Genomic DNA, 48,069 nt, shown 5'->3' with positions numbered 1-48,069 from the left:
GTGCAGACATGAGAATCCTTTAAATAAAAATTACACTCGAAAATCAAACTTGCATGAAACAAGCAACAAAATCTTTCGAGCACTCTTAATATGATAAGACTTAACATCTAGTGTCTGTCAAGGTGGCTTTAGGGGACGCTCTGCTGTGTGAGCACAATGGAGTCTTTAGAGCCGTTCATGATAAAAAAAGGGGACATGTTTTTAGAAATACAGCTTGCAGGGTTAGCAAACTTCACGAGGTTAGGGATTTTAGAAATGGCAACGCACATGCAGCGCACTTCTGTGGAATTTGGGGCATTGACGGGGTGTTTTTCGTGTGGGGTTGCCCGTTTTGCTTGAACTGCGCGTCCATGGTGCTAAAGTCGATGGGCCATAAAAATCCACCACCGCTTGCACTTGGCTTGTCTGTGTGGGATTGCCATGCTTAAGTCCTCCAACTCGGGGTGCAGTGCCGTTGTGCCAAGCATACAAGCCAATTGTCCCCTGCCGAGTCGCCCCAAGCGATGATTTTATGGGGGTCTAGGTGGTATTGCTTGGCGTGGGCTTTAAGAAAACGCACGGCGGCTTTAAGGTCGTAAATCGCCATAGGGAAGGGGGCTTCTTTAGAAAGGCGGTAATTGACGCTTGCCACCGCATAGCCCAGTTTTAAAGCGTACATTTGGGGGTTGATCTAGCCCGTTGCCTTATCTCCAAAGGCAAAGCCACCCCCATGGATGGCGAAAATCACGGGGAAGAGAGCTTTGCCCACTCTAGGTCTAGTTTTTGGGTTTGAGACTGTGTGGCGTAGGCGATGTTTAGGTATTTGCGCCCCACATTTTGCGTGTTAATGGGGTGCATTTTACCCCTTAAGGGGGGTGGCATGTGATCTATAATGTTTTGCGTTTTATCTAGGTTTTTAGCAAGGGCAAGTGTAGCCAGCACCACTAATCCAAGGGCTTTTAGATACATAAATAACGCTGATTGAATCTTTCTAGGTGGGCATATTAGCACATAGAGAGTGTTTTGGGGGGGTGGGGGTTTTGCTTAAATTATACAAAGGGTTTAGTTAGGTGTATGGGTTGTTCATCGCTTCCTAAAAATATTTTGTGCTTGGATGTATCGGTCTTCTTATTTATTTTTTATAGGTGTACTTTTGTGCTATGATGTGAACTCTTAACATCTCTATTTTGCTCCTAGCCTGTGTTACAATATAACTTTATTGATGCGTAAAGGGTCTAAATGGTTTTGGATAGACGCTTTTGGCTGATGTGGCTTGTGTCTGTGTGGGCGGCGTTTTTTTCTATGGATGTGCATATGGGTGGGGTTTTGAGCCGCCATGTACTCAAGGTCGCCTTTTATGGGCTGTTGTTCTTTTATCTGTGTTACTTTGTCTTGGACTTTTTGCCCGTCAAGTTGGAAAATGGACTAAAAAATGTGCTGCTCATCCTTAGTCTAAGCTTTGCCTTTTTGGACTTTTTCACCTCTCACTGCTTTAGCATGGGCTTTAACCAAGCCTTGATTGAAACCATTTTGGCCACCAATAGAAGTGAGATACACGCCTTTTTGGTGGGCGTGCTCTTGCCCCATATTGGGGTGCTCGTGGGTTTCCTGCTCTTTTGTGGGCTGTTTTTGTTCTTGATGCGCTTTAAAATTTCTCTCAAGTGCAGACAAGCAGGTTTGGTTTTTGCACTGTTTTTGGGCGGGATTACTGCCCACTCCATCCGTACAGGGTACAATTTGCAACAAGGCCCTAGCGGGTATGTGGTCAATCTCATCATCGCCTCCCACCTCACGCCCATTTTAAAGGAAACCACGGCCATCCTAGACACCATCCACAACCGCGCGCAAGCCAAACGCATTTATACCAACTTTAACCAACCCTACCCCAAAGATTATCTTGGCGTGGACAAAGACAGCGTGCCCAATGTGGTGCTCATCATCGGTGAGAGCGCATCCAGGGATTTTATGGGGATCTATGGCTACTCCGTGCCAAACACGCCATTTTTAAGTGGGTTGTTAAGAGAGAGAGAGAGAGAAGGCAATTTTGCTGACCCCAACCCTGCTTGCAAAACCTAATATAAACCAACCAGTCCCACCACCATCCAATCTTTTTGTTTTTCCCAATGTGATCGCTCCCTTTGGGAGTACGATGGCTGTTTTTCAGGTCCTGTTGAATTATGGCGATGCAGAGAACCACAACACCCCGTGGTACCAACAAAAAAACATAGGCAGCATTTTTAACCTAGCGGGCTATGCCACCTTTTGGTTAGACAACCAAGAAGAACCCGGGGCAAGCAACGCCTATAGCCTCACCGCGCACCACTTTGATCATTTGTTTTACACCCCCATTTCTTTTAAGAAACTCTACGATGGCGCGCTCATAGACACCTTTAACGACAAGGTCAAACCCAAATTGCAGACGAGGAACTTTATTTTATTCCACTTCATCGGCAGCCACCTGCTCTATAAGGAGCGTTTCCCCAAATCTTATGCCACATTCACCCCCAAAGACATCAACTACCAAGGTTTGCATGCCCACAACGACCAAGACAAGCAAATTGTCGCCGATTATGTGAACTCACTTTATTACACCGACCATGTGTTGAGTGAAATTTTTAAGTTGTTTCAAGGCAAAGATGCGATTATTTTTTATTTGTCTGATCATGCCCAAGACATTTTCCAGAGTGCTAGCACTTATGGGCATAAATGCTCAAGCTATGGCGTGGAAATCCCCTTTATGGTTTATGTGACCAGCACTTTTAAACAAAAGCACCCAGAGAAAGTCAAACTCATAGAACAAGCGGTGCATAAGCCCTTTATGAGCGATGATCTCATCCACACTTTGTTACCCATTGTCGGCATACACACCAAGGATAATTTGGAGAGCAAGGATTTATTCAGCCCGAAGTTTGACACAAAGAGAAAACGGGTTTTTTGTGGGGGGCAGGAATACAAAGCCCCTTAAGCGAACTTATGCGAAACTAGGGGCTTTAGTGTAAAGGTTTGGCATGCACATTTTTGCCTTTATTGCAATGCTCTTTGGAGTGTTTTGGCTCTTAAATCCCACAAAGCCCCCCATCAGTTTTATAAAACCCCCCACACTCACCAAAACCACGCCCCATTTTAGCCCCCCCGCCCTGTTGCCCACCCCGCCAGTTCAAAGCGTGCATTCAGCGAGCTTGAGTGCCCTAGGTAAGCACACCCTGCTGGCCGCCTATTTTGGGGGGAGCAAGGAGGCCAAAAGCGATGTGTGTATTTGGGGCAATCTTTACAACACGCAAACAGGGCAATGGAGTCAAGCCTTTAAACTTTTAGACCCAAGGACTCTTAGCCACCAAGCCCATGAGTTTGTGAAAATCCTAGGCAACCCCGTGCTCTACACACACCAAAATCGATTGTATTTGTTCGTGGTGGGGGCGAGTTTGGGCGGATGGGCGACTTCTAAAATCTATGTGTTAAGCGCGCCTGCCAACAAGCCCCAAGCCCTGCATTATGAGCAAACCCTACATTTAAGCCCCCTTTTAAATATCAGCCACTTGGTACGAAACCCCCCCACTCCAACCACAGACGGGGGCTTTGTCCTGCCCATTTACCACGAACTGGCTAAAAAATCCCCTGTGTTTTTAAAGTTTGACAGCCACACCCATCTGCAATTCTTGTTAAGGCCCAACTCTTTAAAGCAGCAACTCCAGCCAAGTCTCGTTCCTTACCAACATTGTGCCTTTGTAGCGTATCGAAGTTACAAGACAGAGCGTTTTTACACCCAAAGCTGTTTGGACTTTTGGCACTGGCAAAAGCCCCTTTTAAACAACCTCAGCAACCACGATAGCGCAAACACCCTCTTTAATGCTAATGGGGTGCTGTACCTCATTTACAACCAAGCTCTGCCCCACCACAAGAACGCAAGGGGTGCTCTACGCCTGGCGCGCTTGGAACCCAAAACGGGGGCATTCATGCCTTTAAAGATTTTAGATCGTAGCCAAAAAGGGGAGGTGAGCTACCCCTTTGTCATGCTCTTTGATAACCAAGTGCATGTGCTCTACACCAAGGAGCGCAAGGCAATTGCACACATGGTATTTAACCTTGCCTACCTCAAAGGGCTGTGATGGACGCGTTGTTTTTAGCCTTTTGTGCAGCGGCGTGGGTATTTGTTTGTGCTAATGTGCTTTTAAGCGTAGCTACTTTTGGGCTTTTGAGCGTGCCTTTTTTTGGTCTTAGTCTTAGCGGGGTGGTGGTGGGGCTCTTTGGGGGGGTGAGCACGCTTAGCCTGTGTTTAAGCGTGGGGGCCCTTATGGCCAAATGCGCCCACATGCCCTTTTTATCCCAAAGAGCCTATGTCTTTTTAGCCCTTTTTACTTTATTTGTCTTTGTGGATACCTTGGGGATTTTGCCCTTTGGCTTTGTCTATGGTGCTTTGGCCCTGCCAAGTTTATGCGCCTTTGCACTCTTGGCGTTTTTGATCGATCGGGCACTGGGGTGGTTGTTTTTGGGCGCGCTTGGGGCCCAGGCCCTAACCCACACAGTTGTGTTGTTCGTGGGCATGGCAGACATTTATTTGTTCTTAGGTGCTTGTGTGGGGCTATCTAAAGGCTTTTTAGCACGGCGCGCGCGTCCTTAAAGGGCAAATTAAAGGCTTTGGCGATGCCCTCTTGGGTGAGATAGCCCTGATAGGCACTAAGAGATCCTAGGGTGTTGGCCACCTCCTTGGTGTTGGCGGCCAAAAAGCCCTTTAAGCCATGCTCTAAGAAGTAGCGCAAATAGGGCAGGCTAGCTTGGCTGTAGGCGATGGAGCTGGTTTTTGCCACCACGCCGGGCATGTTGGGCACGCCGTAGTGGATCAAACCCTCTTGCACATACACGGGGGCGGAGTGGCTAGTTTGTTTGATCGTCTCCACACACCCGCCCAAATCGCAAGCTACATCCACCACCACGCCCCCCTTTTGCATGAGGGCCAAATGGCGTTTTAAAATGACTTTAGGTGTGCTGGTGGCGGTAACCAAGACCGCTCCTACAAGCCCCACCGCCCCACTTAGGGCGTATTTGATATTTTCCTCATGTACGGCTAGGACTTCTAAATGGTAACGCTCTGTGTAGGGATGGTTCTGCAGTTTTAAGGAATCTAGCTCTAGCACCACGACCTTTGCGCCCGCTTGGCTTAAGAATTTGGCCGCCTCTAAGCCCACCACGCCCCCGCCCACGACCACGACCTTTGCGACTACCTGCCCTACAAAACCACCTAGCAGCACCCCAAGCCCAAAAGTGCCCGGCAAATGCTCTAGGGCGAGTAAATAATGCTGCACCAAGTGCGCGGCCAGTCGCCCGGCGACCACGCTCATGGGCACGAGTACGGGGTAGTTATTCTTGGGCCCAGCTAGGGTTTCGGTACAAATGGAGGTGATTTTTTTATCAACAAACATTTGCGCTAGGGGCTTGTTGTAGGCCAAATCTAGGTAGCTAAAAAGTGTTGCACCCTCTCTTAGTAGGGCATATTCCTCCTCTAAAGGTTCTTTGCACTTAACCACCATGCTTTGCGCCCATGCCTCTTTGCGTGTTGCAATCTGTGCCCCCGCCCGCTTATAGGCCTCATCGCTATAGCCACTCATCAGCCCCGCACCCTCTTCAACAAGAACCTTAAAATGCGAGGCAATTTGCGCCACATCATGGGGCACAAGCCCCACCCTAAACTCACCATCCATGCTTTCTTTTACTAAACCTAACATTTGCCACCCACCACACATGCCACCTCTTCTAATAGTCCCCAAATGACCTCTTCATCGGGGTTCTTGCCATCCCAAAGCTCGGGGTTGTACTCGGTGAGCTCCACGCCCACCAAGCGTTCTTTAAACGCCACTAACAGCCCGTTTAAAAGCTTTTTTAACTCCTCGGGGTAGAGTCCGTTGTTCTCTCTTACCCCCGTAGAGCTAAAGATTTTACCATCTAAAACATCAATGTCTAAACTCAAATACACCAAATCCACGCCCTCCAAGAGTCTAAGACTTTGCGCTATGACGCTGGGCATGTTCTCTCTAATCTCAGCCACGCTAAAAAGCGGGATCGCATGCTCTTTGATCATCTTGTGCTCGCTAGCCTCCGTGCTCCTCACACCAAAATAAACCAAATGTTTAGGGTTAAACTCTAATGCCCCCCTAGGCAAGTCTAGGGTGCAAAGCCTCTCCCAGTATTCGATCTCTTGAGCACTTAGGGCATTCTTTCCTGAGTGGACCTTGTTTAAGACCATGCCAAGGGGCATGCCATGTAAATTGCCCGAGTCACTGTCGTAAGCCGTGTGGATATCGGCGTGCGCGTCTATGTATAAAATGCCTATTTTTTTATTTGGATGCACGGAGCGCAAGGCTTGGATGATCCCAAATGCCCCGGAGTGTTCGGCACTTAGGATCACGGGGAAAGTCCCCTTTTTAAACACCGCCCGCATGCTAGGGATCAAGCTGTCCTTGCAAAAAAAGTAATAATCCTCAAAGTTCTTAGCAAACCTAAAAAAATCCTCCAAAAAACACTGCTTTTGGCGGATCAAAACCATGTGCTCGCTGATCTCAGGGTGCTTTTCAAGCAACCTCTCTTTGAGTCTTAGCACCCCCACGCTACTCCCGTGTTTGCTCGCCCCAATTTCGGCAGTTAAAGTCGCTAGAATCATGTAAGCCTCCTAATGTGTGCTTGCGCTAGAAATGCCCACGCCGCTTTGTGCCCTAAAATCTTGCGCGCTAAAGCCCGCCCTGTCCATCTGTGCTCGTGGGCTCTTGTCGCATTTGGATATGACAAAGATCAAGATAAAAGTCAAGGGCATGGAAAACAAGGCGGGGTGATCGTAAGGAAAGAGGGCGTGTGTGTGCCCTAGACTTTTCACCCAAATACTTGGGCTTAAAACCACCATCCCCACCACCGCCAGCCAGCCGATGAGCCCTCCCCAAAAAGCCCCCTTCGTGGTGAGATTCTTCCAATAAATGCTCAAAAATAAAATGGGGAAATTCACGCTCGCGGCGATCCCAAAGGCCAAGCCCACCATGAAGGCGACATTTTGGTTTTCAAAGACCAAGCCTAGCACAATCGCCAAAAGCCCGATCGCAATCGTTGCCCCCTTAGTGACGCGCATTTCTAGCTTGGAATCGCATTGCCCATTTTTGATCGCATGCACGAATAAATCATGCCCGATTGCCCCCGCTCCTGAGATTGCCAGCCCTGAAACCACCGCTAAAATTGTAGCAAAGGCGACCGCTGAAATGAAGCCTAGGAACACATTGCCCCCGATCACGCCTGCTAGATTGATCGCCACCATGTTTTTTACCCCATTATAAACCCCATTAGGCCCGACAAACTCGGGGCGGGTGTAGAGCAGAGCGATTGCCCCAAAGCCAATGATAAAAGTCAAAATATAAAAGTAGCCGATCAAAGTCGTGGCGTAAAAAACCGATTTGCGCGCCTCTTTTGCGTCCTTGACCGTGAAAAAACGCATCAAAATATGGGGCAAACCCGCCGTGCCAAACATCAAAGCCAGCCCCAAAGAAATCGCCGCCGTAGTGTTGGGTAAAAATGTCCCCGGGCCCATGATCGCCTCGCCCCTAGGGTGGTGCTTGATCGCTTGGGAAAAGTAGTGGCTAAGATTAAACTTGGTTAAGTATAAGATCATCACTGCCATGAAGGTCGCCCCCAACAGCAGCAAGATCGCTTTAATGATCTGCACCCAAGTGGTGGCGTGCATGCCCCCAAAGGCAACATAACAGATCATCAACACTCCCACCAAGACCACCGCCACGCTATAAGGCAGGCCAAAGAGGAGTTGTATAAGCTGGCCTGCCCCCACCATTTGGGCGATCAAATAAAAGATCACTACGCTGAGTGCTGAGATAGCCGATAGGATGCGGATGGGCTTGGCTTCTAGGCGGTAGGCGGTGATGTCGGCGAAGGTGAATTTGCCTAGATTACGGAATTTCTCAGCGATCAAGAATAAAATGATAGGCCAGCCCACCAAAAAGCCCACAGAGTAAATCAAGCCATCAAAACCATTGGTAAAGACTAGGGCGGTGATTCCTAAAAAACTCGCCGCGCTCATAAAGTCGCCCGCGATCGCAGTGCCGTTTTGTAGCCCCGTGATGCTCCCCCCGGCGGTGTAAAACCCACTCGCGCTTTGGCTTTTCTTGCTGGAGTAGTAGGTGATGCATAGCGTGCTGAGCACAAAGATGGCAAACATCGCCACGGCGGTGTGGTTGAACCCTTGTTTATGCACCTGCATATTCTCTAACCCAGCCCCGCTAAGGACACCAAGCCCGCTTAAAAAGATCAAACTAATGCGTGCCATGCGTGCCATTTTGCAACTCCTGCAGTGCCCCGCTCTCTTTGAGCTTATCTAAAATTTGCGCTTGGCGGGTGTCAAAATGCTCGTTGGCTAAAAAAGTGTAAATCCCCGTGAGCGCGATGCAAAGCACAATCAAAAACATCCCCGCCACAATACCCAGCGTGATCGCGCTAGGCCCTAGGCGGTAGGCGAGCACTTGGGGAAAGAGCCCGATCCCTAGCACAAATAGGTAGTAACACACAAAGACCACCCCCGCCAAGACCCACGAAACCCGTTGGCGTAACGCCACAAATGCCCGAAACTCGGCGATTACTTTCTCCATTGCACATCCATAAAAATTTTAACCATGTTAGCTAGATTTGATAACCACACACCACAATTTAAGGGCGTAAGCGGGGCAAGCAGTACTTTTGGGGGGATTGGTAACGCTTTTTAGAGGGTAGTTTCTAAAAAGAGGAGGCGGGGCAAGCGGGCATAGACATCAAGCCCCCATATGGCGTTAAACACCTGTGCCTGGTGCATCGCTCTGCTTTTCTTGTTTTGTTTGCATTTCCTTTAGGGTGGGGCTTAAAAAGACATCGTTTGTTTTTAAAAAGGCCTGCACAATAGCACTGGTGATCTGCGAGCGCAAGGAGAGCGTAGCATAGGCGTTGGTGAGGTAGGACACATACAAACGCAAGCCGTCCTTTTCTGTCATCAAAAAGACTTTGGGCTCGGTCTCAATGGAGCGTAGAGCGTATTTAGTGCGCATTTTAGTGAGCTGCACAGCAGTGGTTTGACTAAACTCTTTAGAATACTTGGCGGCGATTTGGGCGGCGATTTCTTGGGCTTTTTCTTGGTTGGAGTCGAAGGTTAAAAAGAAATCCACACTGTCCCACATGGTCTTTAGCCCCAAGTGGCTGTAGTTGGTGAGCATGCCATTGAAAATGCAGTTATTGGGAACAAAGACAATGCGCCCGGCTTGCCCATTGTTTTTAAGGTAGGTAGTGGGCGTTACAGCCTCAAATAAAGTGATGTAGAGCATAGAGATGTCGAGCACATCGCCCACATACACGCTCGTGTCCTTAGACACCGTAACCCGATCGCCCACATGCACACTGCCTTTTAAAATGATGGTAAGCCAGCCAAGCACGCTCATAAACAAGTCGCGCATGGCAATGGCAAAGCCCGCGCCCACGAAACCGAGCATGGTAAAAAGGTAGGACACATTTTCTAAATAGGCAAAAAGGAAGATGAGCACCACCACATTGGCGTTGATGAAGTTGATGGCTTTGTTGATGGTGTAGGCGCGCTCATCGTTGTATAGGTATTTATGGCTGAGGTGCTTTAACACCCACGCCACAACCACGCTCGCACACACAATCAGCAGGACATAAAATAGTTTAAACAACTGGTCTTTGATTTGCGCCTTGATGGCTTGGGTGGTTTCCTCCATGTCCTTGCTATAGGCATCTAGGCTGGCCTTTAATAAACTCTGCGCGTTTTCAAATTCAATTTGCTTCACCTTTTGGGCATATAGGGAGGCTTCCCATTTGCTAGGCTCTAGGTTCTGCAGTTCTTGCAAGATTTTAAGTTCTTCGTAGATCGTAGCCACGATTTGGGCGAGTGCCTTTTGATGTTGCTCTAGAGCGGCAAGTTTGGCGTGCATGGCTTTAATGAAGGACAAGCCCGTAACGATGGCTAGGGGACTGTTGATATTAGGCACATTGGCGATGGAGGGCTTTTCTATCAAACCTTTAAATGGGTTGCTCTTGTAGGGTTCTAATAACTTTTCTTGGTGTTGCAGGGCCTGTAGGCTGTGTTTTAAGCTGTTGGCCTCTAAGCTATTGCTATCAAGCTTTTTGAGGCTGTTTTGGATTTTAGCGATCTCTAAAGAGATTTTTCCATAGTCCTCAAAGTTTTTATACTTTTGTAGCCATATGCTGTCTGTCTTTTCAAGCTTTTTATTAAGACTATCTAGCTTTTGGGTAAGCTCTGGCACACTCTGGGCAAAGAGCAGTCCAAAGAGCAATAAAAACACACTAAAGCCACGCATGGAGTGCCTTCTGGACGATATTTTGATCGATGCCCTCTTGCGCCACAAAGTTGCCTAAACCTTTTGGCAAAATAAAACAAATGCTCTTATTATTCTTTTTATCCATTTGTAAATCCTTGTAAAAACTCTCAAAATTGGCAATGCGGTAGGGCAAATCTAGTCCATAGGTTTGCAGCAACGCTTGTATGCGCTCCTTAGTATCCTGCTCTAGTAGTCCAAGTTTGAGTGCTAAGGCGTTTGCCATTTGCATGCCAATCGCCACTGCCTCGCCATGTAAATGCGTACTGTACGCCCCCGCCTTTTCAATGGCATGCGCGAAGGTGTGCCCGTAATTGAGTCCCATGCGTGGTCCATCTTCCCTTTCATCAAGTGCCACAACCTTAGCCTTGATCGCCACGCTTTTGTAAATGCCCATCTCTAAATGCTGTTCTAAGGGATGGCTTTCTAGCCATTTAAAATAATCCGCATCAAAACACACGGCTTTTTTAATCATCTCGGCAACGCCCGCTTTAAACTCTCGTTTAGGCAAGGTGTTTAAAAATATGGGATCGATGTGAACTGCTCTTGGGGGATGAAACGCCCCGATTAAATTCTTGCCATATTTGTTGTTGATCCCCGTCTTGCCCCCCACGCTCGCATCCACTTGGGCTAATAGTGTGGTCGGCACGATTTGAAAAGCAATGCCCCTTTTATAAATGGCACTGGCAAAGCCCACCATATCGCTCACCACCCCCCCACCCAAAGCCAACATGCAATCCTTGCGGCTCAAATTGGCTTGAAAAGCGGATTCTAGGATATTTTCCACACTTTGCCATGTTTTAAACTCCTCTCCGCTGGGCAAAACATGTGTGAAAATGTGCGGGGCTTGTAGATTCTTTAAAAGCGTGTCTAAATGCAAGGGGGCGGCTATGGAGTCGCTCACCACCAACACCTTGCCCATATGGGCGATTGGCTCTAAAGCACCAATACGCACTGGATAGCTAAAATCCTTGGTCTGTACCTCTAATTGCATGGGTCACTCCACCACGGGGATAAACATTTGGGGGTGATTGTCGTTTAAAAACACCACTCGTTCCAACTTGGCGAAAAACAGCCCCCAAAAGGGGTTTTTGGTGATGCACGATTCAAAGGGTAAAAATTGCAAAATCGGGGTTTCAAGACTCTTTAAAAATAGCATGGGGTTTTTGCTTTGGGTACGGATCACTTTGATTTTCCTATTATAAATGTGGGATAGATAGCGGTAATTTTGGATCACCTCAACATTATAGCGTTTGTCCGGGTCAAAATCGTAGAGCAACATTTTTAAATTCATCTGTGCGCACACATCAAACATCACAGAGGAAATATCCTCATTGCCCTCCATGCTTTGGTTCAGTACCACAAGGCTTTTTTGTAGCCCCTTTAGCCCTGTGGCGTTGGTTTTAAAAATGGGGCTTACGCTCTCAAACAACGCTTTGCGGTTCTCTTGGCGTTTAAAAAGCTCTTTGCCCACCACCACAAGTCCGATTTTCTTTTGGCTATCCTTTCTTAGCTTGGTGGCAAAACTCAAACCTCTAAAGTCCAACACCACCCGAATACTCCTATCTTCAATGGTGCGGATTTGCTCGATCGTGGCGGGGTCTGTGGGGTTTAACACATGGATATAAAGCATTGCGCTTTTTAGCTGGCGATGCAACACCAAGGCTTGGTCTATATCTCGTTGCATGGCCTCTTTGCTCTGCAAACACATGTCAAGGTATAAATAGAAATCGCGCCCAAAAGGCACGGGAAACTGCCCTACATTGCTTTTCACCTGCAAATAGACATTATTTAAAGTTTCAGGATTGCCTGCCACCAAGAGCTGATCTCGTGGTTGGATCACCATAGAAGGGTGGCTTAAATAAAAGCCATTTTTGCGATAAACCCCCACAATGCGGTAATCCTTTTGGCGCAAAGAGCCTATGTGGCGGTAAGCAAAGACGCTCCCAAAAGGCACGCCAATCTCCATAAGCTCGCCCTGCTCTAGCCCAAAGCCCTGCGGGACACTAGGTACATTGGGGATTTTGGCAATGAATTTATTGGCGATGATTTCACTCGGGTTTAAGAGCACCACCCGCTCATCCTTCACCCCCTCCCACTTTTGCGCCAAGCTCACAAGGCGCACTTCTTTATTCTTCTGCCTAATGATCTCACATACAGCCTGCTGCTCTTGAACATTCTCTAGTAACACAAAGGCATCGCTCACATGGGCATCTATGAGCGGGTTTAAGCGATAGGCGGAAGTGGGGTCAAAGACATGTACCTCAAAGGTGCTGGGTAAACTTGGGGGCAGGCACTCGGGGGACTTGGTGATGACTAAGTAAAAATTATTGCTAAAATACTTGGAGACCACCAATTCCATGAATTTTTTGGCGATCCCGCCCTCCACAATCAAAGCAACTTTCTTCAACCCGCATTTCCCGACATTTTCGGCTATTATAACCAAAAAGATCAAGGTTAAAAATGGATTTTACCCTAAATGGCACAGACAAAAAAGCACGGGCGGGGGCCTTAAAACTAGCGCATGGCGTGGTGCCAACTCCCATTTTTATGCCCGTAGGTACCCAGGCGAGTGTGAAAAGCCTAGACGCACTAGATTTACAAATACACTTAAAAGCCCCCATTATTTTAGGCAACACCTACCATCTATACTTAAGGCCGGGGGCAGACTTGATTTGCAAGCTGGGTGGGTTGCACGGCTTTAGTCAATTTCAGGGCAATTTTTTAACCGACAGCGGGGGCTTTCAAGCCTTTTCTTTAAAGCACAACACCAAAGAGCACGCCGAGGGCATCGTGTTCAAATCCCACATTGATGGTAGTTTGCATCTCTTCACTCCCCAAAAGGTGCTCGACATCCAATATGCCCTAAACAGCGACATTTGCATGGTGCTAGACGACTTAGTGGGCTTGCCCGCCCCCTTTGATCGCCTAAAACTAGCCGTAGAAAAAACCACCAAATGGGCGCAAAGCAGTCTCAAACACCATAAAACCCACGCGAGGGCAAGCAACCACATTTTTGCCATTGTGCAGGGTGGAACTGACTTTAATTTACGCCGCCAAAGTGCATTAGAGCTAGGGGAGTTGGATTTTGATGGCTATGCAATCGGGGGGCTGGCGGTGGGCGAGAGCGCGCACGAGATGCAAGAAACCATCGCCCACACTACAGAGTTTCTAACCCCTCATAGGCCCCGCTACTTAATGGGCGTGGGTACACCACAGGATATTTTAAACGCCATTGAGCTGGGAGTGGATATGTTTGACTGCGTGATGCCCACAAGAAACGCGCGCAATGGTACACTTTTTACAAGCCTTGGCAAGCTTTCTATTAAGGCGCAGGCGCAAAAAGCAAGCGAAGAGCCCCTAGACCCTAAATGTGGGTGTTACACCTGTAAACACTATTCTAAAGCCTACTTACACCACTTGTTTAAGGCTAGGGAGTTGCTTTACTTTCGTTTAGCAAGTTTGCATAACTTGTATTTTTATTTAGACTTGGTGCGGGGGGCTAGGGAAGCGATTTTAAAGGGGGCGTATGCGGACTATAAAGCCCGTATGCTAGAGTTTTATTAGTCCTTTTGATGGCGCAGGTAGGCGGGGATATCTAGGTCGATATTTTGGTAGTCATCCCCGCTAGCTAAACGCAAACCCCCCAGGGTGCTTTTGGATAAGTTGGGTGTGTGGCCCTCAGACTTGTGCTCGGGTTTTGGCTCCTCTTGTTTCTCAAAACCGGTGGCAACAATCGTGACTTTAATTTGGTCTGTGGGCATGTTGACTGAGGTGCATTTACCAAAGATGATGTCCGCATCGTCATCTGCCATGTCGCCCAAAATACCTACGGATGCTGTGATCTCGGCTAGGGGGTAATCGGGGTGACACTCAAAGTTCACCAAAACCCCCATTGCCCCATTGATGGAAATGTTGTCAAAGAGAGGCGAAGTGATCGCGTTTTCCACCGCCACCGTGGCAGCATTCACCCCAGTCGCCTCACCAATACCCATCAATGCCAAGCCCTTATGCCCCATCACGGTTTTCAAGTCGGCAAAGTCCACATTGATGTCGTTTTCGCCGTAATTGATGATTACCCCAGAAATGCCATTCACGGCTTTAGCAAGGACATTATCCACCTCTTTAAAGCTGTCCTTCATGCCCATATTTTTATCAATGAAACCCACCAATCTTTCATTGGGGATCACCACGATGGAATCGCTGACCGCCTTTAATTCCTTCAAGCCCTCTTCGGCGATTTTGGCGCGCTTCTTGCCCTCAAAATTAAAGGGCTTGGTAACAACTGAAACGGTCAGTGCCCCCGCATCCTTAGCCACCTGGGCGATCACAGGAGCTGCCCCTGTGCCCGTGCCTCCACCAAGCCCTGCTGAGATAAAGACAATGTCCGCCCCGCTCACCACTTCTTTGATTGCCTCGATACACTCTTGGGCGGCCTGTTTGCCAATCTCGGGCTTCATCCCAGCCCCTCTACCTCCCGTGAGTTTTTCACCCAAACGGATTTTATTTTTCGCACTCGAGGATTTAAGGGCCTGTCCATCTGTATTTGCCACAATCAAGGTGATATCCTTGTAAGTACCCGTGGCAATCAGGTGGGCGATCATGTTCGAGCCCCCGCCCCCCACGCCGATCACGACGATCTTTGCCCCATTGGTTTCAAAAATCTCTTCTACACCTATGTCTTCATGCGCCATTGCCACAACTCATCCTTTAAAATAACTTGGAGAACCAGTCCAAAAAACCCCCTTTTTTGGGCATCTCAGGAGCTGGTATTATATCCTTTTTTCTTTCTTTTACACTCTCGTTAGCACCCGTATTCTTAAGATTCGTTAAATCCGCTTCAATGTAATTGCGCTCTTGGGTGTAGGTGAAACCGGCGGGTAGAGCCTGCTTGTTTTCCTTGTAACGGATCGTTTTTTCCGAGTCTTTTTCGTAATTCGTGTGCTTGCCCGCCCCGTATAAAATGAGCCCAATTGCCACTGAGCTTGTGGGGTCTTTAAGTTCCTCCGACAAACCGCTAAGCTCCACCGGCTTGGCAATGCGTACGGGGATGTTGCCAAAGATTACAGAGGCGACATTTCTAATCCCCTCCACATGCGTCATGCCACCGGTCAGCACCACGCCCCTGCGGATGCTGTCTTTCAAATTGCTTTTAATCAAGCGGCGGTTCAAAACATCAAAGGTTTCCACCACCCTAGCCCTAATGATGTTGTGCACGAGCTGTAAAGAGAGGCGGTTTTTCTTGTTCTCTGCCCCGATGTCCGGCACCTCGATCTCTTGATCGCTCTCTTCTGCCATGAGATTGCCGTACTGCCTTTTGATGTACTCGGCTGTGCCCAAAGGTACTTCTAGCACGCTGGCTAAATCATCCCTGATGTGCTCCGAGCCCACATTTAAGTAGTTGTTAAAGCACATAGAACCCCCCTCATAGACCATCATATTGCAAGTGCCCCCGCCTAGATCGATGCACGCCACACCTAGGGCCTTGTCGTCCTCGTTAAGTACTGCAATGGATGCCGCGTAGGCACTTAAAACGACATTTTCGATTTTCACGCCCGCAATTTGGATCGTGCGGCGTAAATTCTCCAAACTGCTGCGCTGCACCGTGACGATGTGTGTGGACACTTCTAGCCTAGAGCCGCTCATGCCCATGGGGTCTTCAATGTTGTCTTGGCTGTCTAGTTTGAATTGGTAGGGCAGAATGTGGATCACTTCATAGCCCGTGGGGATGTGTGCACTGTGCAAAGCGGTGTCGAGCACGCGGTTAATTTCTTTGAGTGTGATTTCATTGTTGGGGACATTGATGAGCCCCGCGCTGTTCACGCTCTGCGTACACGCCCCAGAGATGGACACGATCGCCTTTTCCACAAAGGCAAGCCCGGCCATGCGTTTCGCGTCTTCGATCGCTTGTTTGACGATCTCGCCGGCTTGGCTGATGTTGCTGATATTGCCCTTTTTCACGCCCTCGGATTTATGCACGCTCACACCGATCACCTGTGGCGTGCCATCCTTGATCTCGGCGATGATGGCGCAAATCTTGCTCGAGCCAATATCTACGCCCAAAACGATAGGATTCAAGGGTGACTCCTAGCGTATAGGGTGATTTTATAGCGTTGTTTCAACATGGCGATCAGAGCCCCATCTAGGGCTTGGGCTTTAAGGTTTTGTACCATTTGTTGTAAATAGGCAGTGTTTTTTACTTGGTGTTTGAAATCTTGGGCATAGACCTTATACAGCACCGCCCTAGGGCCCTCCAAGAGCGCAAAGCCTTCTTGGTAGGGGTGTTTAAAGATGTAATCCACGAGGGCTTTAGAGGGCTTTTTGCCCAAGTCGTGGATGTTGCCCTTAAAGTCTAAATTCAATAGCCCGATGTCGCTGCCCTTGAAGGTGGGCAACTTTTGCAGAGCTTCTTTTTTAAGCTCCTTAATTTGCGCCTCTATTTGTAAGATTTGGACGATCTTTGCGCGAGCCTCGGCAAAGCTCTCAAGTGCGCTTGCGTTTTTTGCCACAAGTTTTAAGACCACCCACCCCTCTTTGTAGGGCAGGGGTTTTAACACCTCACCCACCCGCATGGACTCGATTTTTTTATTGATGTCCTCGCCGTAAGGCAGGGTGGTGAAGGTTTCGCTTTCGGCTTTAAGCTGCCCCTTTTTTAAGGCGAGGTAGTCTTTGAGGGCCTGCTCTTTAGCTCTGTCGCTGTTGTAGTCTTGGCGCACCTGTTTTTCCACCTTACTGAACTCTTGGGGCTTGCCCTGCAGGGTGTATTGCTCTTTGTGCTTGTTAAAATAGCTTTTTAAATCGCTCTCTTTGGGGGTTTCTTTGGGAGTAACCTGCACGCTGACTAGGGTGTAGCTCGTGGGCTTTTTGTAGTCTTGTTTGTGGTCGTTGTAGTAGACCCTAAGGCTCTCTTCTTTTAAAGGGATTTCTTTAGGCTCGAGCACCTCAATACGCACCCGATCTTGCAAACTTAAAGGGAGCATGAACGATTCTTGCTCTAGGGGGGTTATGGCTTGGGGGAATAGGGAGGCGATTTTTTTAAGCAGGAGGGTGTTTTTCACATTGTCTTCAAAGGCAGCGGGGCGGAAGTTGTTTTCTTGTAGGAGTTTTTTATACAGCCCTTCGTCAAAATGCCCGTCTCTTTGGAAGAGTTCACTTTTTTGAATCTCGGCGACAATCTCGCTATCGCTCACCCCCAGCCCCAAATCTAGGGCAAAGTTTTTTAGTAGGGCTTGGTTGATGAGCACATTCAAGGCGTTGTGCTCCAGTCCTAGGGCTTTGATCTCTTTTTCGCTCAAGTCTTTAAAATTGGGGATGGATTGGCTGTAAATGTCTAAGAGTTGCTTATGTTCTCTAGCCAGCTCTTCTTGGCTAATGGAAATCTGCCCCACCTTTGCCACGCTCCCGCCCGCCAAAGAGAAGTTATACTGCCCCCAGCCGATCATGCCTGCAGCCACAAAAGCGACGGTGCTGATCCAAATTGTCACCACCAAATACTTTTTGTGCTTTTGCATCCACGAAATCATAGACCCTTACCCTTGTTACGCAATTTCACCACAAGTGTCAATTTTATAAGAATTTCACTAAAATATTTCTAAATTTTTTATCTTTCAGGCTAAAAATGCCGATTTAGAGGGTTTTGTATGCCAAGTAATGCTGAATGGCACGCTTTAGACTTTAAACACATTTGGCACCCGTGTAGCCAAATGCACGACTATGAAAATCTACCCCTACTGCCTATCAAGTCCGCTAGAGGGGTGTATCTTTACGACTTTGAGGGTAGGCACTACATCGATGGGATCAGCTCTTGGTGGGTGAATTTATTTGGGCATAACCACCCCTACATCAACCAAAAGCTTAAAGAGCAAGTCGAGCAATTAGAGCATGTGTTGTTGGCAGGGCTCACCCACCCCCAGGCCATTAATTTAGCTACGAGATTGTGCGCGCTAAGCGGATTTGACAAGTGCTTTTTTGCCGACAATGGCTCAGCGGGCGTGGAGGTGGCACTGAAGATGAGCTACCATAGCCACCTGCTCGAGGGCAAACAAAAATCAAAATTCCTCTCACTGGAAAATGGCTACCACGGCGAAACTTTGGGGGCGTTAAGCGTGGGGGGTGTGGGGCTGTATAAGGACACCTACAAGGGCATTTTTTGCGCGCAATTGCAAACCCCCGTGCCTAAAGACGAGGCGGACATTGCTAGAGCCTTACACGCCCTAGAGCAGATTTTAGATAGGGAGTCTCACAATCTGAGTGCTTTCATTTTAGAGCCCTTGATCCAGTGTGCGGGCAACATGCATTTTTACAGCGCGGATTTTGTCAAACAAGCCACGCAAATGTGCCAAGAGCGGGGAGTCTTGGTGATCTTTGATGAGATCGCGGTGGGCTTTGGGCGCACGGGCGCGCTTTTTGCCTACCAGCAATGTGGCGTGAAACCCGATTTTTTATGTTTGTCTAAGGGGATCACGGGAGGGTATTTGCCCTTAGCGGTGGTGCTCACAAGCGATCACATTTATCACAAATTCTACGCCCCCTATGAACAGGATAAAAGCTTTTTGCACTCGCACAGCTACACGGGCAATGCCTTGGCCTGCGCCTGCGCCAACGCCACTTTAGACTTGTTTGAGCAGGGCGTGGTGGAGCAAAACAAGGTGCTTAGTAATTTTATCTATGCGTGCATGCAAGAGCAATTAGCAGGGCTAAGGGGGGTGAAAAACTTGCGCAAGTGTGGCATGGTCTTTGCCTTTGAGCTGGAGGGCTATCAGGGCAGCCAACGCCTAAGCCTTGCGGTGTTTCAAAAGGGCTTAGAACTGGGGCTACTTTTACGCCCCTTAGCCAACACCATTTACTTCATGCCCGCTTACATAATCAGCCAACAGGAAGTCCTTGAAAGCGTGGAGGCGATGGCGGGCGTGGTGCGTGCCTTGACTTAAGGCTATTTCTTGTAAGATACAATCTTTTGGCATTTATAGAATCGAAGGGAGTTTATGCAAAGCAAGGAACACTCTAAAAAGCGTGTGTTGGTGAAGTTTTCGGGGGAAGCGTTGGCGGGGGATACCAATTTTGGGATCGACATCCAGATTTTAAGTTACATCGCTAAAGAGATCAAAATGCTTGCCGACAACGGCATTGAAATCGGCATCGTGATCGGAGGGGGCAACATCATCCGGGGGGTGAGCGCGGCTAAGGGGGGGATCATTCGGCGCACAAGCGGGGATTACATGGGCATGTTGGCGACAGTGATCAATGCGGTTGCGATGCAAGAAGCCCTAGAGCACATGGGGCTGGATGTGCGGGTGCAAAGCGCGGTGGAGATCCAAGAGGTGTGCGAAACCTACATCCACCGCAAGGCCATTCGGCATTTAGAAAAGGGGCGGATCGTGATCTTTGCGGCGGGCACGGGCAATCCCTTTTTCACCACTGACACCGCCGCTACACTACGCGCAATCGAGATCGGGGCGGATTTGATCGTCAAAGCCACGAAGGTGGATGGGATTTACGACAAAGACCCGCATAAGTTTGAAGATGCTCAAAAAATCGATGTCATGGGCTATAATGAAGCCTTGATCGGCAATATTGAAGTGATGGACGACACCGCCATCTCTTTGGCCAAAGATAATAAACTGCCCATCGTGGTCTGCAACATGTTTAAAAAAGACAATTTGTTGCATGTGATTAAAGACCAACAGGGCGTGTTTTCTATGGTGAAGTAACAAAAAAGGAGCACAGATGCGAACAGAAGAAATTGTGGCTAAGGCTTTGGATAAGGTTAATGGGGATCGCTACATTCTCTCTAATTTGATCTTTTCACGCGTCAAGCAGTTAGGCGCTGGGGTGCAACCCCTTGTGGCGATGGACACCAAAACCCACAAGCCCACCGATATTGCCATTTGCGAAATTGCAGAGGGGAAAATCGGTCTTGACTCCATTGATGAAAGACTCTAAACCGCCCCACTATGGCAGATTAAGCGAAGTCTTAGAAATCGTTAAGGACATTGAGAGTCCTAAAGGGGCGGTTGCTGTCTTAAAAAACATCACCGCCATCACCCCCAAAATCCAAGAAGCCCTCGATTTAGCCACCCACTACCACACAGGCCAAAAGCGTAAAGGGGGCGCGCCCTACATCACCCACCCCATTTGTGTAGCGAGCATTGTCGCTTTTTGTGGGGGGGATGAGGCGATGATCTGTGCCTCTCTCTTGCACGATGTCGTGGAGGACACACCCTGCGAACTTCAAGAAATTTTAGACAAATTTGGCGAGGATGTAGCAAATTTAGTGGATGCGCTCACCAAAATCACCGAAATTCGCAAGGAGGAACTCGCCTTTGACCCTGAAAACCCCCATTTGCTCTTGACAGCCCTCACCTTTAGGAAAATCCTCGTGAGTGCCATTAAGGACCCCAGGGCTTTAGTGGTGAAAGTCAGCGACCGCCTGCACAACATGCTAACTCTAGACGCTTTGCCTAGAAACAAGCAAATCCGCATTTCTAAGGAGACCATCGCTGTTTATGCCCCAATTGCTAGCCGCCTAGGGATGTCCTCTATTAAAAATGAACTTGAGGATAAATGTTTTTATTACATTTATCCTCACGAATACCAAAGCATCCAGGACTATTTAGAGCAGAGCAAACAAGCCCTATTTTTAAAACTCAACCAATTTGCGGGTAAATTAGAGAAAATGTTTTATGAGGGGGGCTTTAGTGAAGGGGATTTTAAAATCGCCACACGGATTAAACGCCCTTACTCCATCTATTTGAAAATGCAGAGAAAAGGGGCTGTGAACAAGGATGAGATTTTAGATTTAATGGCGGTGCGGGTATTGGTCAAAACCCCCCTAGAGTGCTATAAAATCCTAGGCATCGTGCACTTGCACTTCAAGCCCATTGTGTCGCGCTTTAAAGACCATATCGCCCTGCCTAAAGAAAATGGCTACCAAACGATCCACACCACCATTTTTGACGAATCAAACATCTATGAAGTCCAAATCCGCACCTTTGACATGCACCTAGGAGCGGAGTATGGCAATTCGGCACATTGGAAGTATAAGGCCGGGGGTGTGGAGAGTGAACATTTAAAATGGCTGCACAACCTTAAATACCAAAGCGAAGAGTCTAAAGAAAACCCCCAGGAGTTTTACGAACTGGTGCAAAACGATGTGCTTTATCGTGAAGACATTGTGGTGTTTTCGCCCAGCGGGGACAGCTACACTCTGCCTGCCGAGTCGATCGTGCTCGACTTCGCCTACATGATCCATAGCGAACTGGGCGACAAGGCCCAAACCGCCTTTGTCAACAACAAAGAAGTGAAGTTGAATGTGAAGCTAAGGAGCGGGGATGTGGTGAAAATCATCAAGGGCGAAGAAAGCACCCCCCGTTTCACCCTGATCAACCAACTCCGTACCACGCGGGCCAAGAACCACTTAGAACGCTTACAAAAGAACCGCCTCAAAGAGATCGATATAAAAAGCATGGTGAACATTTTAAACACCATCTTCGAAACCCCCATTTTTGGCACAGAGATCGGGCCAAAGCAATACGCCGCCTTTGAAAAAAAGCTCGCTGAGCACGGCGTGGAGGGGAGTTTGAGCGAGGCGATCAAAAGCATTGAGGGGGTAAAAAAGCTCGTGGAACAAATCCAGGAGAAGGTACAAGAACACCCCCGTCCCCACCACAAACAAGAGCAAAAGCAATTTGGCTTTTTGATGAAAAATCTCATGCAATTTAAATTTGGGCGTATTTTGGGCTTACCCGCCCCCCACATCGGGTTGAAAAAATGCGACTTGGACCATTTTATCGTGTATACTAACCCCCACACCCAAATCAAACAAGTGATTTTTAACGATTGTTGCCACCCCAAAAAGGGCGATGATATCGTGGCAGTCATACCCAGCATTAAAGAGCATAAGGTTGTGGTACACACCAAGGTTTGCAAGGTGGGGCATGCCGATATTAATGTGGGTTTGCCAATGGTTTTTATCAGTTGGAGTAAGAAGGACAAGGAGATTTACAAAATCAACATTTATATCGGCAGCACCAGGGATAGTCTTTTACAAGTGCTCAACTTTTTGAACAAAAACGACTGTAACATTGTAAAGATCCAGTACGCCAGCCATGGGCAATACTCCACGAGTTGCGAGATTCTCTTTGAATACACGGGCAAGAGAGAGATTGGGGAGTTTAAGGACATGCTCACCCACAAATATAAAGACCGCCTTACAGAGTTTATAAGTATCAAAGATGCCTATCAGGATTAAAGGATGGATATGAGCGTTACAGAAGCAATGTCAGATATTACAAGAGGCATGAGCGAGTGCATCGGTTTGGAGTATCTGCAAAGTCTCGTGGAGAAGTTTTATGCCACCGGAGAGCGTTTTAGTGCCAAGGCGGGCTTTGATCCTACCGCTCCCGATTTGCACCTAGGGCATGCCGTGCTTTTAAACAAGCTCGCCACCTTGCAAAAACACGGCGCAAGGGTGCAGTTTGTGATTGGGGACTTCACCGCCACCATCGGCGATCCCAGCGGCAAGAGCGAAACGCGCAAAATTTTAAGCTTTGAGGAAGTGTTGCAAAACGCCAAAACCTATAAACAGCAGGTATTTAAAATCCTAGACCCCGCCTTAACCGATGTGTGTTTCAATTCCAAGTGGCTGCGCCCGCTGGGCGCGGAGGGCTTGCTGGTATTGACTTCTAAATTCTCAGTGGCTAGAATGCTAGAAAGAGATGATTTTGAGAAACGCCACAAAGAGAAAAAGCCCATCAGCATGGTTGAGTTTATGTATCCGCTTTTACAAGGTTACGACTCGGTGGCACTGCAGTGCGACATTGAGCTGGGGGGCAATGACCAAAAGTTTAACTTGCTCGTGGGGCGGTTCTTACAAAGGGCGTATGGGCTCTCTAAAGAGCAGGGCGTGCTGACCATGCCCCTTTTGGAGGGCTTGGATGGGGTAGCTAAGATGAGTAAGAGTTTAGGCAACTATATCGGCGTGAGCGAAGAGCCAAAGAGCATGTATGCCAAACTTTTAAGCATCAGCGATACCCTCATGTGGCGTTACTATGAGCTCTTAAGCAGTAAAACAAGTGCCCAAATTGCCGCGCTTAAAAGTGGTGTAGAAAAAAGGGATTTGCACCCCAAAGCGGTGAAAGAGGATTTAGCCCTAGAGATCACCGCCCGTCTGCACTCTACAGAATTAGCCAACGAAGCTAAAGCCACCTTTGACTTGATCTTTAGCCAAAAGCAAATCCCTAGCGATTTGGCGCAAATGGAGTTTAGCGCGGGGGTTTGGATCGCCCAAGTGCTCAAAGAGGCGGGTTTAAGCCCCTCTACCTCCCAGGCTAGGCGCGACATCAAGGCGGGGGGCGTGAAGATCGACCAAGAAGTGCTCTTAGACGAACAATTTTGCTTTGCCCCGGGCACTTATGTGGTGCAAGTGGGCAAGCGCAAATTTTTAAAAGCCATCATCCACTAAAGCAGGACACATGATTTCCACATTAAAACCGCTCAAAATCGGTAAGCATACCATCCAATACCCCATATTTCAAGGGGGCATGGGCGTGGGGATTAGTTGGGACGAATTAGCCGGCAGTGCCGCCAAAGAGGGCGTTTTAGGCGTGATCTCAGCGGTGGGCACAGGCTATTACAAGAACATGCGTTTTGTGGAGAAAATCATCGCCAAAAAACCCTTTGAAGCCTTGAACTTCTACTCCAAGCAGGCCCTGAATGAAATTTTTAAAAACGCCCGTAAAATCTGTGGCTCTAAGCCCTTGGGTGCAAATATCCTACACGCCATCAACGAATACGGGCGGGTTGTAAGGGACGCTTGCGAAGCAGGGGCTAATGTCATCATCACCGGCGCAGGGTTGCCCACCAACATGCCCGAATTTACCAAAGACTTTCCTAATGTCGCTTTAATCCCCATCATCTCCTCCATCAAAGCTTTGCAGATCATCTGCAAGCGCTGGAGCGCGCGCTATAAGAAAGTCCCCGATGCCGTGATTGTAGAAGGGCCTTTGAGCGGCGGACATCAGGGCTTTAAATACGAAGATTGTTTTAAAGAAGAGTTTCAGCTAGAAAATTTGGTCCCAGGCATTGTGGAGGCGGCTAAAGAGTGGGGGGACATCCCCATCATCGCCGCGGGGGGCATTTGGGATAGAAAGGACATAGACACCATGCTAAGTCTTGGGGCGAGCGGGGTACAAATGGCGACTAGATTTTTAGGCACGAAAGAGTGCGATGCTAAAGCTTACGCCGAGATTTTGCCCGCCTTGAAAAAAGAGGACATTTTATTGGTGAAATCTCCCGTGGGCTATCCGGCCAGAGCCATCAACACAGGCGTTTTAGAGCGCATTAAAGAGGGCAACGCCCCTAAAATCGCCTGCGTGAGCAATTGCGTGAGCCCTTGCAATCGAGGGGAAGAGGCGCGCAAGGTGGGTTATTGCATCGCCGATGGGCTCGGGCGCGCCCATCAGGGCAACCGCGCCGAGGGACTGTATTTCACGGGGGCCAATGGATACCGCATCGATAAAATCATCAGTGTCCATGAGCTGGTGCAAGAGTTGATCCAAGGCTAAAGGTGCGCTTCCTTTTCCTTTGCCTTTTTGTCTGCACCCTAGGTGCCCATGAGCTTAAAATCGTCGATGTCGTGCCTTTTGGAGTGAGCTCGTTTCGCATCACCTTCAACAAGCCCATCAACCGCCATGCGGTGCAAGAAACCCGTCTTGCTCATTTTAAGGCCTTGTTACGGGTGCAAGCCCAGCTTCAGCCCCCACCTAGACGCTACCACTTCGCTAACAGGAGTACTGTTAAAATCGCCCACTACCATAAAACCACGCGAATTTGGATCACTTGGAACAAGAACACCACTTACAGTTATAAAATCGCCCACAACCATTTATATATCTTCATCCAAACCCACCCTTTAGTGCGCCAAAATGTACGGATTTTAGAGCCTAACCCCAAGGAGTTGAAACAGTTTAAGGTGGTGATCGATCCCGGGCATGGCGGACATGACTGCGGGGCACTGGGGGTAAATCATGTTTGTGAAAAACGCATTGTGCTTGCCGTAGCTAAGGACTTACAACAAGAATTGATTAAACGGGGTTATAAGGTTTATATGACGCGTAAAAAAGATGTGTATATCAGCCTGAAAGCCCGCACTGAATTTGCCAACAACAAAAACGCCGACTTGTTTATCTCTATACACGCCAATTCGATCCCCAAGAGTGCCCCCACTAACCCCGAGGGCATCGAAACCTATTTTCTCTCCACCGCTAGGAGTGAGCGGGCGCGCAAGGTCGCCGAGCAAGAAAACCAAGACGATGTCAAAGTCATGGATTATTTCTCCAAACTTTCTTTCTTAAACTCCCTTAATTCCCAACGGCTCATCATCTCTAATAAACTTGCCATTGATGTGCAGTTTGGGATATTGAATAAATTGCGGCAACATTATAAGGGCGTGGTGGATGGGGGCGTTAGAGAGGGGCCCTTTTGGGTGCTGGCAGGGGCACTCATGCCATCTATTTTGATTGAGATTGGCTACAACTCCAACCCCAAAGAATCCAAGCGCATCCAAGACAAACGCTATGAGCAATGGCTCGCCCAGGGGATTGCCGATGGTGTGCAAAGTTTCATTAGCAAAAACTACTGATGTATAAACCCACTCGCTGCCAAATGCTGCTCTCCTCGCTCTTTTTTGTGCTCTTTGTGATCACGGCTTTAGCCCTGCTTAGCACAAGCTTTAGTCACTCGTTCGCACAATTTTTTAGCATTTTAAACAAGGGCTTTTACAGACCCTTAATTTGGGGGTTTTATTTATGCGGGGCTGCGCTCTCCTTGGTATATCTACTGCGCTCTTTGTGGCACAAAGAGGAGCATGTCCGCGCTAAATTCATAGCCCTAGCCAGTGGCGCACTTTTTATTGGTCTGTGCTTACACCCCCCAAGCCCTAGCCCGCTTGAAGGTTTTTTACTCTCCTTATTCTTTTTCATTACCTTTGGGGTATTAGGACTGGGGCGTTTCTTACTCAAGTGGCAAGACAGCCAGACAGCGCGATCTTTGCTTTTTTTTGCTCCCTCGCTCAACACCTGTTTATTTTTTCTCTTTGCCTCCAGTTTGCAAAGCTACCTATTGACACTAAACTGGCTTACCTGCGGGGATTTTGCGCTCTTTTGTCTGTGGCTTGCGGGCTTGCTGTTCGTGCTCTCTCAGTGTCCCCATTATTTTGGGCTTTACGAATACACGAATTTATGGGTCTTGGGGGCGGGGATTTTAATCTTTTTACTCAGTGCACCCACGCTCTTTCAGGTCGAGCGTTTCAACGAAGCCCGCCTAAGCTTTTATGTGCTGGGGGTTTTAAGCTGGCTTGCTGAGTGGATGCTACGCCCTAAAAGCGTCTAGGTCTGGGGGCGCGTTTTAGGCGCACTTGGCGGTAAAAACAACGCAAAGAAAACTCTTCTTTGGGGTGCACCCGATATAAAATGTGTTTGAGATAGTGCAGAATTTGCGCCCGATTAAGCCCGCTTTGCTTGGCTCTTTGCTCTAGGATGTAGTGGGGGATTTTCATAGATCTTTTGTAAAAAGCTTTTGCCATTTGTTGGTAGAACGCCCCGTGTGCTTGGTAGCAAAAACGCCCAAAAACAAAGGGCAACTGGGTGCGCTCATACCACAACGAGGCTAAATCCACGAAGTCGGGCTTGGGCTGTGGCTGGTGATAAAAACGCAGGGCTTTATCCCCGATTAAAACCTGCCCCTTAATCCCCAAAACAAGGCATAGGGCATTAGAAGTCGCCGATTGCGTGTCAAAGCCCGCCTCTTTGAGTACCACCAGCACGCTGAGCACTTTTTTATTGCCAATGATGGCGCAGGGAGTAACTTGTTTTTTACGCCAAGAGGCATAGCCGGCAATGGAGGAGATGAAGCCCGCATCGATGCGCCGTAAGAGAAAATCTTTATTCAGCCTTGCCGGGTAGGTCTTTCTGTGGTTTAGAAATTGTTTAAAAGTCGAGGGAGTTGGGTAGCCCTTGATGAAAATATCAAAGGGCAGGAGGTTTAAATAATCGATTTTACCAAAGCGCATGCCAAACCTTTTTACACAATCTAGCCCGCCAAGCCACAACATAGACTTTGTGGGGTCAAAAATTTATAGAAGTTATTATATACTCAAAAACACTATCCAAAGGAGTTTCATGGATTTTTTACAAGAATACCAAGCAGCCCTGCAAGAGCGGGTACAAGAAAATATCCCCCCCGTGCCCCTAAGTGCCAAACAAGTCCAAGGTGTGGTGGAGATGTTGATGCACTCCAAAAACAACGAGGAATGCGCTTTTGTGAAAGACTTGCTGATTCATAGAGTGAGCCCCGGGGTGGATGAGGGCGCGCAGGTCAAGGCAGAGTTTCTTGGCAAAATCGCGCTTAAAAAATGTACATGCGCGCATTTGAGCCCCCTAGAGGCGGTGCACTATTTGGGCACAATGCTAGGCGGTTACAATGTCGCGCCCTTGATAGAAGCCCTGCAAAGCACGGATACAGAGGTCGCTAAAGAGGCGTGCAAGGCGTTAAAGTCCACGCTCTTGGTCTATAACTCTTTTGAAACGATCGCCAATTTAAGCAAGAGCAATGCTCTAGCCAAAGAGGTTTTAGAGTCGTGGGCGAACGCTGAATGGTTTTTGAATAAACCCGCTTTGCCTGAAAAATTAGAGCTGTGTGTGTTAAAAATTGATGGCGAAACCAATACGGATGATTTGAGCCCTGCTAGCGATGCCTTTACGCGCAGCGACATCCCCCTACACGCTAACGCCATGCTTAAAAACCGTATAGAGAATTACCAAGAGAGGTTAGCTAGTATCAAGTCTAAGGGCGTGCCAGTGGTGTATGTGGGCGATGTGGTGGGCACGGGCAGCTCGCGCAAGAGCGCGACCAACTCTATCATGTGGCATTTTGGTTCAGATATTCCTTATGTGCCCAATAAGCGCACAGGGGGTGTGGTGATCGGCGGAGTGATCGCGCCTATTTTCTTTGCTACCTGTGAAGATAGCGGTGCTCTGCCCCTTGTGGCTGATGTGAAAGATTTACACGATGGCGACATTATCCAAGTCTATCCTTACAAGGGTGAAATTCGCAAGCAAGGGCAGGTGGTGAGCCGCTTTAATTTAGAACCCACCACACTAGCGGATGAATACCGCGCCGGGGGGCGCATCGCTTTAATCATTGGGCGCGGGCTTACCAACAAAGCGCGCAAATTCTTAGGGCTAGGCCCCTCAGAAGTCTTTGCCAGCCCGAAGCAACCCCTTGATAGCCACAAAGGCTACACTTTAGCGCAAAAAATGGTCGGCCGTGCGTGCGGTCTAGAGGGTGTGCGCCCCGGGACTTACTGCGAACCCATTACGACTACTGTGGGCAGTCAAGACACCACCGGGGCGATGACACGTGATGAGATCAAGGAGCTTGCAAGCCTTAGCTTTGAAGCCGATTTTGTCTTGCAATCTTTCTGCCACACCGCTGCCTATCCTAAGCCCTCTGATATTAATCTGCATGCCAGCTTACCCGCGTTTTTTACCAGCCGCAAGGGGGTGGCACTCAAACCCAAAGATGGGATTATTCATTCATGGCTTAATCGCATGGGACTGCCGGATACTCTAGGCACGGGTGGGGATAGCCATACGCGTTTTCCCATCGGCATTAGCTTTCCTGCGGGTAGTGGGCTTGTGGCCTTTGCTGCGGTTACGGGGACTATGCCCTTGAATATGCCCCAATCCGTGCTGGTGCGTTTTAAAGGGCAGATGCAGCCCGGGATCACTTTAAGGGACTTGGTCAATGCCATTCCCTACTATGCCATTAAGCAGGGCTTACTCACTGTGGAGAAAAAGGGCAAGAAAAATATCTTTAATGGGCGGATTTTAGAGATTGAGGGCTTGGGCAATATCAAGATTGAGCAAGCTTTTGAGTTCAGCGATGCGAGCGCGGAGAGGAGTGCGGCCGCTTGCACTGTGCGCCTCAATAAAGAGCCCATCATTGAGTATTTGAGCTCTAATATTAAGCTTATCGAGCAGATGATCGAGAGCGGTTACGAACACAAGGACACCCTCAAAAGGCGGGCGCAAAAAATGCAAGCGTGGATTGATAACCCTGTTTTGCTAGAACCCGATGCAAATGCTGAATACGCCGCGGTGATTGAAATCGATCTTAACCAAGTCAAAGAACCCATCTTAGCCTGCCCTAATGATCCGGACGATGTCGCGACTTTGAGCGAGGTTTTAGCCAACCCCAAACGCCCCCAAAAAATCGATGAAGTCTTTATTGGCAGTTGCATGACCAATATTGGGCATTTTAGAGCCTTTGGGGAGATTGTCAAGGGGGCGGGCGCGTCACCTGTACGGCTTTGGGTGGTACCTCCCACTAAAATGGACGAGCAAGAGCTCATTAAAGAGGGGTATTTTGCCATTTTTGGGGCCGCTGGAGCGCGCACAGAGGTACCGGGCTGTAGCTTGTGTATGGGTAATCAAGCAAGGGTGCGTGATAATGCCGTGGTCTTTTCCACTTCTACGCGCAATTTTGACAACCGCATGGGCAAGGGTGCGCAAGTGTATTTGGGTAGTGCGGAGCTGGGGGCAGTGTGTGCGCTCTTGGGCAAAATCCCCACACCCAAAGAGTATTTAGACTTGGTGGCTTCCAAGCTAGAAGCACGCAAAGAGGAGATTTATCGCTATATGAATTTCCACTTGATGGAAAAAATGGCACTTTAGGTTTTAAGCCAACCCTTAGCTTATTTCTCTAAGATAGAGCCTTTTAGCAGACTTTGAGTTTGCGGAAGGTTAAAGATTTGGATGTAGATTGGCAGTTTGTGCGCCACGCCCTACCCCTCTTTGGGCGTGGCCTCGCCCTCACTCTTGAGATTTCCTTTTTGGGCATTTTGGGGGCAACCCTTTTAGGTTTTTTAGTGGCTCTTTGTCTCTTCTTTAAGCCCCGCTTTTTATGCGGCTTTGCCAAGGGCTACACCGAGTTAGCCAGAAACGCCCCTCTACTCATTCAGCTTTTCTTTTTGTATTACGGCTTGCACGAAGTGGGGCTTTCTTTAAGCGCGCTTGCCTGCGCCGTGCTGGGCGTGGTGTTTTTAGGCGGGGCATATATGGCAGAGAGTTTTTTACTAGGGCTTAAGGCTTTAAGCCGGGTGCAGTTTGAAAGCGCGTTGAGCTTAGGCTTAAGCAAATGGCAGAGTTTGCGCTATATTTTGCTACCCCAAAGTTTGGCGATTTCTTTGCCCTCCCTTGGGGCGAATGTGATTTTCCTACTCAAAGAAACCTCCGTAGTGAGCGCGATCGCACTGGCGGATGTGATGTTTGTGGCGAAGGATTTGATTGGCATTTATTACAAGACAAACGAGGCGTTGATTTTATTGGTGCTCTCTTATTTGGTCGTGTTGTTGCCCTTAAGTGGGTTGTTCGTGCTCTTAGAAAAACACTATAAGCAAAAAACATGCTAGAGGCACTGCAGCTGTTTAATGCCGACAACCTAGCCCGCTTGAGCGAGGGGCTGGTCACGACTTTAGCCCTAGCTCTGATCTCTATCTTTTTTTCGATTGTGGGGGGGCTCTCTTTGGGGGTGGTGATGGCTTTTGGGGGGTACTTGTTTAGGCTGGCATGTCGGGTGTATTTGGAGGCGATGCGCATCGTGCCACTCTTGGCATGGCTCTTCATCGTATATTTTGGCTTGGCTTCTGTCTTTAATCTACACATTGAGGCGTTTTCAGGCGGGGTGGTGGTCTTTAGCCTGTGGGGGGCAGCCGAGATGATGGATTTAACCAGAGGGGCATTAAGCGCAATCTCTAAACACCAAAACCAAAGCGCGGCTGCTTTGGGGCTAAACCCCTTGCAAACCACTTTTTATATCCTCTTTCCCCAGGCCCTACTAGCCCTACTGCCCGCAAGCGTGAATCTTTTCACAAGGATGATCAAAACCACCGCCCTAATCTCTCTAATCGGGGCGATTGACTTACTCAAAGTGGGGCAGCAGATCATAGAGGTCAATTTAATCCATATGCCCCATGCGAGTTTTTATGTCTATGGGCTAATTTTTGCCCTTTACTTTGCGCTCTGCTACCCCCTATCCTGCCTTAGTCAATACTTGGAAAAGAAATTCCAGCGCAATCGAGGTTAAATGGCGATCTTGCAAACCCTGAACTTACAAAAACGCTACGGCGATCACGAGGTCTTGAAGGGCATTGATTTTGGCCTAGAAAAGGGGGAGGCGGTGGTGATTTTAGGGGCGAGCGGGTGTGGTAAAAGCTCGTTTTTAAGGTGCTTGAATGGCTTGGAGGAGATTTATGGCGGGCAAATCATTTTTAATGGGGAGCAAATCGAACACAGCAAGGATTGGGGTAGGGTGCGTCAAAAGATCGGCATGGTGTTTCAAAATTACGAACTCTTTCCCCATTTAAGCGTGCTGCAAAATATCTTGCTTGCCCCTATGAAGGTGCAAAAGCGCGCTAAAGAGGATGTTAAAGAGCAGGCGCACACGCTTTTAAAGCGCGTAGGGTTGGAGCATAAAATGCAGGCGTATCCTAGGGAACTTAGCGGGGGGCAAAAGCAACGGGTTGCCATTGTGCGCGCGCTGTGCATGCAACCAGAGATCATGCTCTTTGATGAAGTCACCGCTAGTCTTGATCCTGAGATGGTTAAAGAGGTGTTGGAGGTGATTTTAGAGCTCGCCGGTGAGGGGATGAGCATGGTGATTGTTACACATGAAATGAAGTTTGCTAGGAGAGTGGCGCATAGGGTGGTGTTCTTTGATGAGGGCTTGGTTGTGGAGCAGGCAAGCCCTGAGGAGTTTTTTAAAAACCCTAAGTCGCCTAGGGCGCGCAAGTTTTTAGACATTTTCTACTTTTTAGGGGGCTGTTAGTTTTTTGGTGCTATGCTATGGGCTTTTTAGAGGGACTTTATTTCAAGGAGAAGTTGTGCGCTTGTTGAAGATTGTTAGCCTTGTTTTTGTGGCGATCTTGGGCTTTGCGGGGTGCTCTAACCATAAGGCAAAAGCCGATGAGGGCAGTTTGGCGAGCATTAAAGAGCGGGGGGTGCTAAGAGTTGGGGTGTTTAGCGACAAACCCCCCTTTGGGTATATGGATGCCAAGGGGCAGTTTCAAGGCTTTGATGTGTATATCGCAAGGCGCATGGCTAAGGATTTACTGGGCGATTCTAAGAAAATCCAATTTATCCCTGTGGAGGCGGCTGCAAGGGTGGAGTTTTTAAAGGCGAATAAAGTGGATGTGATCATGGCAAACTTCACCAAGACTAAAGAGCGGGCTGAAGTGGTGGATTTTGCCAAGCCTTATATGAAAGTCGCTTTGGGTGTGGTGTCTAAGGATGGGGTGATCAAGAGCATTGAGGATTTAAAAGGCAAACCCTTGATTGTAAATAAGGGCACAACCGCAGATTTTTACTTCTCCAAGTACTACCCCGAGATTTCCCTGCTTAAATACGACCAAAACACCGAAACCTTCTTGGCTTTAAAGGACAACCGCGCCCCTGCTCTTGCCCACGACAATACACTTTTATTCGCGTGGGTGAAAAAGAACCCCGAATTTAAGGTGGGTATCCCAAGTCTTGGGGACCAGGATGTGATCGCCCCAGCGGTCAAAAGGGGGCATAAAGAGCTCTTAGAGTGGCTGAATGATGAGATCGATAAACTCACAAAGGAGGGCTTCATGAAGCAAGCCTATGATGCGACTTTAAAACCCATTTATGGCAACGACATTGACCCTAGCATGGTGATTTTCCAATGAAACCCCTAGCCGTTTTTTTAGAAGCCCTTTCTTTAGGGCGCAAGAATAAGTTGGACGCACTCAACGAATTTGTGGAGGTGGTGTCTTATCCGGGCACGCCACAGGATTTGGTGCTTGAAAGATGCAAAGACGCGGAGATTGTCATCTTAAACAAGGTGCAGATGGGTGCGGACATTTTAAGACAGTTGCCTAAACTCAAATGCATTTGCATCACCGCCACGGGCATGAACATGATCGATTTAGAGATGGCTAAGGAGCTGGGCATTGCCGTAAAAAATGTCGTGGGCTACTCTACACACAGCGTTACCATGCACACCTTCGCTTTGGCTTTGACCCTGCTCTCCAACATGCCCTATTACGACAAATATTGCAAGAGTGGGGAGTATTGCAAGAGCGAGATTTTCACCCACTTTAACAAGGATTTGATGTCCTTAGAAAATAGAGAGTGGGGGATTGTGGGGCTGGGCACCATTGGTAAAAATGTCGCGAAGGTTGCGACAAGCTTTGGCGCAAGGGTGAGCTATACCTCCACCAGCGGGCGCAACAACGATGCCACCTACCCTAAAAAGCCCCTAGAGGATCTGCTCAAACAAAGCGATGTGATCAGCATACACGCCCCCCTAAATGCCCAAACGCATAATCTCATAGACAGCCAAGCCTTGAAGCTCTTAAAAGAAAAGGCTATTTTAATCAATGTGGGGCGCGGAGGGATCGTCGATGAAGGGGCGGTGGCAAAAGCCCTTGAGACCCAAGACTTCTACTACGCCACTGATGTGCTTGAACAAGAGCCCATGCGCGCGGGCCACCCCTTTTTAAATCCCGCGATCCAGGACAAGCTGTTACTCACCCCCCACATTGCGTGGGGCTATGGAGACACAATCAAACAGCTGATCGCACTTACGATTGAAAATGTCAAGGACTATTTAAAAACTAGGGGTTGAGGCGGATGCCGATCCCTAGGCGGTTAGAGAAGACATCGTATTCATAAAGCCCGTCTCCGTAGCCATTGAAGTATTGGATGTAAAGCCCCACGAAGGGGTTGATGCGGTAGGTGTAACTTAAGCGGATCGCCCCATGCCAGCGTTTATACTCCCAATAGCGCGTGAATAAATCGTAAATACGCAATTCAAAGTGGTGGCGGCCCCGGCGGTAGTTGATCCAAGCATTGCCATAGCCCATATAATCTATGAGGTTGGGGTTGGATTGATTGTAAGGGATGTAGGGCCAATAGGCGACATTGACTTTTAGCCCGCCCTTTTGCCACACCAAGTGAAACACAGGGCGCTGCCCCGCACTCACCGAGCGGCACCCTCCATCAAGCCCCCCCGCCTGGATAATTACTTGCTTATCCTCTTCTGTAATGTGAACAGGTGTCCCAGGAAAGGGCCCAAGGGCATTACCATTGCGATAGGGTTGGAAACACTGCCTGCCCCCGATGCCATTAGAAATGTGTTGCCAGCCGATCCAAAACTCCGTGAAAGTGCCCAGTTTCTCGGTGAAAAAGGGGATTTTGAGCGGATAGATATAGATGAGCTCGGGCATGTAATTAACCATGCGCATGGGCGCGCTTTGGGGGTTGTTATAGATTTGAAACCAGTTCGTTTGGGTGTAAGCGAGGTATAAAATCCCCCCTGTGTAAAGGAAGTTGCGGATCACGGGCATTTTAAAGCTGATTTGGAATTTAAACTCCACGGGCTGATAGCGGTTGATGTCGGGGTGGTACCACTGATAAATGGGTGTGAAGCTGTAGTAAGCGGGCATGAAATAAGTGCCACGATAGTCTATGATGTCTAGGTACTTCTTCGCCAAATCCACGAAAACATTGCGTTTCTTGGGCTTTCTGGGGGCGACCTCCCAGCTGTTCTTAAAACCATAATACCAAGGCTTATAAAAGTCTTGGTAGGTGGTGGTGGAAAGTCCCTTGTTTTTGATCTGTGTGAGACTTAGGCGGTTGTCGGCTTTGAGCGTGGTGAATAAACCGAGGACTAAGATAATTTTACGCATTTTTCTTAAACTGCAAGAACAAGATCAAGAGTACAGCCAGGGGCGCGATGAAGCGTACCCCAAAAAACCACAATGAAAACCCAAAACGGCTCAAAAAGCGTTTACTTGACTTGTACACACGCTTTTTGTTCATGAAATACCCCAAAAAGAGCAGAGAGAACAACCCTCCAAGGGGCATCAAGACCGCTGAAGTGCTAAAGTCCGCCCACCCAAAAATATTTTTACCTCCAAAGGTTAACACCTTACTGTAATCCTTATGCATGGACAAAATCACCAATAGCCCCAAAAGGTGGGTAACCCCCCCCACTACAGAGCACGCCCTTGTGCGGCTGTACTTGAAGTGGCTCACCAAATACAGAACCACTGGCTCTAAAAGCGACACCGTAGAGGTGATGCCTGCAAAAATCAAGGCCAAAAAGAAAAACACCGCCACAATAGAGCCAACTAAGCCCATTTGGGAAAAAACTAAGGGCAAAGAGATGAAGACCAGCCCCACACCCTGAGAGGGCGCGCCGTTGAAGTTAAAAATAAAGGTGAAAATCATCAACCCCGCCACCAAAGAGATGAAAATCCCGGGCAAGACCACCCACAGAGAACTGCCCAAAAGATTTTCATTGGATTTTGTGAAGGCAGCGTAGGTGGTGATGGTGCCCACACCCAAACTCAACGAGAAAAACATTTGCCCTAAAGCGTCCATCAAGACCCCAAGGGTGATTTTAGAGCTGTCAAAAGCAAACATGTAATGCCACGCCTTAGAAAAACTTGGCATGCTCATGGCATAAAAAAGTAAACCAATGAAAACCAAAAACAAGAGTGGCATGAGCCACAAGCTCAACTTTTCGATCCCCTCCTTAATCCCCTTGGAAACGATCCATACGGTGAGCCACAACCACACGCTAAAGCCCACGATCTGCCAAAGTAAGTCTATAGAACTCAAATATTCAAACAAGGCCTTAGAGCTCTCTAGGGTTTGGGGTAGGGCAAAGCTCACCTTGACTAAGTAGAATAATACCCAGCCTAACACCACAGTATAAAAAGACAAAACGATTGGACCGCCCAGCAAGAATAGAGCACTAAGTCCCCAAAGTTTTTTATGCTTTGTGTTTAGGTGTTGGTAGCAAGACACCACATCCTTGCGCCCCAAGTTGCCAATGAGCATGTCAGCTAAAAGCATCGCCACGCCCAAAGTTAAAGTGAGTCCCAAGTAAAGCAGCACAAACGCCCCGCCACCACACTCACCCGCCATGTAGGGGAAGCGCCAAATATGCCCCAAACCGATCGAGCTGCCTAAAGTGGCGAGGATAAAGCCGAGTTTGGAAAAGCCCATCTCTACCCTTGTATAATTTTGACTGCCCAAATCATCAAAATGACCAAGGGAGCAATGAATTTTAAGAGAAATAACCAAAGGGCAAAAACACCCTCGCTCAAAAAGTGGCTGGTGATTTGGCGCAATTTGTTCTTGCCAATGACCCAGCCCACAAAGAGCACAGACATCAACCCGCCTAAGGGCATTAGAACAGAAGTGGTGAGAAAATCCGCCAAGTCAAACAAGTCTTTATTAAAGAGACTCAAATGGGGCTTGTAGAGTTTATTTAAAGAAAAGACAAGGACCACGCCCACCACAAAGATGGCTAAAGTAACGAGCCAAGTCGCTTTGGAGCGGGAGTAGTTGTGATCCACCAAATACTGCACGGGAGGCTCTAGTAGCGCGATCGTGGAGGTGATGCCTGCAAAGGCTAGAGCGCACAAGAATAAAATGAATACCACGCTGCCCATCCAGCCCATTTTATAAAACACCACGGGCAAAGACACGAAGATAAGCCCCGCCCCCTCAGTGGGGGTATCCCCGTATTCAAACACGAAAGTAAAAATCATCAAACCCGCCACTAAAGAGATCACAATCCCGGGCAAGACCACCCAAAAGGCACTTTGCAAGAGGTTTTGTTTAGAGTCGGTGGAGGAGGCGTAGGAGATGTTGATGCCAATGCCAATACTCAGTGCAAAGAACACCTGCCCCAAGGCGTTCATGAAGACTTTGGAGTTGATGTCGGCAAGGCGCACGCCAAACATGAAATTGACTGCTTGCTTAAAAGAGGGTTGGGTGCTGGCGTAAATGAGTAGGCCAAAGAAAATGATGAAAAGCAGGGGCATCAAGATGAAGTTTAATTTTTCAATCCCGTCTTTGACCCCCCTTGAGACAATCCAAGCGGTGAGGGCGAGTGTAAAGCCTAAGCCGGCGATTTGCTTACCTACAGAGTTTTCTAAGTCTGCAAGTACTTCTCTGGAGGCGTTGATGTCGACAGGTAAGGTAAAACTCACGCCCACGAGGTAGTAAAACACCCAGCCCAATACAATCGCATAAAAGGACAGAATGACCGGCCCCGTAAAGAGCATGAGTCCTGCATACTTCCACTCTTTAGTGCCCTTGGGGTTTAGTTGCTCGAATGCTGAGGCGACATCGGTTTGGGTGCTCTGTCCGATCACCATCTCTGCCACAAGCATGGTTAGCCCCACTGTGAGCGCAAGCATCAAGAACAAGAGCACAAACCCGCCCCCCCCGCTTGTGCCCGCCATGTAAGGGAAGCGCCAAATGTGTCCTAGCCCGATCGAACTGCCCAAAGCCGCTAAGATAAAGCCGAGTTTGGAAAAATTAGATTCCATCTTTCCTCCTTAGCCAAATTTTGAAAATAAAAGCTATCATGATAGCATGAAAGGTTTAAGGTTTACCATAGCTTTACCAATGCATGGCTTGATTCAAGATTTTAAAAGGGAGAGTATGCAAATTCAGGTCTACTATGAGGACACGGACAGCACGGGGATGGTCTACCACGCCAATTATTTGAAGTTCTGCGAGCGGGCTAGAAGCGCGGTGTTTTTTCAAGCGGGCTGCACTCCACAAAACACCACAGGCGGGTTTGTGGTGAAGGATTTGCAAGCCGAGTTCATCGCCCCCGCCCTCTTGGGCGATTGCTTGCAAGTGAGCACCCAAATTTTAGAGCTCAAAAGAGTGGGCATAAGCTTGCAACAAGACATTTTTAGACAAGAGCAAAAACTCTTTTACTTACGGATTAAGCTTGCCTTCATTGATCTAGCCACAAAAAAGCCTAGTCGCATCCCCCAAGAATTTTTGGAGATTTTGCATGGATTATAAAAACACCATCAATTACCCCTGTTTGTGGGAGTATTGCGTCATCACCGATAAGCCCCAAGAGTTCTTAGACACCTTGCCCGAGCTGCTCGCTCCCTTGAAATACCAAGTCTGCCCCAAGCATAAGAGTGCTCAGGGTACATACACGAGCTTGCAACTCTCTTTAGTTGTGGCAAGCGAGCAAGAACAACACGCCCTATTTGAGAAACTCAGCAACCATGCGTTTGTAAAGTGGGTGCTTTGAGTGTGGGTTTTTCAGCCGGGGGCAGGGCAAGCGACAAGTTAGAAATGTCTAGGGTATAAAAAATATCGTGTTTGTTGGCATAACCACTCACGATTAAGGCGTTGTCCACAAAAGTTAAAGCGGTGGGGTTTTGCACGCTAGGGGGCAGCCCATAGGCATCTATGATCGTGGCATCGTAGGGGTTAATGATGAGTAAAGCGTTGTAGGCTTTGCTTAGGGCAAAGAGCCGCCCTTGATAGAAGGCAAGCCCCGTGATGTAAAACTCCCCGAGAGTGCGCCCTTTTTTAAGAGGGGTGGTTTTAAGCGGGCGCACCACCGCTTCTGAGCTTAGCCCCAAGTCTTGATCAAGCATGCCCACTAAAATCAATTGCTTGTAGTGTTTGTTAGGTACGGTCAGCATATAGGTGTGCGTGCCATCGCTCCTTGCACTCAACACATAGTAAGTGGAGGCACGGCTGGTGCGTAGGCGGTTTCTATCCAATTCATCAAAGTGGTGCGCCCCTTCTAAAAAGCTGGCAAAGCTGTTATGGTGTTTGGGGTTGTAGATCACATCCACACTGCTTTTATTCGCCCCCATCAGGCGGATCAAATTGCCAACCATGTTCGCCCCCACAAAGTGCTCCACGGTCACCGCATAGTGTTTGTCTAGCACGAGGTGGGCTAAGACTTTTTGCAGTTTTTGATCCACCACATACAACCCTTCTTTTTGCGTGGAAATTAAAAAGGTGTTTTTCAAGAAGGCATTGTCGCCGGCGAAGGTTTCGGGCAAGAAGGTATAGGGCGGGGGCTTTAGAGCTGGGGCGCACCCTTCGCTGTGCTTGTCAAAAATATCCATGCCAAGGTTTTGCAAGAGGCTCTTGGGAGCTTCTTTGGGGACTTTAGGGGTTTCTTTAGTAGCCAAAAAGTTTAAATCGCTAATGGGGGCGTTTAATTTTAGGGGGCTTACTTGGCTTTGCATTAAACTTAGACTCTTGTGGATTTCAAGGGGGGCATTGTGATAGTCGTTGTCAAACTTGTGGCTACTCTCAGCCAAAATGGGCTGATCTACAACACGCCTGCCTAGACTTCTAGGAAAGCCCATATGTTCCCAATTCTTGGTGCTCCAAATGTTTTGCCCCAAATGCCACGAAAAGCGGATCGGGTCTCCATGCCCTAGGTAGGGGAAGGGTCCTGTGGAGATAAACGCCTGCACCATATTAGAGACCACCAAGAAGCTAAAAACGCCAAAGGCCCACAGATTAGAGGGGGTAAGTTTACGGGGGACTTTGGACTCTAAGGTCGGGGCCTTAAAGAGCAACAACCCTAAGATCAAAAGCACCATCCAAAAAACAAACTCTGCCCAAAACTGTGTGTGTAGCCCGAAGATCGTTAGAGCAAAGCCCTGCCCAACATCTTCTAGGGCGTGGTTGCCTAGGTGGTAGAAGCTTTGGTAAAGCCCGCCTGCCACAACAAGCACAAGTAGGCCTAAGTATTTAAGCTTAAGCCCATAGCGCAGGATAAACAACCCCCCCAAGGCGATATACACCATACTTTGGCGCTCAGCCCAACATTGTATACAGGGCGAGTCGTGGTAGATAAAGCCCAAAATGAGATTGGCGATTCCCACAGGCAGGGCAATGATCGCAATGATTGCAAGGGAGAAAAGGAAGTAAAAGCGTTGTGCCTGCATACCAACCCTTAAAAATCAAAAAGCGTATTCTAGCACATGAAGGTTAATTATATTCCCAAGTATCACCCTTATTTTTGGTGTTCTCTAGCCCTTTACCTTAGATTATGTTAGAATACGGCTTAACCTTAAATGAACTAGGGCAACAAATGAGATTAAAACCTAACCATGTCCGCTACATTGTTAATAAAATCACCCAAGATTTAGTCCAATCCCCCCTTTTGGAGCTCAAAGGGTCTTTAGAGACGCTCACCCAAATCACACAGAGCGTGTTGCAAGAGCATGTCAATCAAGAGAGTGCCATCGATAACCGCGTGCGCGATTTGCTCGAGGAAAACTTAGATGAGATAGAATTTATGCGCATGGATGAACGGCAACTTTTTTGGGATATTAAAAAGCAAATCGCCCTTGAAAGGGGCTTTGTGCTCGGGTGGGAGGATCGCTGCAATTTTCTCTCCCACAAGATTTTAGAAAAGGTCTTGGACGAGGATTTGATCATGTTTTCGGTGTCGGAGAACCGCATCCGCAATGTGATCTTTAAGTCCATAGACACCTACGCTAAGCTTTATGAGAGTGTGGAAACTGAGGTGGGCGAAAAGATCAAGCATTATAAACGCAAGTTGCCCATCGGTAGCGATGAGTATGAATTGGTCTTTGAGCGCATGTATGAGGATGAACTGAGACGAAAGGGCTTCCTATGAGTGGCACGCTGAGTAAAGCCACGCTTTACTTTGAAAACGGGCTGTTCTTAGAGGCAATGAGCTTTGGAGCTAGGGGGGTTGTGGCCGGCGAGGCGGTCTTCAACACCGCCATGAGTGGGTATGAAGAGATTATTAGCGATCCGAGCTATCGAGGGCAGTTTATAGTCTTTAGCACGCCTGAAGTGGGCGTGGTGGGGGCCAATGAGCAAGATCGCGAATCTCCCAATAGTTTTTGTGCGGGCATTTTGGTGCGCCACACCCCGAGCTTACACTCCAACTTTAGGGCGAGGCAGTCTTTAAGCACATTCTTACAGCAACACGGGGTTTTGGGTGTGAGTGGCTTAGACACGAGGGCGTTGGTGGGCATGCTAAGAGATGAGGGGGCGATGGGGCTTATCATCTCCACGGACGGGCTAGACAAACAGGAGTTAAAGAAGTTGCTACAAGCCTCTAAGAGCATTGCCGAGCAATACCTAATTCCTCCCCTAAGCCGTAAAGAGGCCCACACACGAGGCACTTTTGATTTTAATATCTTAGACTACCAAACCCCCCCACTCACAAGCGCGATTGGGGTTTTGGATTTAGGCGTGAAAACTAATATCTTAAACAACTTAGCCCAAGTGGGGCTAAAGTCTGTATGCTTTGCCCACGACACCAAGGCGCAAACGCTCATAGAGGCCTATAAAAGGGGTGAAATTGTGGGCGTGTTGCTCTCTAATGGTCCGGGCGATCCCCTGCATTTAAAAGGCGTGATCCGCGAAATTAGCCTACTCATTGAAGAACAAATCCCCATATTAGGCATTTGTCTAGGACATCAACTCTTAAGCATTGCGCATGGCTACTCCACTTATAAGCTCAAATTCGGACATCACGGCAGCAACCACCCCGTGCTAAACCTGCAAACAGGGCGCATTGAAGTGAGCGCACAAAACCATAACTATTGTGTGCCCGAAAGCATCGCCAAAATCGCCACAATCACACATAAGAATTTGTTTGACCACACCATTGAGGGCGTGCGCTATAAAAACGCTCCCATTATTTCTATACAACACCATCCGGAGGCCAGTCCCGGCCCTCACGATGGGTTGTATGTCTTTGAAGAATTTAAAAAGGTGGTGCAACATGAACGAATACAGTGATGTTAATGAGCTTTTTGATGAAGTGGAAACGGGCCTATCTAAAGTGGAAAAAGAATTGGAGGAAATCGCCAAGGAATTACAACAACTCGGTAGCCACATAGATAGGCTCAGCGACCTACTTAGGGGCAAAAACTCCTAAACCCGTATTTTACACACTAGAAAAAGCCCTAAGCTAGCCAACCGCCTTTGTTGGGCAATAGCCTGCATCTGGCTAGATTTCGTATGACCTTTTGTTTCTTTGCTCTGCGGGCGTGTGTGCGTATTGAAAAGACTTTTTCGTTGTTATGTTGTAGGGGTGCTAGGTGTGTTGCAGCCTAGGGCATCACTTAACACCCTTCATAAACAGCACATAAACAGTACATCTTAGAGCAATTAGAGGGGGTGATGGGTTGGGGGGGTAGATTGGACCCAAAGATACCCATATACCCGCTAATGTGCTTAAACCAAGGGTTATGGGGCTAAAACTCAAACCCCCCAATTAGGCCTTTGAAACTGCTAAGATTTTTCATGGTTTGCTGTGCCATTCCTGCGGTGATTGAAGCTGCAACCCGGCAAAGCCATCAGACAAGCCCCGTTGAGCCTTCATATTTCTTTCTGTTGGCTTTGGTCCTTGCTTTGATTTCTTTCAATCTTTACATTTTGTCGTCCATGCCATCCCCCTAATCCAACATTTTGACCGCTTCTTAATAAAGCATAAAGTTTTTCACCACCCAATCTTTGAGTTGATTGACCTTATGGGTGGACACGCCCATCTCTTTGGCGTAAGAATAAATGGTGTCCCTTTCGTTGTCTGCACCTGCTATCGGCTAAAGCCACGGACACTAATTCTAAAAGCGTGGCGTGGTTGGCAGTTGGTGCTAAAGATTTTGGTATTTAAGGGCACTTCTTTTTTGCTCCATATGCTGCTTTTTAATCACATCTAGCGCCCCTCAATCCATGCGCACTTGGCTTTCATGACTTTTCTAGCCAAATACAAAAACACCTTTGTTTGGACTAGGTTAGCGCGCTGCTAGGCTCTGCCCACAGTGATTTTAACAGCCCCACAAAGCCCGGTTGTTTTTTGGCGAGGACTTTAAAGGAGTTAAGCAAATGCACAAATTGATCGTAGCGCAAGCCATAGAGATCGCGCGCGATGCTAATGTCTAGCCTTGCGCGCTTGGTGTCTAGGAGTTTGGGCGTTTTAGGGACATCTAAGCAGAGCGTATTAGAGCTAAGAGAGGGAGTCAGAGCGCCAGAGCTAAAGAGGGCGGCTAACTCTTTAAAGTGCCCCGCGCGATCGTGATAAAGCTGGCATTCTAACGCGCTTTGCGCGATGGAAAAGTAAAGGGGAGTTTGGGCGATTTCTTGGGGTGTGGGCTGGGGCAGGGGAAGCTCATAGAGATAAATTTTATTGATATTCATTTGGGTATGCAAGCGTAAGTAAAAATCCACTACCAACGAATTTAACAGCCCTAAAGCAAAGAGGGTTTGCAAAGGGGGCACTTCTAGTATGCCCTCTGGGGTATAAAACTTAGGTATGCTCACATAAATACTATTGCCCACAGCACAACCTCTAGGCAATAAACTCACAATCAAGCTTCTTTCATCAGTATCGCGTGCAATCCCTCTATAGCCCAACCTCCAATAGGCATACTCATAGGCAATTTTGCCGCTATAGCCCCCTTTTTGAGCGCGGCGTTCTTCTCTGCTTTTTAGTCTCTCTTGCAACGCCTCTAGCTCCACGCAGTAGCGCGGGTGGGCAAACTCTGCGTTGAATTGGTGGATGTGCTTGCCCTCTAGCAAAGACAAAGTCTCTTGAGTTTGCGCGCGCGCGTCTATGGGCTTAAACAATTTTTTATCAGCTGTCATATGTAGCTCAGCCCTAAAATTGATCCACCCCTCATTAAGGCGTGCAAACTTAGAAGCGCAATGCTCTAAAATCTCTAAATCCATTTGGCCGCGCACTTCTTTAAGGGCGCATTTGGGGCTGTTTAACACGCTTTTAAGAGAGATTGAAAGGGGGTTGTCAATCTCTTTAGGGTGCTCTAAATAAAAAAGGGCTTTAAGCTCAGTAGCCGGCTCAGCCTTGCGTAAGGCTAGCAGAGCGAACTTATAGCAGCGATGCACATTTTTAAAAATATTTTGGCGGTTCTCAAAGCTATAGAAAAACTCCACGCGCAGATGTTCTAACAAATGCTTTCTTAAGCTCAAAGAGCCCTCCTCAAGCATCAGCGCGCTGGGGATCACTAGAGCTAGCCTAGCATTAGGCGCGAGCAAAGAGCTATTTTTCTCTACAAAAAATCTAAAGAGATTGCCATCGCCTGCCCCCCGGCTGTAGGGGTAATGGGCTTTGTAATAGGCATTGGTGGTTTGGATTTGGGCTTGTTCTGTGTCAAACTCTTTTTTAATGTGAGGCTGGGCTAGGAGGTTTGTTTGTAAATCTTGCTTCTCTACAAGGGGCAAGCTGCGGTAATTGCTCCTAAAGCTGCTAAAAAACTCGCTTTCATCAAATTTCGTCTTTTCCCATGGGGGGTTAGTGATGATGGCATCAAAGCCGCTAAAGTTTCCCTCGTCTCCAACAAGTTCAGGAAACTCAATTTCGTAATTGAAAAATTTGAACTCCTCAGCGAGTTCTAGCGCGCGCGCTTTTAGGGAAGCGTATTTTTCTTGGCTCAAATCCTCTAGCGACCCCTCTTGCAAATCTTTAAGCAAAGCTAGTTGCTCGCGACTCAAAAAGTCTTTGGCGGTGTAGAGGTGCAGATAGACATTGAGTTGCTCTAGTGCCTCTTGGGCTTTTTTGTAGGTCTGTTTGGATTCTTGGACTTGTGCTTTGGTGGTGTCTGGGATTGTGGCGATCTTGCTTAAGCTTTTTTGCAGGGCGTTGATTTTTTCTATAAAGGCGTTTAAAAACAAACCGCCCTTTTTGATCAGCGGGGCTTTAAAATCTTTGAGACTCAAGCCCATCAGTGCGTCGCCACATTTGATATGGTGCTCTAAAAAACTCAAGGGCGTGCCAAAGATAAAGCTATCAATCCAGAGCGAGAGTTTGGCCAGCTCCACACTAAAGGGGTTTTTATCCACGCCATAGATGAGCCGTTTAAGCAATAGCCTTTTTAAAACATCGAGTTCATCGACCCGGTAGCTTTCTAAGTAATTTTGCGCCTGGGCCTCTATGAGCGCCTTTTCTTGCTCGAGCAGGGTTTGTAATTGATCGTTTTGTAACTCAAGCGCCTTTTGGCTGGCTTGGTGCAAGGCTTCAATCAAAAAGGCCCCGGAGCCACAAGCATTATCTAAAATCTTAAAGCTCAAGATGTTTTGCGCATTGAGGCCCTCGAGCGCTTCTCTCACTAAAACCTGCGTAATGCTCTCTGGGGTGTAAAAGCTCCCGCTGGACTTGCGCGAGTTGGAGGTGTTTTTTAAATAAATTTGTCCCTTAGTGTAGCGCTGGACTTGCTTGATCTTTTCTTTAGCCTCTAGCTTTTGTTTGTCATAGCCATCATAATAGCCCTCGCTCTTTAGAGTGGTGCAATAAAAGAGCTCTTCATGCGCGATGGCAAAGCGGTAAGAAAGCAGGTTTTCATAAATGCGCCCCAAATGCACCACGCTTAAAGTCGCATACCCGCGCCTGCAATTCTCATAAGTGAAAAGCTGGGTTAAAATCTGCTTTAAAAGCGCGTCGCTTAAGATTTTGCCGGCTTTAAAAAGGGGGGTTTTGCTAGGCTCAAACAGCCCGCCATTAAAGATGGGCATGGCGTAATTTTCATTGCCCTGATTGTAGGTGTGAAAAATCTCTTCAAGCCTGCCCATGCCATAGTAGGTTTTGGGGTGTTCTTGCAGTGTGGCTAAGAGATGGCGCACGCTTAAGTATTGCGCAAACCCGCGGTGTTCTTTAAGGTTCTCTTCAAACTTGTCTTCAAAGTAGGCGATAAAGAGGAGCTTAAAGACAAAATAGAGCGTGTTTTCATAGATGTCTTTTAAGGGCTCTTGGGGGTGGCGCGCGTATAAAGCCGCCCCGATGGTCTCAAAGAGCGATTCTTGCCCATCCGTGCCATAAATGAGGCGGTGTAAATCTTCTTCTAGGGCGATTTTGGTGCTTTCATTGGCACTTAAAGCGGTGTGGATACTGGGCGTATCTTGAGCGGGGGCAAAATTGGCCGCTCTGAAGAGATGGTAAAAATATAAAAAGGCCTCTATGTCTGCGCGCTCTAAAATCTTTTCTAAATGGACTTCAAAAAAGGCCTTTTGCATCACAGGCTTACTGGCATCATAGAAACGCCACACCCGCCCATTGGTCAAAAAGCCATAATTGTGCCGCAACGCGTTGAGATAGCCTAAGAGCTGGTAATGGGGGTTGTGCGCGATTTTTTTATTATCCACCTCTACACTATAGGCCTTGCTCTCACAGATCACGCTAAAAAATTCATTGCTCGCATAGCGTTCTTCTTTACTCAGGGCTTGGTAATCTTGTTTGAGCTTGGGGGTAGCAAAGAGTAAAAAATCTGGCTTTTCTAGCTTGCCATAGATTATCTTTTCTTCTTGGCGCAGGTATTCCCAACCTAAGAGTTCTAAGATTTTGGCGATGAAGTGATCTTCAAACTGGTGTTCATTGCTATTTTTGATCTCATCTAGCTTGAGCGCGCGCATCTGCTCTAAGACTTCTCTAGCCTGCTCTTTTGTTTGCTCAAAGTGATAGAGTTTAGGGAGTTCTTGCTCTAGGGTGTAGGGGGTAAAAAGGGTGTTGTGTAGGTAGTACATGGGAAACTCCAAAAGGGATATTTTAGCAAAATTTAGAGCGTGGGAAAAGTGAGGCAAATTAGGAGGATTTGTGAAAGATGGGGGATGGGGGTTTGGGCGCGCGTTTTTAGTTAGAAGTGGTGAGGAGTTGCGGGGCGGCTTTAGGCAATGGTGCACGCCTTGCATAGAGGGCGCGTAGTTTTGGGGGTTGCGGGTCTGTGTTATAAACTGTGGGGATGATTTAGATTGACAACTCAAAAAGAACTTGTCTAGGCAAAAGAAAAACACAGAGCGCACAACACCGCTATTATCCACTCTTTTAACGGCCGAGCGCAAGACAAAAATGCCAAGTGGTGCGCCACCACCCCCCCTTAGCCTTCCTCACATTGGGATACGGGCTTGGCCCCTTGACCAAGTGGAGGTTATCAGCACGCCCCACCCTACTTGAAATGGGCTTAAAGTGCAAACCATCTAAAATCGAACAACTTTACATTTTTTAAGAAAAAATTAAGCTTTCAAGGCCTACAAAAATATTCTCACCTATGTAACTTCAAAATTATTTTTTATTTTAATGTTATCCTAAGTTATCCTAAGAGATTTTTTCTCTCTTGGATGCTTGCGGTAGGTTAGGAAATCCATTTTAGAAGGGTTTTCATGGTTAGTGTTTCTGTAATGCACCCCCATGGTGATCGGCAGATGAGTCTCCCCCAAAACGAGGATTTCGTAGCGACCAGTGTGATGGATAACACGTTGAGCCTTGTAAACAGCGTTAACTTTGACAAGCTCAATGCAAAGTTAGTGGATCATTATGGATGGAGCAAGGAGGAGGTCAGCCATCTTTGTTCTCTTTATAAGGGGTGGTTAGCCTTGCAAATTTGTTATCCGGATGTAGATTTTGCACCCAATGAAAAATTGGATGAATACTGGCACATGCACATCCTAGACACGCGTGCCTACACCCAAGATTGTTTGTTTCTTTTTGGGGAATATTTGCACCATTACCCTTATTTTGGGCTTGAGGGCGATGCGGATGATTTAGAACGCGCATTTGAAAGAACCCGCAAGTTTTATGCACACCACTTTGGAGAGTCCTTGATCGGTGATTTGGGTCCTTGCAAACCCGTTAAATGTAAATAGCCTTTATTGAGGGAAGGGGGTCCCCTTACATAAACCCCCAAACCCAGCCCGTTTATCTAAACACCACAAGACTTTTTACGCATCAACTCTCTTTGATTAACACACTTTGAAATCTGCGTACATCCACAGAGATAAGGTTAGATAAGGTTTATATAGCACGGCAATGGAATAACTCAAAACCCTAACAAAATTTAAGCCCCCCTTAAGCTTTA

At 47.9% G+C, this 48,069-nt stretch carries 44 protein-coding genes; 26 read left to right on the top strand and 18 right to left on the bottom strand.

The window, feature by feature from the left end; translation table 11 throughout:
- Positions 1-128 precede the first annotated feature (128 nt).
- A complete protein-coding gene (locus AOG36_RS09305) occupies positions 129-248 on the bottom strand; it encodes a hypothetical protein (RefSeq protein ID WP_306413975.1) in 120 nt (39 codons plus the stop codon).
- On the opposite strand from AOG36_RS09305, the gene AOG36_RS09015 reads away from it, so the two are divergent.
- Positions 196-339, top strand: coding sequence for a hypothetical protein (locus AOG36_RS09015; RefSeq protein WP_238374882.1), 144 nt, complete (start codon positions 196-198; stop codon positions 337-339). The two genes, AOG36_RS09305 and AOG36_RS09015, sit on opposite strands and share 53 nt — an antisense overlap.
- A gap of 85 nt (positions 340-424) precedes the next feature.
- Here AOG36_RS09015 and AOG36_RS09010 read toward each other — a convergent pair whose 3' ends face one another.
- Complete coding sequence (locus AOG36_RS09010) at positions 425-658, bottom strand: alpha/beta hydrolase (protein ID WP_015106838.1); 234 nt, start codon at positions 656-658, stop codon at positions 425-427.
- A gap of 560 nt (positions 659-1,218) precedes the next feature.
- On the opposite strand from AOG36_RS09010, the gene AOG36_RS09240 reads away from it, so the two are divergent.
- From AOG36_RS09240 to AOG36_RS04455, 4 genes are all read left to right on the top strand, one after another.
- Positions 1,219-2,055 (top strand): sulfatase-like hydrolase/transferase, encoded by an 837-nt coding sequence (locus AOG36_RS09240; protein ID WP_015106840.1) that lies wholly within the window; start codon positions 1,219-1,221, stop codon positions 2,053-2,055.
- A 73-nt stretch (positions 2,056-2,128) separates the two neighbouring features.
- Positions 2,129-2,944 carry a phosphoethanolamine transferase gene (locus AOG36_RS04465; protein WP_053825609.1) on the top strand — a complete coding sequence of 272 codons (816 nt, stop codon included), beginning with the start codon at positions 2,129-2,131 and terminating at the stop codon, positions 2,942-2,944.
- Between the two features lie 43 nt (positions 2,945-2,987).
- Entirely contained in the window at positions 2,988-4,085 is a 1,098-nt protein-coding gene (locus AOG36_RS04460; RefSeq protein ID WP_015106842.1) for an exo-alpha-sialidase, read from the top strand.
- A complete protein-coding gene (locus tag AOG36_RS04455) occupies positions 4,085-4,597 on the top strand; it encodes a hypothetical protein (RefSeq protein ID WP_015106843.1) in 513 nt (170 codons plus the stop codon). The genes AOG36_RS04460 and AOG36_RS04455 overlap by 1 nt, the downstream gene beginning before the upstream one ends.
- On the opposite strand, the gene AOG36_RS04450 is transcribed toward AOG36_RS04455, so the two are convergent.
- From AOG36_RS04450 to AOG36_RS04420, 7 genes are all read right to left on the bottom strand, one after another.
- On the bottom strand, positions 4,563-5,699 hold the full coding sequence (locus AOG36_RS04450) for an NAD-binding protein (RefSeq protein ID WP_082334200.1): 1,137 nt from the start codon (positions 5,697-5,699) through the stop codon (positions 4,563-4,565). The genes AOG36_RS04455 and AOG36_RS04450 overlap by 35 nt on opposite strands.
- Positions 5,693-6,631 carry an arginase gene (gene rocF, locus AOG36_RS04445; protein WP_015106845.1) on the bottom strand — a complete coding sequence of 313 codons (939 nt, stop codon included), beginning with the start codon at positions 6,629-6,631 and terminating at the stop codon, positions 5,693-5,695. The genes AOG36_RS04450 and rocF overlap by 7 nt, the downstream gene beginning before the upstream one ends.
- A 9-nt stretch (positions 6,632-6,640) precedes the next feature.
- The gene (locus AOG36_RS04440) at positions 6,641-8,290 is read right to left on the bottom strand and encodes a cation acetate symporter (RefSeq protein ID WP_015106848.1); all 1,650 of its coding nucleotides are present in this window, start codon (positions 8,288-8,290) and stop codon (positions 6,641-6,643) included.
- A complete protein-coding gene (locus AOG36_RS04435; protein WP_015106849.1) occupies positions 8,277-8,609 on the bottom strand; it encodes a DUF485 domain-containing protein in 333 nt (110 codons plus the stop codon). Before AOG36_RS04435 ends, AOG36_RS04440 begins: the two co-directional genes overlap by 14 nt.
- A gap of 177 nt (positions 8,610-8,786) precedes the next feature.
- Positions 8,787-10,322: a mechanosensitive ion channel domain-containing protein gene (locus AOG36_RS04430; RefSeq protein WP_015106850.1), complete on the bottom strand. Its 1,536-nt coding sequence runs from the start codon at positions 10,320-10,322 to the stop codon at positions 8,787-8,789.
- Complete coding sequence (aroB, locus tag AOG36_RS04425) at positions 10,309-11,334, bottom strand: 3-dehydroquinate synthase (protein WP_015106851.1); 1,026 nt, start codon at positions 11,332-11,334, stop codon at positions 10,309-10,311. Before aroB ends, AOG36_RS04430 begins: the two co-directional genes overlap by 14 nt.
- Positions 11,335-11,337: 3 nt before the next feature.
- Positions 11,338-12,750, bottom strand: coding sequence for a COG3400 family protein (locus AOG36_RS04420; RefSeq protein WP_015106852.1), 1,413 nt, complete (start codon positions 12,748-12,750; stop codon positions 11,338-11,340).
- A gap of 53 nt (positions 12,751-12,803) precedes the next feature.
- Between AOG36_RS04420 and tgt the strand changes: the two genes are divergently transcribed.
- A complete protein-coding gene (tgt, locus tag AOG36_RS04415; RefSeq protein WP_015106853.1) occupies positions 12,804-13,907 on the top strand; it encodes a tRNA guanosine(34) transglycosylase Tgt in 1,104 nt (367 codons plus the stop codon).
- Here tgt and ftsZ read toward each other — a convergent pair.
- Genes ftsZ through AOG36_RS04400 form a run of 3 tightly spaced genes read right to left on the bottom strand, consistent with a single transcriptional unit; the run spans position 13,904 to position 17,863 of the window.
- On the bottom strand, positions 13,904-15,034 hold the full coding sequence (ftsZ, locus tag AOG36_RS04410; RefSeq protein ID WP_053825706.1) for a cell division protein FtsZ: 1,131 nt from the start codon (positions 15,032-15,034) through the stop codon (positions 13,904-13,906). The genes tgt and ftsZ overlap by 4 nt on opposite strands.
- Before the next feature lie 16 nt (positions 15,035-15,050).
- Positions 15,051-16,418: a cell division protein FtsA gene (gene ftsA / locus AOG36_RS04405; protein WP_015106855.1), complete on the bottom strand. Its 1,368-nt coding sequence runs from the start codon at positions 16,416-16,418 to the stop codon at positions 15,051-15,053.
- A complete protein-coding gene (locus AOG36_RS04400) occupies positions 16,415-17,863 on the bottom strand; it encodes a peptidylprolyl isomerase (RefSeq protein ID WP_015106856.1) in 1,449 nt (482 codons plus the stop codon). Before AOG36_RS04400 ends, ftsA begins: the two co-directional genes overlap by 4 nt.
- A 117-nt stretch (positions 17,864-17,980) precedes the next feature.
- Between AOG36_RS04400 and AOG36_RS04395 the strand changes: the two genes are divergently transcribed.
- The 8 genes from AOG36_RS04395 to AOG36_RS04360 are packed head-to-tail and all read left to right on the top strand — an operon-like array spanning position 17,981 to position 26,729.
- Positions 17,981-19,270 carry an adenosylmethionine--8-amino-7-oxononanoate transaminase gene (locus AOG36_RS04395; RefSeq protein ID WP_015106857.1) on the top strand — a complete coding sequence of 430 codons (1,290 nt, stop codon included), beginning with the start codon at positions 17,981-17,983 and terminating at the stop codon, positions 19,268-19,270.
- Positions 19,271-19,324: 54 nt separating this feature from the next.
- Positions 19,325-20,050 (top strand): UMP kinase, encoded by a 726-nt coding sequence (gene pyrH, locus AOG36_RS04390; protein ID WP_053825607.1) that lies wholly within the window; start codon positions 19,325-19,327, stop codon positions 20,048-20,050.
- A 16-nt stretch (positions 20,051-20,066) separates the two neighbouring features.
- The gene (locus AOG36_RS04385) at positions 20,067-20,282 is read left to right on the top strand and encodes a DNA-directed RNA polymerase subunit omega (protein WP_015106859.1); all 216 of its coding nucleotides are present in this window, start codon (positions 20,067-20,069) and stop codon (positions 20,280-20,282) included.
- Positions 20,269-22,590 carry a RelA/SpoT family protein gene (locus tag AOG36_RS04380; RefSeq protein WP_053825606.1) on the top strand — a complete coding sequence of 774 codons (2,322 nt, stop codon included), beginning with the start codon at positions 20,269-20,271 and terminating at the stop codon, positions 22,588-22,590. Before AOG36_RS04385 ends, AOG36_RS04380 begins: the two co-directional genes overlap by 14 nt.
- A 9-nt stretch (positions 22,591-22,599) precedes the next feature.
- Positions 22,600-23,802, top strand: coding sequence for a tyrosine--tRNA ligase (tyrS, locus tag AOG36_RS04375; protein ID WP_015106861.1), 1,203 nt, complete (start codon positions 22,600-22,602; stop codon positions 23,800-23,802).
- 10 nt (positions 23,803-23,812) lie between these two features.
- Positions 23,813-24,904: a nitronate monooxygenase gene (locus AOG36_RS04370; protein WP_015106862.1), complete on the top strand. Its 1,092-nt coding sequence runs from the start codon at positions 23,813-23,815 to the stop codon at positions 24,902-24,904.
- Positions 24,905-24,906: 2 nt separating this feature from the next.
- Positions 24,907-25,980 (top strand): N-acetylmuramoyl-L-alanine amidase family protein, encoded by a 1,074-nt coding sequence (locus tag AOG36_RS04365; RefSeq protein ID WP_015106863.1) that lies wholly within the window; start codon positions 24,907-24,909, stop codon positions 25,978-25,980.
- Positions 25,980-26,729 (top strand): hypothetical protein, encoded by a 750-nt coding sequence (locus tag AOG36_RS04360; protein ID WP_015106864.1) that lies wholly within the window; start codon positions 25,980-25,982, stop codon positions 26,727-26,729. The genes AOG36_RS04365 and AOG36_RS04360 overlap by 1 nt, the downstream gene beginning before the upstream one ends.
- Here AOG36_RS04360 and AOG36_RS04355 read toward each other — a convergent pair.
- On the bottom strand, positions 26,716-27,408 hold the full coding sequence (locus tag AOG36_RS04355; protein ID WP_053825604.1) for an MqnA/MqnD/SBP family protein: 693 nt from the start codon (positions 27,406-27,408) through the stop codon (positions 26,716-26,718). The genes AOG36_RS04360 and AOG36_RS04355 overlap by 14 nt on opposite strands.
- Positions 27,409-27,517: 109 nt before the next feature.
- Here AOG36_RS04355 and acnB point away from each other — a divergent pair, with 109 nt between their 5' ends.
- From acnB to AOG36_RS04325, 6 genes are all read left to right on the top strand, one after another.
- Positions 27,518-30,073 (top strand): bifunctional aconitate hydratase 2/2-methylisocitrate dehydratase, encoded by a 2,556-nt coding sequence (gene acnB / locus AOG36_RS04350; RefSeq protein WP_015106866.1) that lies wholly within the window; start codon positions 27,518-27,520, stop codon positions 30,071-30,073.
- Between the two features lie 77 nt (positions 30,074-30,150).
- The gene (locus tag AOG36_RS04345) at positions 30,151-30,810 is read left to right on the top strand and encodes an amino acid ABC transporter permease (RefSeq protein ID WP_015106867.1); all 660 of its coding nucleotides are present in this window, start codon (positions 30,151-30,153) and stop codon (positions 30,808-30,810) included.
- Entirely contained in the window at positions 30,804-31,484 is a 681-nt protein-coding gene (locus tag AOG36_RS04340; RefSeq protein WP_015106868.1) for an amino acid ABC transporter permease, read from the top strand. Before AOG36_RS04345 ends, AOG36_RS04340 begins: the two co-directional genes overlap by 7 nt.
- On the top strand, positions 31,485-32,225 hold the full coding sequence (locus tag AOG36_RS04335) for an amino acid ABC transporter ATP-binding protein (RefSeq protein WP_015106869.1): 741 nt from the start codon (positions 31,485-31,487) through the stop codon (positions 32,223-32,225).
- A 55-nt stretch (positions 32,226-32,280) separates the two neighbouring features.
- Positions 32,281-33,105 (top strand): cysteine ABC transporter substrate-binding protein, encoded by an 825-nt coding sequence (locus AOG36_RS04330; RefSeq protein ID WP_053825603.1) that lies wholly within the window; start codon positions 32,281-32,283, stop codon positions 33,103-33,105.
- Entirely contained in the window at positions 33,102-34,046 is a 945-nt protein-coding gene (locus AOG36_RS04325; RefSeq protein ID WP_015106871.1) for a D-2-hydroxyacid dehydrogenase, read from the top strand. The genes AOG36_RS04330 and AOG36_RS04325 overlap by 4 nt, the downstream gene beginning before the upstream one ends.
- On the opposite strand, the gene AOG36_RS04320 is transcribed toward AOG36_RS04325, so the two are convergent.
- From AOG36_RS04320 to AOG36_RS04310, 3 genes are read right to left on the bottom strand one after another with little or no spacing between them, the layout of a single operon-like run.
- Positions 34,036-35,109, bottom strand: a complete 1,074-nt coding sequence (locus AOG36_RS04320; protein ID WP_015106873.1) for a phospholipase A — start codon at positions 35,107-35,109, stop codon at positions 34,036-34,038. The two genes, AOG36_RS04325 and AOG36_RS04320, sit on opposite strands and share 11 nt — an antisense overlap.
- On the bottom strand, positions 35,102-36,436 hold the full coding sequence (locus tag AOG36_RS04315) for a sodium-dependent transporter (RefSeq protein WP_015106876.1): 1,335 nt from the start codon (positions 36,434-36,436) through the stop codon (positions 35,102-35,104). Before AOG36_RS04315 ends, AOG36_RS04320 begins: the two co-directional genes overlap by 8 nt.
- 2 nt (positions 36,437-36,438) lie before the next feature.
- Positions 36,439-37,770, bottom strand: coding sequence for a sodium-dependent transporter (locus AOG36_RS04310; RefSeq protein ID WP_053825602.1), 1,332 nt, complete (start codon positions 37,768-37,770; stop codon positions 36,439-36,441).
- A 115-nt stretch (positions 37,771-37,885) separates the two neighbouring features.
- Between AOG36_RS04310 and AOG36_RS04305 the strand changes: the two genes are divergently transcribed.
- Both AOG36_RS04305 and AOG36_RS04300 read left to right on the top strand, forming a co-directional pair.
- Positions 37,886-38,260 carry a YbgC/FadM family acyl-CoA thioesterase gene (locus AOG36_RS04305; protein ID WP_129593200.1) on the top strand — a complete coding sequence of 125 codons (375 nt, stop codon included), beginning with the start codon at positions 37,886-37,888 and terminating at the stop codon, positions 38,258-38,260.
- Entirely contained in the window at positions 38,250-38,501 is a 252-nt protein-coding gene (locus tag AOG36_RS04300; protein WP_015106879.1) for an HP0495 family protein, read from the top strand. Before AOG36_RS04305 ends, AOG36_RS04300 begins: the two co-directional genes overlap by 11 nt.
- Here the strand turns inward: AOG36_RS04300 and AOG36_RS04295 are convergent.
- Complete coding sequence (locus AOG36_RS04295; RefSeq protein ID WP_015106880.1) at positions 38,467-40,170, bottom strand: disulfide bond formation protein B; 1,704 nt, start codon at positions 40,168-40,170, stop codon at positions 38,467-38,469. The genes AOG36_RS04300 and AOG36_RS04295 overlap by 35 nt on opposite strands.
- A 146-nt stretch (positions 40,171-40,316) precedes the next feature.
- Here AOG36_RS04295 and AOG36_RS04290 point away from each other — a divergent pair, with 146 nt between their 5' ends.
- Genes AOG36_RS04290 through AOG36_RS08565 form a run of 3 tightly spaced genes read left to right on the top strand, consistent with a single transcriptional unit; the run spans position 40,317 to position 42,146 of the window.
- Complete coding sequence (locus AOG36_RS04290) at positions 40,317-40,868, top strand: DUF507 family protein (RefSeq protein WP_053825705.1); 552 nt, start codon at positions 40,317-40,319, stop codon at positions 40,866-40,868.
- Positions 40,865-42,007, top strand: coding sequence for a glutamine-hydrolyzing carbamoyl-phosphate synthase small subunit (gene carA, locus AOG36_RS04285; protein WP_053825601.1), 1,143 nt, complete (start codon positions 40,865-40,867; stop codon positions 42,005-42,007). Before AOG36_RS04290 ends, carA begins: the two co-directional genes overlap by 4 nt.
- Positions 41,991-42,146 (top strand): hypothetical protein, encoded by a 156-nt coding sequence (locus AOG36_RS08565; protein WP_015106883.1) that lies wholly within the window; start codon positions 41,991-41,993, stop codon positions 42,144-42,146. The genes carA and AOG36_RS08565 overlap by 17 nt, the downstream gene beginning before the upstream one ends.
- Positions 42,147-43,000: 854 nt before the next feature.
- Here the strand turns inward: AOG36_RS08565 and AOG36_RS04280 are convergent.
- Positions 43,001-46,741, bottom strand: coding sequence for an Eco57I restriction-modification methylase domain-containing protein (locus tag AOG36_RS04280; RefSeq protein WP_053825704.1), 3,741 nt, complete (start codon positions 46,739-46,741; stop codon positions 43,001-43,003).
- Between the two features lie 633 nt (positions 46,742-47,374).
- Between AOG36_RS04280 and AOG36_RS04275 the strand changes: the two genes are divergently transcribed.
- Positions 47,375-47,857: a glycine-rich domain-containing protein gene (locus AOG36_RS04275; protein ID WP_128568503.1), complete on the top strand. Its 483-nt coding sequence runs from the start codon at positions 47,375-47,377 to the stop codon at positions 47,855-47,857.
- Positions 47,858-48,069 lie beyond the last annotated feature (212 nt).

This window comes from Helicobacter heilmannii (assembly GCF_001283065.1).
In the GTDB taxonomy this organism is placed as follows: domain Bacteria; phylum Campylobacterota; class Campylobacteria; order Campylobacterales; family Helicobacteraceae; genus Helicobacter; species Helicobacter heilmannii.
This window is presented reverse-complemented; position numbering and strand designations above follow the sequence as displayed.

Bases quoted from the DNA above. Each gene is read 5' to 3' on its own strand.
- AOG36_RS09015 (WP_238374882.1), top strand. From the start codon at position 196: ATGTTTTTAGAAATACAGCTTGCAGGGTTAGCAAACTTCACGAGGTTA.
- AOG36_RS09010 (WP_015106838.1), bottom strand. From the start codon at position 658: ATGTACGCTTTAAAACTGGGCTATGCGGTGGCAAGCGTCAATTACCGC.
- AOG36_RS09240 (WP_015106840.1), top strand. From the start codon at position 1,219: ATGGTTTTGGATAGACGCTTTTGGCTGATGTGGCTTGTGTCTGTGTGG.
- AOG36_RS04465 (WP_053825609.1), top strand. From the start codon at position 2,129: ATGGCTGTTTTTCAGGTCCTGTTGAATTATGGCGATGCAGAGAACCAC.
- AOG36_RS04460 (WP_015106842.1), top strand. From the start codon at position 2,988: ATGCACATTTTTGCCTTTATTGCAATGCTCTTTGGAGTGTTTTGGCTC.
- AOG36_RS04455 (WP_015106843.1), top strand. From the start codon at position 4,085: ATGGACGCGTTGTTTTTAGCCTTTTGTGCAGCGGCGTGGGTATTTGTT.
- AOG36_RS04450 (WP_082334200.1), bottom strand. From the start codon at position 5,699: ATGTTAGGTTTAGTAAAAGAAAGCATGGATGGTGAGTTTAGGGTGGGG.
- rocF (WP_015106845.1), bottom strand. From the start codon at position 6,631: ATGATTCTAGCGACTTTAACTGCCGAAATTGGGGCGAGCAAACACGGG.
- AOG36_RS04440 (WP_015106848.1), bottom strand. From the start codon at position 8,290: ATGGCACGCATTAGTTTGATCTTTTTAAGCGGGCTTGGTGTCCTTAGC.
- AOG36_RS04435 (WP_015106849.1), bottom strand. From the start codon at position 8,609: ATGGAGAAAGTAATCGCCGAGTTTCGGGCATTTGTGGCGTTACGCCAA.
- AOG36_RS04430 (WP_015106850.1), bottom strand. From the start codon at position 10,322: ATGCGTGGCTTTAGTGTGTTTTTATTGCTCTTTGGACTGCTCTTTGCC.
- aroB (WP_015106851.1), bottom strand. From the start codon at position 11,334: ATGCAATTAGAGGTACAGACCAAGGATTTTAGCTATCCAGTGCGTATT.
- tgt (WP_015106853.1), top strand. From the start codon at position 12,804: ATGGATTTTACCCTAAATGGCACAGACAAAAAAGCACGGGCGGGGGCC.
- ftsZ (WP_053825706.1), bottom strand. From the start codon at position 15,034: ATGGCGCATGAAGACATAGGTGTAGAAGAGATTTTTGAAACCAATGGG.
- AOG36_RS04400 (WP_015106856.1), bottom strand. From the start codon at position 17,863: ATGATTTCGTGGATGCAAAAGCACAAAAAGTATTTGGTGGTGACAATT.
- AOG36_RS04395 (WP_015106857.1), top strand. From the start codon at position 17,981: ATGCCAAGTAATGCTGAATGGCACGCTTTAGACTTTAAACACATTTGG.
- pyrH (WP_053825607.1), top strand. From the start codon at position 19,325: ATGCAAAGCAAGGAACACTCTAAAAAGCGTGTGTTGGTGAAGTTTTCG.
- AOG36_RS04385 (WP_015106859.1), top strand. From the start codon at position 20,067: ATGCGAACAGAAGAAATTGTGGCTAAGGCTTTGGATAAGGTTAATGGG.
- AOG36_RS04380 (WP_053825606.1), top strand. From the start codon at position 20,269: ATGAAAGACTCTAAACCGCCCCACTATGGCAGATTAAGCGAAGTCTTA.
- tyrS (WP_015106861.1), top strand. From the start codon at position 22,600: ATGAGCGTTACAGAAGCAATGTCAGATATTACAAGAGGCATGAGCGAG.
- AOG36_RS04370 (WP_015106862.1), top strand. From the start codon at position 23,813: ATGATTTCCACATTAAAACCGCTCAAAATCGGTAAGCATACCATCCAA.
- AOG36_RS04360 (WP_015106864.1), top strand. From the start codon at position 25,980: ATGTATAAACCCACTCGCTGCCAAATGCTGCTCTCCTCGCTCTTTTTT.
- AOG36_RS04355 (WP_053825604.1), bottom strand. From the start codon at position 27,408: ATGCGCTTTGGTAAAATCGATTATTTAAACCTCCTGCCCTTTGATATT.
- acnB (WP_015106866.1), top strand. From the start codon at position 27,518: ATGGATTTTTTACAAGAATACCAAGCAGCCCTGCAAGAGCGGGTACAA.
- AOG36_RS04340 (WP_015106868.1), top strand. From the start codon at position 30,804: ATGCTAGAGGCACTGCAGCTGTTTAATGCCGACAACCTAGCCCGCTTG.
- AOG36_RS04335 (WP_015106869.1), top strand. From the start codon at position 31,485: ATGGCGATCTTGCAAACCCTGAACTTACAAAAACGCTACGGCGATCAC.
- AOG36_RS04325 (WP_015106871.1), top strand. From the start codon at position 33,102: ATGAAACCCCTAGCCGTTTTTTTAGAAGCCCTTTCTTTAGGGCGCAAG.
- AOG36_RS04320 (WP_015106873.1), bottom strand. From the start codon at position 35,109: ATGCGTAAAATTATCTTAGTCCTCGGTTTATTCACCACGCTCAAAGCC.
- AOG36_RS04315 (WP_015106876.1), bottom strand. From the start codon at position 36,436: ATGGGCTTTTCCAAACTCGGCTTTATCCTCGCCACTTTAGGCAGCTCG.
- AOG36_RS04310 (WP_053825602.1), bottom strand. From the start codon at position 37,770: ATGGAATCTAATTTTTCCAAACTCGGCTTTATCTTAGCGGCTTTGGGC.
- AOG36_RS04305 (WP_129593200.1), top strand. From the start codon at position 37,886: ATGCAAATTCAGGTCTACTATGAGGACACGGACAGCACGGGGATGGTC.
- AOG36_RS04300 (WP_015106879.1), top strand. From the start codon at position 38,250: ATGGATTATAAAAACACCATCAATTACCCCTGTTTGTGGGAGTATTGC.
- AOG36_RS04295 (WP_015106880.1), bottom strand. From the start codon at position 40,170: ATGCAGGCACAACGCTTTTACTTCCTTTTCTCCCTTGCAATCATTGCG.
- AOG36_RS04290 (WP_053825705.1), top strand. From the start codon at position 40,317: ATGAGATTAAAACCTAACCATGTCCGCTACATTGTTAATAAAATCACC.
- carA (WP_053825601.1), top strand. From the start codon at position 40,865: ATGAGTGGCACGCTGAGTAAAGCCACGCTTTACTTTGAAAACGGGCTG.
- AOG36_RS08565 (WP_015106883.1), top strand. From the start codon at position 41,991: ATGAACGAATACAGTGATGTTAATGAGCTTTTTGATGAAGTGGAAACG.
- AOG36_RS04280 (WP_053825704.1), bottom strand. From the start codon at position 46,741: ATGTACTACCTACACAACACCCTTTTTACCCCCTACACCCTAGAGCAA.
- AOG36_RS04275 (WP_128568503.1), top strand. From the start codon at position 47,375: ATGGTTAGTGTTTCTGTAATGCACCCCCATGGTGATCGGCAGATGAGT.